General features: G+C 67.7%; 55 protein-coding genes, 3 pseudogenes and 1 riboswitch (2 of these 59 cut by a window edge). Of the genes and pseudogenes, 35 read left to right on the forward strand and 23 right to left on the reverse strand.

Annotated features, from left to right (window positions below; translation table 11 throughout):
• Positions 1–434: the 5' portion of an Lrp/AsnC family transcriptional regulator gene (locus EFY87_RS05145; RefSeq protein ID WP_123270392.1), read on the reverse strand. Its footprint begins 43 nt before the window's first position; 434 of the gene's 477 nt are visible here — the first part of the coding sequence; its start codon is at positions 432–434; its stop codon lies off the left edge, out of view.
• Positions 435–521: 87 nt separating this feature from the next.
• Here EFY87_RS05145 and EFY87_RS05150 point away from each other — a divergent pair, with 87 nt between their 5' ends.
• On the forward strand, positions 522–1,895 hold the full coding sequence (locus EFY87_RS05150; RefSeq protein WP_123270393.1) for an L-serine ammonia-lyase: 1,374 nt from the start codon (positions 522–524) through the stop codon (positions 1,893–1,895).
• 103 nt (positions 1,896–1,998) lie between these two features.
• Here EFY87_RS05150 and EFY87_RS05155 read toward each other — a convergent pair whose 3' ends face one another.
• The 3 genes from EFY87_RS05155 to EFY87_RS05165 are packed head-to-tail and all read right to left on the reverse strand — an operon-like array spanning position 1,999 to position 3,346.
• Complete coding sequence (locus EFY87_RS05155; RefSeq protein ID WP_123270394.1) at positions 1,999–2,376, reverse strand: fluoride efflux transporter FluC; 378 nt, start codon at positions 2,374–2,376, stop codon at positions 1,999–2,001.
• Complete coding sequence (locus EFY87_RS05160; protein ID WP_342769099.1) at positions 2,373–2,810, reverse strand: fluoride efflux transporter FluC; 438 nt, start codon at positions 2,808–2,810, stop codon at positions 2,373–2,375. The genes EFY87_RS05155 and EFY87_RS05160 overlap by 4 nt, the downstream gene beginning before the upstream one ends.
• Positions 2,807–3,346: a universal stress protein gene (locus EFY87_RS05165; RefSeq protein WP_181445442.1), complete on the reverse strand. Its 540-nt coding sequence runs from the start codon at positions 3,344–3,346 to the stop codon at positions 2,807–2,809. The genes EFY87_RS05160 and EFY87_RS05165 overlap by 4 nt, the downstream gene beginning before the upstream one ends.
• Before the next feature lie 50 nt (positions 3,347–3,396).
• Positions 3,397–3,468, reverse strand: a riboswitch (Fluoride riboswitch).
• Between the two features lie 77 nt (positions 3,469–3,545).
• Here EFY87_RS05165 and lipB point away from each other — a divergent pair.
• The 6 genes from lipB to EFY87_RS05195 all read left to right on the forward strand — a co-directional run bounded on the left by lipB (position 3,546) and on the right by EFY87_RS05195 (position 10,510).
• Positions 3,546–4,178 (forward strand): lipoyl(octanoyl) transferase LipB, encoded by a 633-nt coding sequence (lipB, locus tag EFY87_RS05170; protein WP_123270395.1) that lies wholly within the window; start codon positions 3,546–3,548, stop codon positions 4,176–4,178.
• A gap of 139 nt (positions 4,179–4,317) precedes the next feature.
• On the forward strand, positions 4,318–5,499 hold the full coding sequence (locus tag EFY87_RS05175; RefSeq protein ID WP_123270396.1) for a DegT/DnrJ/EryC1/StrS family aminotransferase: 1,182 nt from the start codon (positions 4,318–4,320) through the stop codon (positions 5,497–5,499).
• Positions 5,496–6,719: a carboxylate--amine ligase gene (locus EFY87_RS05180; RefSeq protein WP_123270397.1), complete on the forward strand. Its 1,224-nt coding sequence runs from the start codon at positions 5,496–5,498 to the stop codon at positions 6,717–6,719. The genes EFY87_RS05175 and EFY87_RS05180 overlap by 4 nt, the downstream gene beginning before the upstream one ends.
• Positions 6,720–6,752: 33 nt before the next feature.
• On the forward strand, positions 6,753–7,877 hold the full coding sequence (locus tag EFY87_RS05185; RefSeq protein WP_123270398.1) for a lipid II:glycine glycyltransferase FemX: 1,125 nt from the start codon (positions 6,753–6,755) through the stop codon (positions 7,875–7,877).
• A gap of 66 nt (positions 7,878–7,943) precedes the next feature.
• Positions 7,944–9,464, forward strand: a complete 1,521-nt coding sequence (locus tag EFY87_RS05190; protein ID WP_148043258.1) for a serine/threonine-protein kinase — start codon at positions 7,944–7,946, stop codon at positions 9,462–9,464.
• Positions 9,465–9,493: 29 nt separating this feature from the next.
• Complete coding sequence (locus EFY87_RS05195; protein ID WP_123270400.1) at positions 9,494–10,510, forward strand: acetamidase/formamidase family protein; 1,017 nt, start codon at positions 9,494–9,496, stop codon at positions 10,508–10,510.
• A 14-nt stretch (positions 10,511–10,524) separates the two neighbouring features.
• Here EFY87_RS05195 and EFY87_RS05200 read toward each other — a convergent pair whose 3' ends face one another.
• The 3 genes from EFY87_RS05200 to lpdA form a co-directional block, all read right to left on the reverse strand.
• The gene (locus EFY87_RS05200) at positions 10,525–11,424 is read right to left on the reverse strand and encodes a TIGR01777 family oxidoreductase (RefSeq protein WP_123270401.1); all 900 of its coding nucleotides are present in this window, start codon (positions 11,422–11,424) and stop codon (positions 10,525–10,527) included.
• A gap of 192 nt (positions 11,425–11,616) precedes the next feature.
• Positions 11,617–13,332 (reverse strand): 2-oxoglutarate dehydrogenase, E2 component, dihydrolipoamide succinyltransferase, encoded by a 1,716-nt coding sequence (sucB, locus tag EFY87_RS05205; RefSeq protein WP_123270402.1) that lies wholly within the window; start codon positions 13,330–13,332, stop codon positions 11,617–11,619.
• Between the two features lie 64 nt (positions 13,333–13,396).
• A complete protein-coding gene (gene lpdA, locus EFY87_RS05210) occupies positions 13,397–14,779 on the reverse strand; it encodes a dihydrolipoyl dehydrogenase (protein WP_123270403.1) in 1,383 nt (460 codons plus the stop codon).
• 176 nt (positions 14,780–14,955) lie between these two features.
• Here lpdA and EFY87_RS05215 point away from each other — a divergent pair, with 176 nt between their 5' ends.
• Positions 14,956–15,135 (forward strand): DUF5302 domain-containing protein, encoded by a 180-nt coding sequence (locus EFY87_RS05215; protein WP_123270507.1) that lies wholly within the window; start codon positions 14,956–14,958, stop codon positions 15,133–15,135.
• Positions 15,136–15,218: 83 nt separating this feature from the next.
• Here the strand turns inward: EFY87_RS05215 and EFY87_RS05220 are convergent, their stop codons facing one another.
• The gene (locus tag EFY87_RS05220; RefSeq protein WP_123270404.1) at positions 15,219–16,718 is read right to left on the reverse strand and encodes a leucyl aminopeptidase; all 1,500 of its coding nucleotides are present in this window, start codon (positions 16,716–16,718) and stop codon (positions 15,219–15,221) included.
• Between the two features lie 101 nt (positions 16,719–16,819).
• Between EFY87_RS05220 and gcvT the strand changes: the two genes are divergently transcribed.
• Both gcvT and EFY87_RS05230 read left to right on the forward strand, forming a co-directional pair.
• Positions 16,820–17,923 (forward strand): glycine cleavage system aminomethyltransferase GcvT, encoded by a 1,104-nt coding sequence (gene gcvT, locus EFY87_RS05225; RefSeq protein ID WP_123270508.1) that lies wholly within the window; start codon positions 16,820–16,822, stop codon positions 17,921–17,923.
• Between the two features lie 139 nt (positions 17,924–18,062).
• On the forward strand, positions 18,063–19,526 hold the full coding sequence (locus tag EFY87_RS05230; protein ID WP_123270405.1) for a purine-cytosine permease family protein: 1,464 nt from the start codon (positions 18,063–18,065) through the stop codon (positions 19,524–19,526).
• 3 nt (positions 19,527–19,529) lie between these two features.
• On the opposite strand, the gene EFY87_RS05235 is transcribed toward EFY87_RS05230, so the two are convergent.
• Both EFY87_RS05235 and EFY87_RS05240 read right to left on the reverse strand, forming a co-directional pair.
• On the reverse strand, positions 19,530–20,201 hold the full coding sequence (locus EFY87_RS05235; RefSeq protein ID WP_123270509.1) for a response regulator: 672 nt from the start codon (positions 20,199–20,201) through the stop codon (positions 19,530–19,532).
• Positions 20,188–21,384 carry a sensor histidine kinase gene (locus tag EFY87_RS05240; RefSeq protein ID WP_123270406.1) on the reverse strand — a complete coding sequence of 399 codons (1,197 nt, stop codon included), beginning with the start codon at positions 21,382–21,384 and terminating at the stop codon, positions 20,188–20,190. The genes EFY87_RS05235 and EFY87_RS05240 overlap by 14 nt, the downstream gene beginning before the upstream one ends.
• Before the next feature lie 133 nt (positions 21,385–21,517).
• On the opposite strand from EFY87_RS05240, the gene EFY87_RS05245 reads away from it, so the two are divergent.
• The 4 genes from EFY87_RS05245 (at position 21,518) to EFY87_RS05260 (ending at position 24,010) form a co-directional block, all read left to right on the forward strand.
• The gene (locus EFY87_RS05245) at positions 21,518–22,417 is read left to right on the forward strand and encodes an ABC transporter ATP-binding protein (RefSeq protein WP_181445443.1); all 900 of its coding nucleotides are present in this window, start codon (positions 21,518–21,520) and stop codon (positions 22,415–22,417) included.
• A gap of 35 nt (positions 22,418–22,452) precedes the next feature.
• Positions 22,453–23,226, forward strand: a complete 774-nt coding sequence (locus tag EFY87_RS05250; protein ID WP_148043259.1) for an ABC transporter permease subunit — start codon at positions 22,453–22,455, stop codon at positions 23,224–23,226.
• Positions 23,227–23,308: 82 nt separating this feature from the next.
• Complete coding sequence (locus EFY87_RS05255) at positions 23,309–23,524, forward strand: hypothetical protein (protein WP_123270409.1); 216 nt, start codon at positions 23,309–23,311, stop codon at positions 23,522–23,524.
• Between the two features lie 99 nt (positions 23,525–23,623).
• Entirely contained in the window at positions 23,624–24,010 is a 387-nt protein-coding gene (locus EFY87_RS05260) for a nuclear transport factor 2 family protein (RefSeq protein WP_123270410.1), read from the forward strand.
• 109 nt (positions 24,011–24,119) lie between these two features.
• On the opposite strand, the gene EFY87_RS05265 is transcribed toward EFY87_RS05260, so the two are convergent.
• Positions 24,120–24,737, reverse strand: coding sequence for a DUF3043 domain-containing protein (locus tag EFY87_RS05265; protein ID WP_245988450.1), 618 nt, complete (start codon positions 24,735–24,737; stop codon positions 24,120–24,122).
• Positions 24,738–24,816: 79 nt separating this feature from the next.
• On the opposite strand from EFY87_RS05265, the gene EFY87_RS05270 reads away from it, so the two are divergent.
• Positions 24,817–26,178 (forward strand): dipeptidase, encoded by a 1,362-nt coding sequence (locus EFY87_RS05270; protein WP_123270411.1) that lies wholly within the window; start codon positions 24,817–24,819, stop codon positions 26,176–26,178.
• Positions 26,179–26,837: 659 nt separating this feature from the next.
• Here EFY87_RS05270 and EFY87_RS05275 read toward each other — a convergent pair.
• Positions 26,838–28,415 carry an MDR family MFS transporter gene (locus tag EFY87_RS05275; RefSeq protein WP_123270412.1) on the reverse strand — a complete coding sequence of 526 codons (1,578 nt, stop codon included), beginning with the start codon at positions 28,413–28,415 and terminating at the stop codon, positions 26,838–26,840.
• Between the two features lie 73 nt (positions 28,416–28,488).
• Here EFY87_RS05275 and EFY87_RS05280 point away from each other — a divergent pair, with 73 nt between their 5' ends.
• A complete protein-coding gene (locus EFY87_RS05280) occupies positions 28,489–28,944 on the forward strand; it encodes a MarR family winged helix-turn-helix transcriptional regulator (RefSeq protein WP_123270413.1) in 456 nt (151 codons plus the stop codon).
• A gap of 45 nt (positions 28,945–28,989) precedes the next feature.
• The gene (locus EFY87_RS05285; protein ID WP_123270414.1) at positions 28,990–30,039 is read left to right on the forward strand and encodes a glutathione S-transferase family protein; all 1,050 of its coding nucleotides are present in this window, start codon (positions 28,990–28,992) and stop codon (positions 30,037–30,039) included.
• Here EFY87_RS05285 and EFY87_RS20815 read toward each other — a convergent pair.
• The 4 genes and pseudogenes from EFY87_RS20815 to EFY87_RS05295 all read right to left on the reverse strand — a co-directional run bounded on the left by EFY87_RS20815 (position 30,020) and on the right by EFY87_RS05295 (position 32,169).
• A complete protein-coding gene (locus tag EFY87_RS20815) occupies positions 30,020–30,250 on the reverse strand; it encodes a hypothetical protein (protein WP_245988452.1) in 231 nt (76 codons plus the stop codon). The genes EFY87_RS05285 and EFY87_RS20815 overlap by 20 nt on opposite strands.
• Positions 30,251–30,308: 58 nt before the next feature.
• Positions 30,309–30,788 (reverse strand): annotated as a pseudogene (locus EFY87_RS21300) (serine hydrolase); the annotation flags it as partial.
• Positions 30,789–31,002: 214 nt separating this feature from the next.
• A complete protein-coding gene (locus EFY87_RS20505; protein ID WP_181445444.1) occupies positions 31,003–31,149 on the reverse strand; it encodes a hypothetical protein in 147 nt (48 codons plus the stop codon).
• Between the two features lie 78 nt (positions 31,150–31,227).
• Entirely contained in the window at positions 31,228–32,169 is a 942-nt protein-coding gene (locus EFY87_RS05295; RefSeq protein WP_158607515.1) for a phosphotransferase, read from the reverse strand.
• Between the two features lie 638 nt (positions 32,170–32,807).
• Between EFY87_RS05295 and EFY87_RS05300 the strand changes: the two genes are divergently transcribed.
• Positions 32,808–33,164 (forward strand): thioesterase family protein, encoded by a 357-nt coding sequence (locus tag EFY87_RS05300; protein ID WP_123270417.1) that lies wholly within the window; start codon positions 32,808–32,810, stop codon positions 33,162–33,164.
• 233 nt (positions 33,165–33,397) lie between these two features.
• On the opposite strand, the gene EFY87_RS05305 is transcribed toward EFY87_RS05300, so the two are convergent.
• Positions 33,398–34,345, reverse strand: coding sequence for a Dyp-type peroxidase (locus tag EFY87_RS05305; RefSeq protein WP_123270418.1), 948 nt, complete (start codon positions 34,343–34,345; stop codon positions 33,398–33,400).
• Between the two features lie 790 nt (positions 34,346–35,135).
• Between EFY87_RS05305 and EFY87_RS21305 the strand changes: the two are divergent.
• From EFY87_RS21305 to EFY87_RS05320, 3 genes and pseudogenes are all read left to right on the forward strand, one after another.
• Positions 35,136–35,468, forward strand: a pseudogene (locus EFY87_RS21305) (cation:proton antiporter domain-containing protein); the annotation flags it as partial.
• Between the two features lie 197 nt (positions 35,469–35,665).
• Positions 35,666–35,938 (forward strand): hypothetical protein, encoded by a 273-nt coding sequence (locus tag EFY87_RS20825; protein WP_245988456.1) that lies wholly within the window; start codon positions 35,666–35,668, stop codon positions 35,936–35,938.
• An 87-nt stretch (positions 35,939–36,025) separates the two neighbouring features.
• The gene (locus EFY87_RS05320) at positions 36,026–37,234 is read left to right on the forward strand and encodes a PucR family transcriptional regulator (RefSeq protein ID WP_123270421.1); all 1,209 of its coding nucleotides are present in this window, start codon (positions 36,026–36,028) and stop codon (positions 37,232–37,234) included.
• Here the strand turns inward: EFY87_RS05320 and EFY87_RS05325 are convergent.
• Together EFY87_RS05325 and EFY87_RS05330 are read right to left on the reverse strand one after the other, a co-directional pair.
• Entirely contained in the window at positions 37,186–37,572 is a 387-nt protein-coding gene (locus EFY87_RS05325) for a hypothetical protein (RefSeq protein WP_123270422.1), read from the reverse strand. The genes EFY87_RS05320 and EFY87_RS05325 overlap by 49 nt on opposite strands.
• Positions 37,565–38,272 carry a BON domain-containing protein gene (locus EFY87_RS05330; RefSeq protein WP_123270423.1) on the reverse strand — a complete coding sequence of 236 codons (708 nt, stop codon included), beginning with the start codon at positions 38,270–38,272 and terminating at the stop codon, positions 37,565–37,567. Before EFY87_RS05330 ends, EFY87_RS05325 begins: the two co-directional genes overlap by 8 nt.
• A 303-nt stretch (positions 38,273–38,575) precedes the next feature.
• On the opposite strand from EFY87_RS05330, the gene EFY87_RS05335 reads away from it, so the two are divergent.
• The 4 genes from EFY87_RS05335 (at position 38,576) to EFY87_RS05345 (ending at position 42,436) form a co-directional block, all read left to right on the forward strand.
• Positions 38,576–38,833 carry a DUF6457 domain-containing protein gene (locus EFY87_RS05335; protein WP_220093514.1) on the forward strand — a complete coding sequence of 86 codons (258 nt, stop codon included), beginning with the start codon at positions 38,576–38,578 and terminating at the stop codon, positions 38,831–38,833.
• A gap of 69 nt (positions 38,834–38,902) precedes the next feature.
• A complete protein-coding gene (locus EFY87_RS20240; protein WP_158607517.1) occupies positions 38,903–39,064 on the forward strand; it encodes a hypothetical protein in 162 nt (53 codons plus the stop codon).
• Between the two features lie 57 nt (positions 39,065–39,121).
• Positions 39,122–41,452 (forward strand): FdhF/YdeP family oxidoreductase, encoded by a 2,331-nt coding sequence (locus EFY87_RS05340; RefSeq protein WP_123270424.1) that lies wholly within the window; start codon positions 39,122–39,124, stop codon positions 41,450–41,452.
• Positions 41,453–41,695: 243 nt separating this feature from the next.
• Positions 41,696–42,436 (forward strand): transposase, encoded by a 741-nt coding sequence (locus EFY87_RS05345; protein WP_158607518.1) that lies wholly within the window; start codon positions 41,696–41,698, stop codon positions 42,434–42,436.
• Position 42,437: 1 nt separating this feature from the next.
• On the opposite strand, the gene EFY87_RS05350 is transcribed toward EFY87_RS05345, so the two are convergent.
• The 3 genes from EFY87_RS05350 to EFY87_RS05355 all read right to left on the reverse strand — a co-directional run bounded on the left by EFY87_RS05350 (position 42,438) and on the right by EFY87_RS05355 (position 45,393).
• Positions 42,438–43,349: an IS3 family transposase gene (locus tag EFY87_RS05350; RefSeq protein ID WP_220093515.1), complete on the reverse strand. Its 912-nt coding sequence runs from the start codon at positions 43,347–43,349 to the stop codon at positions 42,438–42,440.
• Positions 43,264–43,668 (reverse strand): transposase, encoded by a 405-nt coding sequence (locus tag EFY87_RS21310; RefSeq protein ID WP_220093516.1) that lies wholly within the window; start codon positions 43,666–43,668, stop codon positions 43,264–43,266. The genes EFY87_RS05350 and EFY87_RS21310 overlap by 86 nt, the downstream gene beginning before the upstream one ends.
• A 279-nt stretch (positions 43,669–43,947) precedes the next feature.
• A complete protein-coding gene (locus EFY87_RS05355) occupies positions 43,948–45,393 on the reverse strand; it encodes a DHA2 family efflux MFS transporter permease subunit (RefSeq protein WP_123270426.1) in 1,446 nt (481 codons plus the stop codon).
• Positions 45,394–45,482: 89 nt separating this feature from the next.
• On the opposite strand from EFY87_RS05355, the gene EFY87_RS05360 reads away from it, so the two are divergent.
• From EFY87_RS05360 to EFY87_RS20830, 5 genes and pseudogenes are all read left to right on the forward strand, one after another.
• The gene (locus tag EFY87_RS05360) at positions 45,483–46,409 is read left to right on the forward strand and encodes an AraC family transcriptional regulator (RefSeq protein WP_123270427.1); all 927 of its coding nucleotides are present in this window, start codon (positions 45,483–45,485) and stop codon (positions 46,407–46,409) included.
• Between the two features lie 164 nt (positions 46,410–46,573).
• Entirely contained in the window at positions 46,574–47,269 is a 696-nt protein-coding gene (locus EFY87_RS05365) for a M50 family metallopeptidase (protein WP_123270428.1), read from the forward strand.
• Positions 47,270–47,292: 23 nt separating this feature from the next.
• Positions 47,293–48,318 carry a glycerate kinase gene (locus EFY87_RS05370; protein ID WP_123270429.1) on the forward strand — a complete coding sequence of 342 codons (1,026 nt, stop codon included), beginning with the start codon at positions 47,293–47,295 and terminating at the stop codon, positions 48,316–48,318.
• Between the two features lie 111 nt (positions 48,319–48,429).
• Entirely contained in the window at positions 48,430–48,792 is a 363-nt protein-coding gene (locus EFY87_RS05375) for a HesB/IscA family protein (RefSeq protein ID WP_123270430.1), read from the forward strand.
• A gap of 170 nt (positions 48,793–48,962) precedes the next feature.
• Positions 48,963–49,655: pseudogene (locus EFY87_RS20830) on the forward strand (chloramphenicol phosphotransferase CPT family protein).
• Here the strand turns inward: EFY87_RS20830 and EFY87_RS05385 are convergent.
• On the reverse strand, positions 49,582–50,883 hold the full coding sequence (locus EFY87_RS05385) for a M20/M25/M40 family metallo-hydrolase (RefSeq protein WP_123270431.1): 1,302 nt from the start codon (positions 50,881–50,883) through the stop codon (positions 49,582–49,584). The pseudogene EFY87_RS20830 and the gene EFY87_RS05385 overlap by 74 nt on opposite strands.
• Before the next feature lie 44 nt (positions 50,884–50,927).
• Between EFY87_RS05385 and EFY87_RS05390 the strand changes: the two genes are divergently transcribed.
• The 5 genes from EFY87_RS05390 to EFY87_RS05410 all read left to right on the forward strand — a co-directional run.
• Entirely contained in the window at positions 50,928–51,914 is a 987-nt protein-coding gene (locus EFY87_RS05390; protein ID WP_123270432.1) for a carbohydrate kinase family protein, read from the forward strand.
• 11 nt (positions 51,915–51,925) lie between these two features.
• Entirely contained in the window at positions 51,926–52,609 is a 684-nt protein-coding gene (gene aat, locus EFY87_RS05395; protein WP_123270433.1) for a leucyl/phenylalanyl-tRNA--protein transferase, read from the forward strand.
• 240 nt (positions 52,610–52,849) lie between these two features.
• On the forward strand, positions 52,850–53,710 hold the full coding sequence (gene ctaC, locus EFY87_RS05400; protein ID WP_123270511.1) for an aa3-type cytochrome oxidase subunit II: 861 nt from the start codon (positions 52,850–52,852) through the stop codon (positions 53,708–53,710).
• Entirely contained in the window at positions 53,710–55,470 is a 1,761-nt protein-coding gene (gene ctaD / locus EFY87_RS05405) for an aa3-type cytochrome oxidase subunit I (RefSeq protein WP_123270434.1), read from the forward strand. Before ctaC ends, ctaD begins: the two co-directional genes overlap by 1 nt.
• Positions 55,471–55,479: 9 nt before the next feature.
• Positions 55,480–55,878, forward strand: partial view of a cytochrome c oxidase subunit 4 gene (locus EFY87_RS05410; RefSeq protein ID WP_123270435.1) — the 5' portion only. Its footprint extends 3 nt past the window's final position; the window shows 399 of its 402 coding nt (coding positions 1–399); the start codon lies at positions 55,480–55,482; the stop codon falls past the right edge of the window.

A 55,878-nucleotide genomic window follows, 5' to 3' on the forward strand; every position in this document is an offset into this window, starting at 1 on the left:
TAGACGAAGGTCTCGGTCTCGCTGACCCCGTCGATGGTGCGGATCTGCTTTGTGAGCAGCTCGAGCAGGTGCTCGTCGTCGACGCAGACGACCTCAACCAGCAGGTCGAAGCGCCCTGCGGTCAGCACGACATACGCAACCTCCGGCAGCTTGCTGAGCGCTTCCTGCACCGGCACGAGGTCGCCGCGGACACTCACGCCGATCATGGCCTGGCGGTCGAAGCCCACCTGCGCGGGGTCGGTGACCGCGACGATCTGCAGCACCTCAGACTCGACCAGGCGCTGCACCCGCTGACGCACCGCAGCCTCGGACAGGCCGATGTCGCGAGCAATCGCGGAGTAGGCAGCACGGCCGTCGGTCTGCAGCCGTGCGATGATCGCCTTGGAGACTTCGTCGAGCGTGGCGGAGGTCACGCTGCGATTTGTCTCGGCCATGGCCGCATTTTGCCACGTATTTCGTAGCGAATCAAGCAATCAGTCGCGGAATCCATTGCCTGGTCGCGTGTTGACTATGATTTACCCATGGCGTTGAGTGCATTCGATCTGTATTCCGTCGGCATCGGTCCGTCGTCCTCGCACACCGTCGGCCCGATGCGGGCCGCGAAGACCTTCGCCGACGGGCTGGTCGAGTCCGGCCGGTTGTCGGACGTATGCCGCGTGCGGTCCCAGCTCTTCGGTTCCCTCGGCGCGACCGGCCACGGACACGGGTCCGACAAGGCCGTCGTGCTGGGTCTCGAAGGCGAAGTGCCCGAGACCGTCGACACGGCCACCACGGACGCGCGGGTCGCGACAGCGCGCGAGCGCCATACCTTGCGGCTGGGCGGCACCCGCACGATCGGCTGGGACCCGGACGAGGACCTGGTCATGCACCGGCGCAAGTCCCTGCCGGCCCACCCCAACGGCATGCAGTTCGACGCGTATGACGCCTCGGGCGAGCTGGTCGCCACGCACGTCTACTACTCCGTCGGCGGTGGTTTCGTGGTCGACGAAGCCGCGACCGGCGCGGACCGGGTCGTGCTGGACGACACCACGGTCGAGTTTCCGTTCTCGACCGGCGCGCAGTTGCTCGAAATCTGTGCGCGAGAAGGGCTTTCGGTTGCCGAGGTGATGCTGCGCAACGAGCTCGCCTGGCGCACCGAGGACGAGGTGCGCGCCGGGATGCTGCACCTGTGGTCGGTCATGCAGGATTGCGTGCGGGCCGGCATCGCGCACGAGGGAGTGCTGCCCGGCGGCCTGCGCGTGCCACGGCGCGCGCCGCAGCTGCACCGCGAACTGACCAAGGGCTCGCTGCGCGAGGACCCGCTGCGCGTCATGGACTGGGTCAACCTCTACGCGCTCGCGGTCAACGAGGAGAACGCGTCCGGTGGCCGCATCGTGACCGCGCCGACCAATGGCGCGGCCGGGATCATCCCGGCGGTGCTGCACTACTACGTGAACTTCGCGGACGGCGCGAACGACGACGGGGTGGTTCGGTTCCTGCTCGCGGCGGCGGCGATCGGCATCCTCTTCAAGGAGAATGCATCGATCTCCGGTGCTGAGGTCGGCTGCCAGGGCGAGGTCGGCTCGGCCTGCGCGATGGCCGCTGGGGGACTGGCCGAGGTGATGGGCGGTACGCCCGCGCGGGTGGAGAATGCCGCCGAGATCGGCATCGAACACAACCTCGGGCTCACCTGCGACCCGGTGGGTGGGCTGGTGCAGATCCCGTGCATCGAGCGCAACGCGATCGCGAGTGTGAAGGCGATCAACGCCGCGCGCCTCGCGGTGAACGGCAGCGGCATACACACCGTGAGCCTGGACAAGGCGATCAAGACGATGCGCGACACCGGCCGCGACATGTCGGTGAAGTACAAGGAGACCGCGCGCGGCGGCCTTGCCGTCAATGTGATCGAGTGCTGACGATTTCGCCGACCGGGGTACTTATCCATCGACCGGGGTAGATATCCGCGCGGATCCGCTCGCTGGATGTACCCCGCTCGGCGGTTTCTACCCCGCTCGGCGCTCAGGCGAGCACGCCGCCGAGGGCGATGCCGGCGAAGGCGGCGAGCAGTGAGACGAGCGCCGTGGCGACGGCATACCGGGCGCCGACGGCCTTGCCGGTGGTCAGCCAGAGCCGGACGGTCTCGACCGATGCCGTGCTGAAGGTCGTGAAGCCGCCGCAGAGGCCGGTGCCCAAGGTGTCCTTCGCGGTCGGGGACAGCCACCCCGCGTGGTGCGTGAACGCGCCGGTCAGTGCGCCGAGGACGAACGACCCGAGCACGTTGATGATGAACGTGCCGACCGGGAACGAGCCGCGTGCCCGCCGGCGCACCTCGGCGTCGAGCACGAATCGGCTCACCGCCCCGGCGCCACCGAATAGCGCAATCAGCAGTGTTGTCATGCGGTTTCACCGACGCGCACGAGCGACTTCGCAGTGCGTATGCCGAGCCACGCGCCGAGCGCGCCGATCGCGAGGGAGCCCACGACATACGAAATGGCAAGTGCCCAGGGCAGTTTCGTCGTTTCGACCATGAAGGTGCTGTATGTCGTGAAGCCCCCCAGCACCCCGGTGCCGATGCCGAGGCGCGCCAGCCGGCGGTAACCGGTGTCCATGCCCGAGCGGACCAGTCCTTCGAGCAGGAAACCGAGCACAAAGGCGCCGACCACGTTGATGGCGAACGTCGTCCACGGCCAGGAGTCCTTCGGGACGGTGAAGGCGTCCTCCAGCAGCGAACGGATGGCCGTGCCGATCGCGCCGCCGACGAAGACGGTCCCGAGCAGGGCCGGGTCCCGGTGAGCGTGCACGATCGAGCCGCGCCGCCGTGGCAGCGTCACTGCCACGGCAGACCCGCCGACCAGTCGACGACCTCAAGCGGCACGGTGATGACCGGGCGGTGCTGGTGATGACACAGACGGATGGTCACCGACCCGTTCAAGAACTCGCGTACGTGATGCTTACCGAGGCGAGTGCCGATGACGAATCCGGCGGCGTCGACGGCCCGCGCGAGATGGGTGAGTGCGCGGTCGGGGCGGCCGGCCAGGTAGTGGAAGTGCCAGGGCACCTCGGAGTCGCCGACGGCCTTGGTCAGCTCCGCAATGATCGTCTCGGAGGTGCTGCGCCACTGCTCGTCCGCGTCGTCCGGGTCGATCGGGGCGTGCCGCACCGAGCCGTCCGGGAATTCCTCGACGACGTAACGGCTTTGGTCGGCATACCCGAAGTGGATGCCGGGTGCGCCGACCGCGCGTGCCAGGTTGAGCGCGGTGAGCGCGACGAGCGGCGGCTGCCCCGGCATGACGCCGACCACGATCGGGTGGGCGTGGAAATCCACCAGGCGGTCGGGACTCGGCTGCGGTGGCTGCGAAGCGGGCATCGTGGGGTCCTCCGGCTGGATCGCGGGCAGCATGCCCACCCGTCGATCACGACGTGGTAGGAGCCATCAGCATTCTTGCGGTTCGAGCGCGTGCTCGGGCGGGATCCATCGCCCGGGCCAACTGTAAGGGACGGCTTCGGCTACCGCGCGGTAGGGCGGCACCACCGCGTGGCCGGCCGACCCGGCGTAGCGTGGCCGCATGCGCATCGAACACGTCGGCTTCGACCCGGATTTCGTCGACTACCAGGCGGCCTGGGACCTGCAACGCCAGGTTCATGCCCGGGTCGTCGCCGGCGAGCAGGAGGACACGACGCTGCTGCTGGAGCACGAGCGGGTCTACACGGCGGGCAAGCGCACTGAGCCGCACGAGCGGCCGTTCGACGGCACCCCGGTCATCGACGTCGACCGTGGCGGCAAGATCACCTGGCACGGCCCGGGTCAGCTCACCGGCTACCCGATCGTGCACCTGGCGCAACCGGTCGACGTCGTCGGCCACGTGCGCCGGCTGGAGCAGCTGATGATCGAGGTGTGCGCCGACCTGGGCCTGCAGACACAGCGGGTCGAGGGACGCAGCGGGGTCTGGCTCCCGGCGGAGGACGGCAGGCCGGAGCGCAAGCTCGGCCAGATCGGCATCCGGGTCAGCCGTGACGTCACGATGCACGGCTTCGCGCTCAACTGCGACTGCGACCTGTCCTGGGCGCAGGTCATCGTGCCGTGCGGCATCGCGGACGCCGGGGTCACCTCGCTCACCGAGGAGCTCGGCCGGGACGTGACTGTGGCGGAGGTCGTCCCCTACATCGAGAAGCGCCTGCCCTTCATCGTCGGGGCCTGAACCAACCGGATCGCGGTGTCGGGCGTCTGCCAGGGAGCCGACATACCGAAAGCGGCAGAATGTTCACAGCCGACTCCTAGGACGCTGTAATCTCGACGCTGGCCGGTCTGTCGACGGAACGGTCCACGACACTGGAGACATGGTGACAACCACGGACGACGCCGTCACATCGCCCGCAGGCGTACGACGCATGCTCGCGCAGGCGACCGGCACCGACGCCGATGACTGGTTCCTCGTGTTTCGCGCGCGCTACGCGATGCGGGTCGTCTTCCAGGCCATCGCCGACGTGCGTGGCCCCGGGGCAGTCACGACGCAGCTGCTGACGTGTGTCACGGCGGTGAGCCCGATCACCGCGACACCATTGCGGCCGGTGTATGGCGAAGTCGCTGACGCCTCGCTGGCGCTCGACCCGGACACGCTGCACCTTGACGCGGCCACTCGTGCCGTGGTGCTGCAGCACACGTTCGGCATCATCGACCCGCAGCGTTCGGCCGCAGTGCGGCATGCCGCAGACTCGGCGGGCGCGCTGCTCGTGGAGGATTCGGCGCACTGCGCGACGCGGATGGCGAAGGACGACGCCGGCCGGCCACTCGCCGACGTGTCGGTGCACTCCTTCGGTGCCGAAAAGCTGCTGGCGACTCGGTTCGGGGGCGCCATCTGGATCAACCCCGATCTTGCCGACGGCGCACTGCAGCACCGGCTGCGGACCGAGCTGGGCAGCCTCCCGCACCTCGGCGTGCAGGTCTCAGCGCGGTCCCGGGCCTACCGCAGCGAGGTGCGGGTGCTCAACCGCCTTCCCGGCGCCGTCGCGGCACCGGCCCGTCATGCACTCACCCGGCTGGGCCTCTTCGAGCCGCTCGTCGCCGACGCCGAGACCCGTGGTGGGCTGCCGTATGACGCGACGCGTCCGGCCGGCTGGATGATGACCGCGGTGGCGGAGCAGCTCGGCCGGCTGGAGAGAGTGCAGACCCGCCGGGCGGCGGCCACTGCGGCATACCTGCGCGAACTGCCCGACACGGTGCAGGTCCCGGCGAGCATCACCGACACCAGCCCGCTGGTGCGGTTTCCCTTCTTCGCCGGCTCGACGCAGGAGGCGGAGCGCCTCATCGCCATACTCACGGCGGCCGGGGTGTATGCCGGCAGGTGGTATCGCCCCGCGCTGTTCCCCGGGGTGCCGGACCCGGCCGCGTTCGGCTTCGTGCCGGGGGAGACGACCCCGCGCACGCAGGAACTCATCGCGCGGATCGTCAACCTCCCGACCACCGTCGACCCGGCTGAGGCCTCGCGCGCGGCCGGCATCGTGCGATCGGAGCTGCGATGAACTTCGGGAACGACGACTTCGTCCCGGTCATCATCGGATCGGGTCTGAACGCCTACAACATCGCGCGGTCGCTGCATGAGTCGTTCGCGGTGAATTCCCTTGCCGTCGGCCGGTTTCCGCTCCGGGAGACCGCGCATTCGAAGATCTTGCAGGTCCGCACGGTGCGCGATCTCGACGAACCGGCAGGCGTGGTGCGCACCCTGGCCGAGGTGGCCGCGGAGTTCCCCGATCGCCGGCTGCTGCTCTTCCCGACGATCGAGTTCTACACCGGGGTCGTGCTGGAGCACCGCGACGAACTCGACGACCGCTACGTCGTACCGCTGCTGAGCAAGCAGCTTGCTGACCGGCTGATGAACAAGACCGACTTCTACCGCACCTGCGAGGAACTCGGCGTGCCGCACCCGGCGACCCGGATCGTCTCGCCGGGCGACGACACCTCGGTCCTGGACGACCTGCCGTTCGGCTACCCGGCGATCCTCAAGCCGGCGGACACCGACACCTATCCGCGGCTGAGCTTCGAGGGCAAGCAGAAGGTCTACCTGGTGCAGGGGCGCGAGGAGATGTGGTCGATCGCGCAGCGGATCTTCGCCGCGGGCTACGACAGCGACCTGATCGTGCAGGAGTACCTCTCCGGCGACGAGTCGGTCATGCAGGTCGCCAACTCCTACTCCGATCACTCGGGCACCGCCCGGGTGATCTCGGCCGGGCAGGTCGTGCTGACCGAATACAACCCGAGCCTGATCGGCAACAACAACGCGATCCTGTCGATCAACGACGACGAACTCACCGCATCCGTCCGCCGGTTCCTGGACGGCGTCGGGTATGTCGGCCTGGCCAACTTCGACGTGATGGTCGACCGGCGCACCGGCGAGTCGAAGCTGCTGGAGGTGAACCTGCGGCCGGGGGCGACCGGCTACTACGCGATGGCCGGCGGACTGAATCTCATCGCCACAGCCGTTCGTGACCTGGTCTATGACCGGCGGGAAGAGTTCACCAGCGAGCAGCGCGAGCGGCTCTGGGTCAACGTCCCCTACCCGGTGGTGCTGCGGTATGCGCCCCGCTCGCTGCGGCACCGGGCGCGGGCTGCGGCGAAGCACGGGGTGGTCCACACCCTCGACTACCGGCCGGACCGCAGCCGCGAGCGGCGGCTGGACATCGCCCGGGTCGACGCCCGGCACACGATCGACTATCTGAAGTTCGCGGCGAAACGACCACACTGATATGGAGTGACCAACGAGGTGTTGGGGGGAAGAATGACAGGCTCAGATGCGGCGGTGGCGGCCCGTGGCGGGGCAGAACTCTCGGTTCGCCAGTGCACAGCGGCCGAGTTCGTCGACGTGGTGCACGCAGCGGGTCGGGTCATACCCGTCGAGCAGTCGCCGCAGTGGGCGAGGTATGACGACGTGCTGCCGGGGCGCGCGCACTGGCGGTTCCTGGTCGTCAGCGACGGGGACGCGCCGATGGCGGCGCTCAGCCTCAGCGCGCAGCGCAGCAGATTGCTGGACCAGTTGTGGGCGAAGCGGGGTCCGGTGTGGCTGGACGACGACCGCAGCGCTGCGCGAGAGCGTGCGTTGCGCGAGGCGCTCGCGGCATACATCCGCGCGGAGCGGCCGTCGGCAGGACTGCTGCGGCTGCACACCGAGCATGCCGGTAGCGATCTGGTGGAACCGCTGGTCGGCGTGAGTTGCGACCGGACCGTGCTGCTCGACCTCACCCAGTCCGAGGAAGACCTGCTGGCGGGGATGTCCCAGAACGGCCGCCGCAACATTCGCAAGGCGCTGAAGAACGATGGCCTGGTCTTTGCCGACGAGACCGCGATCGGCATCCGGCACTTCGAGACGGTGATGTACCCGATCTTCGAGGAGACCGCCCGGCGGGACGGATTCGTGCTGCGGCCGTGGCGGAGCTACTACGAGATGCTGCGCCGGCTCGGGCCGGACACCTGCCGGCTGTTCACCGTCCGCGACGAGGGGTCCGTGGTCGCCTGGACGCTCGTCACGGAGTATGACGGGCAGGCGGGCTACTACTTCGCCGCCTCGGCCGACACCGCGCGCGACACGTACGCCGTCTACCGGCTGGTCTGGGGTGTCTTGCAGACCTTGCAGGCCGAGGGAGCGGAGAGTTTCGACTTCTGCGGCGCCGGCTCCGACCGGGCGCCGAGCTTGCTGAGCCTGAACCGCTTCAAGCTCAACTTCGGCAGGCAGGCGCTCCTCGAAGTCCCGGGACCGTGGGACGTCGTGCTGCGGCCGAATGCCGTGCGCCTCTTCCACACGGCTCGCTCCACGCGGACGGCGCTGCGCCATACGGCGGCGCGGGCGCGCGCCCTGCGGGCCCGGCAGCCGATGGCGTCCGGCGAGAGGTTCGACTTCGTCGAGTAGGCCGCCCAGCGCTGTGGATAACTTCTGCGGGAGGTGGGCGTCTCGTGCGACGGTGCTGTCGTGACCATGTCCGCAGCAGACTCGCCCCGCCCCGTGCTCCAGGGGTATGCCGTGCTGGAGCTGCTGGGCCGCGGCGCGACCGGAGCGGTGTGGGCAGTGCGAGGTCCGGACGAAATCCGTTTGGCGGCAAAGGTTCTCGGGGCGGGTGCGGATCAGCTCGACTATGAGCCGGCGGTGCTGGAGTCGTTGCGGCACGACCACGTCGTCCGGCTCGTCGACGTGGTCGCCGACACCTCGACCGACCCGTGCGGCACCGCGATGGTGATGGAGCTCGCCGAGGGTGGCTCGCTCGCCGACACGCTGGCCCGGCGGGAAGTGCTGACGCCGGGCGAGCTGGTCACCCTGCTGTGCCCCGTGGCCCGGGCCCTGCACGACCTGCATGGGCTCGGCCTGATTCACGGCGATCTGAGCCCGGGCAACATCCTGCTCACCGGCGAGGGCAAGCCGCTGATCGCCGATCTGGGTATGTCGCGACTCGCCGGGCACCATGGTGAGGAGGTGTGGGCCACCGAGACGTGGGCCGCACCCGAGGTGCTCGCCGGCGGACCGCCCGTGCCCGCGTCGGACGTCTACTCGCTGGGCGCGATCGCGTGGTGTGCGCTGACCGGGGCTCCTCCCGAGCCGGCCGCGCTTCGCCCCGACCTTGCCGAGTTGGTGCCGGACCTGTCCCCGGAGTTGCGTGATCTCGTCAATGCCGCTCTCGCGCATACGGATTCGGCGCGTCCACTGCCGGGAGAGTTCGCCATCGCGCTATGGCGGTGCGCCCGGCCGGAACCCGCTCCGGTGCAGGGATCACCGGCCCGGCGGAGCGCGGTGGCCGTGCCGGAGGGCGACGACGCCGATGCGCTCACCCGCCGCATCCGTGCTCAGGCGGCCGCAGATCCCGACCCGGACGGCGCCGAGCAACTGCCGCGCACGCACCGCCTGACCTGGGGCGCGGCGGCGGTTGTCGGGGCGGCGGCCGTGGGAGGTGGCATCGCCGCTCTGGCCGCCACCGGTCTCGGGCCCGGCGGTGGCGATGGCGCGGCGGCTGCTGCGCGGAGCGCGTCGGGCACCTCGGGTGCGTCGCAGGCAATCCACACCGCTTCGCTGGCAACTCGGGTCTCCACACCGACCACGCGAGCGACCCCGGATCGCTCGGCCGACCTCCGGGCAGCGCCGGTGCGTGTGGTGCAACAGCTCGCGGCAGCCCGGGCTGCTGCCTGGACGAGTGGCGACGGCGCCCGGCTCTCCGCCGCCGAGGTGATGGGGTCTCCCGCACACCGTCGAGACAGCGCCGACCTGCGCACCGCGGCGAGCCGCGGGGTGCGCTATGCCGGGCTGACCTTCACGGTGCGGTCCGCCACCGTGCGATCGGGATCCGGGCCGGCGGTGCGGGTGTCGGCGGTGATCGACAATTCGGCATACGACGTGGTGGGCGCGGGCGCGCGGCGCACTGTGCCTGCGGCGTCCGGGCAACGCACTGAACTGTCTCTGCAGTGGACGAATGATGGCTGGCGAGTGGTGGATTGGGCGGCTCCGCACTGACTGTGGCCAGCCTCCGGCATACTCGGGTCATGGAGATCATCCGGCACGAGGTCGATAAGGATGCCGATCCGGCGGCGTTGGTCTACACCTTTGGAGGTGCCGAGCCCGTCCGGTCGCTGCGGCCCGGCACGATCGTGTCGACCTGGACGGCGGACTGTTATGGCGGCCGGGTCCGCCGCGCCCAGGACCTTGCCACCGAGGTGACCGACACCCGCTTCATCAATCCGCAGACCGGGCCGTTCCACATCGAGGGCGCCGAGCCGGGCGACACGATCGCGGTGCACTTCTGCTCGATCACCCCCAGCGTCGACTGGGGCGTCTCCACGACGATGCCGCTCTTCGGCGCGCTGACCCAGACGCCGTTCACCGCGATGCTGCACGACCCGCTGCCGGAACGCACCTGGATCTACGACCTCGACGTCGCCGAGCGGCTGGTGCGCTATCACGCGCTCGACTCGGACCTGACGGTCGACCTGCCGATGGACCCGATGCACGGGACGGTCGGTGTCGCGCCCGCTCTGGGCGAGGTGCGCTCCTCGCTGACTCCGGGCTCGTGGGGCGGCAACATGGACACGCCCGAAATGCGAGCAGGCACAACGTGTTACCTCGGCGTGAACGTGCCGGGTGCGCTGCTCAGCCTCGGTGACGGGCATGCCCGGCAGGGGGAGGGCGAGACCTGCGGGGTCGCCGTCGAAACTGCGATGGACACGGTCTTCGCGGTGGAGCTGATCAAGGGCATCGCGACCCCGTGGCCGCGACTGGAGGATGACCGCTTCATCATGTCGACGGGTTCGACCCGCCCGCTGGAGGATGCGTTCCGGATCAGCCACGCCGACCTGGTGCACTGGATCGCCGGTGGGCTCGGGCTGTCGGCGATGGACGCCTACCAGCTCGTCTCGCAGACCGCGCTCACACCGGTCGCCAACGTGTGCGACGAGAACTACACAGTTGTCGGGAAGGTGCTGAAGGACCACTTGCCCGGTTTCGAGGCGTATGGCGGGACGCATCATCGGCTGCGCTCGCTCGCACGGGCTGCAGGAGTCTAACGCGGCCGCAGGAGTCAGGCGCCCCTCGCGGCATACCGCATGACGTCGTCGATGTCGTGCATCGACCACTCGAACCCACTGCGTTGCAACACGGTTGGCGCCATCAGCGTGCTCGCCAGGACGTCGTTCGCGAACTCGCCGAGCACGATTTTCAGCGCCGGTGCGGGGGCGGGGAGGACCGCGGGGCGGTGCAGTTGGCGGCCGAGCGCCCGCATCGCATCCCGTTGCCGCACTGCGGTTTCCGCCGGCACCGACAGGTTGACCGGTCCGGTGATCTCCGGGTGGTCGACGAGGTGCACGAGCGCGGCGACCTCGTCCGGCAGCGACATCCAGGACCACCACTGCCGCCCGCTGCCGAGCGGACCGCCGAGGCCGAGCTTCGCGAGGGGGAGCACCCGGCTCATCAGCCCGCCGTCGGGCGCGATCACCAGGCCGGTGCGGGCGAACGCGACTGGCGAGCCCACGGCGCTCGCCGGTGCCGCCGCCGACTCCCAGGCGGTGACCAGATCGGCCAGGAACCCGGTGCCCGGTGCCGCATCCTCGTCGAGAGTCTCCTCACCGCGGTCGCCGTAGTAGCCCATCGCGGAGCCGTTCACCAGGCGAACCGGCGCGTCGAGGTGTGCGATCGCCTCGGCGATGGTGTGGGTGCTGTCGACGCGTGAGTCGATCAGCGTCTGCTTGTATGCCGCGGTCCACCGCTTGTCCCCGATGCCTGCGCCCGCCAGGTTCACGATTGCCGAAACATCTTCGAGGGCAGCCGGATCCAGCTGGCCGGCGGCGGGATCCCAGCGCACCTCGCCCGCGTGTGCGGGTGGCCGCCGGACCAGCCGGACGAGCTCGTCGCCGCGCGCTTCCAGCGCTTCACCCAAGGCGGTGCCGATGAGGCCGGACGACCCGGCGATGGCTATGCGCATGACGACTCCTGATCAGCTGGTGTGGTGCTCGCTCCCGGTCAATGCAACTACATGCTTCGAGCCAGCACCACTCAAGCGGTGCCCGTCGCGTCGGGCAGCCCTGGCCGGTGAACGCATCGAGTGGACAGCAGTTGCGGTGAAAACGCAGTTCTCGCAGCAACTACTGTCCACTCGGCGGAGCAGCGCCCTTCGTCAGACCTCGAAGGCACCCTCTTCGAGGCGCTTCTTCATCGCCACCAGGAAGCGGGCGGCGTCGGCGCCGTCGACGATGCGGTGGTCGTAGGACAGTGCCAGGTAGACCATCGAGCGGATCGCGATCGTCTCGCCGCCGTCGCCGTCGGCCACCACGACCGCGCGCTTCACGACCGAGCCGGTGCCGAGGATGCCGACCTGCGGCTGGTTGATGATCGGCGTGTCGAAGAGCGCGCCGCGGCTGCCGGTGTTGGTCAGCGTGAACGTGCCACCACCGAGCTCGTCCGGAGTCACCTTGTTCGTGCGGGTGCGCTCGGCGATGTCGGCGATCTTGCGGGACAGCCCGGCGATGTTCAGGTCACCCGCGTCGCGGATGACCGGCACCATCAGACCCTTCTCGGTGTCGACGGCGATGCCGAGGTTCTCCTGCGGGTGGTAGACGATCGAGTCGTCCTCGACGCTGGCGTTCAGCTGCGGATACGCCTTCAGTGCCTCCACCGCGGCCAGCGCGAAGAACGGCAGGAAGCTCAGCTTGACGCCTTCGCGCTGCTCGAACGCGGCCTTGCTGCGCGCCCGCAGCCGCGCGATCTTGGTCACGTCCACCTCGACCACCGTGGTCAGCTGGGCCGAGACCTGCAGCGACTCGACCATGCGCGCAGCGATCAGCTTGCGCATGCGGGTCATCTTCTCGGTCGTGCCGCGCTTCGCGGAAACCTCCGGGATGGCGCTCGGTGCAGCCGCGGCCGGTGCCGCGGGTGCGGGCGCCGCCGGAGCAGCGGGCTCCGGCTCAGCAGGCTTGGCGGCATCCAGGACATCCTGCTTGCGGATGCGGCCGCCGACGCCGGTGCCTTGCACGGACGCGAGATCGACGCCGTTCTCGGCGGCGAGCTTGCGCACCAGAGGGGTGACGTATGACGCAGGCTCCCGGTCGCCGGAGCCGGCCGCCGGAGCGGCCGGTTTCGCCGCCGGAGCCGGTGCCGCGGCCGGAGCGGACTGCGCCGGGGCAGGCGTCGGGGGCTCCGGTGCGGCGGGTGCTGGCTCGGGCTCGGCCGGCTTCTCCTCGGCTGCGGGTGCCGCCGCGGGCGCAGACCCGCTCGACACCTCGCCGCCCACGATCGCCAGTTCGGCGCCGACGGGCACCGTCTCGTCCTCCTGGACCAGGATCTTGGACAGTTTGCCGGCGACGGGGGAAGGAACCTCGGTGTCGACCTTGTCGGTGGACACCTCCAGCAGCGGCTCGTCGACCTCGACGTCGTCGCCCTCGGCCTTGAGCCAGCGGGTGATGGTGCCTTCGGTGACCGACTCGCCCAGTGCCGGCATGGTGATGGTCTCGCCGCCGCTGACCTCGCCACCCGACGACGCCTGCGGCTCGGCCGGGGCTGCGGGAGCCGGATCCGCTGGCGCAGCAGGCTTTTCGTCGGTTGGGGCAGCCTCCTCGGACTTCTCGTCCGACCCTGAGTCGCCCGCCGGAGCGGCCGGACCGTCGCCGATCACCGCGAGGTCGGCGCCGACCGGCACGGTCTCGTCCTCCTCGACCAGCACCTCCTGCAGGGTGCCGGCCACGGGCGAGGGGATCTCCGTGTCGACCTTGTCGGTGGAGACTTCGAGCAGTGGTTCGTCGACGGCAACCTCCTCGCCGACCTGCTTGAGCCATCGAGTCACGGTGCCCTCTGTCACCGACTCGCCGAGTGCGGGCATTGTCACGCGTTCAGACATGAACTCAAGTCTCCTAGATCAGATGCTGGTGTGCACGGTTATCTCACGTCCGGGTTTCGCCGTCTCACGCATGGGCATGCAACGGCTTCCCGGCAAGGGCGAGATGAGCCTCGCCCAGCGCTTCGTTCTGAGTCGGGTGGGCGTGGATGAGCGTGGCCACGTCATCCGGCAACGCCTCCCAGCCGACGATGAGTTGCGCCTCGCCGACCTGCTCGCCCATGCGGGCACCGATCATGTGGACGCCGACCACGGCGCCGGTGTCGCCGGCCCGGACGACCTTCACGAAACCCTGCGTCTGCAGGATCTGGCTTTTGCCGTTGCCGCCGAGGTTGTAGTCGTATGCCGTGGTCGCGTCACCGTGCTTCTCGCGCGCTGCGGCCTCGGTGAGTCCAACGGAGGCGATCTCCGGGTCGCAGTAGGTCACACGAGGGATGCCGCTCTCCTCGATCGGCGCGGGATCCTTCCCCGCGATCTCCTCGGCGACGAAGACGCCTTGGGCGAAGCCGCGGTGCGCGAGCTGCAGCCCCGGCACGATGTCGCCCACGGCATACACGCCGGGCACGCTCGTGCGGCAGCGTTCGTCGGTCACGACGTAGCCGCGGTCCAGGGTGATGCCCGCCTCGGCATACCCCAGATCGTCGGTGACCGGGCCGCGCCCGACGGCGACCAGCAGCAGGTCGGCGGTCAGGGTGTTGCCCGACTCCAGGGTGACGGTGACCTCGTCGCCGTCCCGTGTGGCCGACGCGAGCCGCGCACCGGTGAGCGCCGTGATCTTGCGCTTCTTGAACGCCCGCTCGAGCTGCTTGGAGATCGCTTCGTCCTCCGCGGCCACCAGCCGCGGCAGTGCCTCGACGATCGTCACCTCGGCACCGAATGACGAGAATACAGAGGCGAATTCGACACCGATCACGCCGCCGCCGAGGACGATGACCCGGCCAGGAACGTCCTCCAGGGTGAGTGCCTGGTCACTGGTGACGATGCGTCCGCCGATCTCGACGCCGGGCAGCGTCTTGGCGTAGGAACCGGTGGCCAGCACGATGTTCTTGCCGGTGAGCACCCGGTCTCCGACGGTGACGGTGGTCGGCGAGGTGAGGCGTCCGGTGCCCTCGACATACGTGATGTCGTGCGATTTCACCAGTCCCTGCAAGCCCTTGTAGAGCCGGCCGATGACGCCGTCCTTGTAGGCGTGCACGCCGGTCATGTCGACCGACTCGAAGCTGGTCCGGACACCGAACTTCGCGCCTTCGCGCGCGCTGTCGGCGATCTCGGCGGCGTGCAACAGCGCCTTGGTCGGGATGCAGCCACGGTGCAGGCAGGTGCCGCCGACCTTGTCCTTCTCCACCAGTGCGACTCGCAGGCCCAGCTCGGCGGCGCGGAACGCGCACGCGTAACCGCCGCTGCCGCCACCCAGGATCACCAGGTCGAAGTTGTCGGCAGGTGCCGTCATACCCGCAACGCTCCCTTGCGTCTCGATGCTGCTGTCCCGGCCATCTTGGCACTAGCCGGACGCACGCCTGCGAGCGGTATGACGGGAGTGTCGAAACCGGGTGGTTATCTGCTGGCACCCGGCGCCTCGGCATGCGAGAGTGGGGCGTTCAGTCCAAGTGCAAGGAGGCCCACCGCATGACCGACAAGCCGGGACCCAGTGACGAGGTCAAGCGCAAGTTCCGCGAGGCGCTCGACAAGAAGCACGCACACGGAGGCACCGATGTCTCCGACCGTTCGGGGCGCTCGAAGGTGGCAGGTGCACACGACGCCGAGACCAGTGGCACCCAGCAGATGTTCCGACGCAAGTCGGGCTGAGCTGCCGCGAAACCCGCTGGAGCAGAAGGGAACCCCGCACCATCCGGTGCGGGGTTCCCGTACGTTCTGGGTTGTGCGACTGCTCAGCTGCGCGCAGCGGCGAGCTGCACCAGGGTGCGCACGCCATACCCGGACGCACCGGTGCCGACATACCCGTAGCTGTCGCCCGTCGAGTAGGCCGGGCCGGCGATGTCGAGATGCACCCACGGCAGTTGCGTGCCGTCGGCGTCGTCGCCGACGAAGTCCTGCAGGAAGAGCGCTGCGATGATCATGCCCCCCTCGCGGGTGCCCGTGTGCTTGGTGTCGGCGACGAGCGACTTCATGCCCGACCGCAGATGCTGCAGCAGCGGGATCGGCCAGAGGTCCTCGCCCGCCGTACCGGCGGCGGTCAGCAGCTCCTCACGCACCGTGTCGTCGTTGCTGAGCGCGGCAGCCGTGCGCGGGCCGAGCGACAGCACGGCCGCGCCGGTGAGCGTCGCGACGTCGACGACCAGGTCCGGAGCCTCGCGGGAGGCGAGCGCGAGTCCATCTGCCATCACCAGGCGGCCCTCGGCGTCGGTGTTGATGATCTCGACCGTGCGGCCGTTCGGCATGGTGACGACGTCGCCCGGACGCTGTGCGTCCGACCCGGTGAGGTTCTCGGCCAGGCACAGGTAGGCGGTGACGGCGACGGGGAGTCCGAGCGTGGCGATCGCCGCAGTGGCTGCGGCGACCGCGGCGGCACCGGCCATGTCGCACTTCATCGTGATCATGCCCTCCGGCGGCTTGATGCACAGACCGCCGGAGTCGAAGGTGATGCCCTTGCCCACGAACGCCAGGTGTGACTTCGCCCTCGCCGGGCGGTAGCTCAGCACCACCATGCGGGGCGGGCGGGCGGACCCGCGTCCGACGCCGATGAGGCCACCGCACGACTCCTTGGCCAGGGCCTTCTCGTCGAGCACCTTCACCTTGAGTTTGGAGCCGGCCACATGGTCCTTGACCGCGGTGGCGAACGAGTCGGGGTAGAGGTCGAGTGGCGGGGTGTTGACCAGGTCCTGCGCCCAGGCACGTTCGTCGGCGACCACCTGGGCCCGCTTTACGCCCGCGGTGACCTCCTTGTCCTTGGCCAGCGCCGACAGCACGGTGATGCGGGTGATCGGCTTGTGGCCGGCACCGGAGCGGTAGGTCGTGAACTCGTAGGAGCCGAAAAGCGCGCCCTCGCCGATCGCGACGGCGTCGGACGGCGCCGAGGTCGGGAACGCGACGGCGATCGTGGTCGACTTGCCGTGCAGGGCACGAACTGCTGCCCCCGCCGCGCGGCGCAGCACTTCGGAGTCGTCCGCTGCCGGCATACGGTCCAGGCCGGAGCCGGACACGACGACGACGCCGGAGATGCCGGGCACCCCTGCGAGCCGGACGATTTCGTCGGCGGAGCCGGTCGCCGCGAGCGCGAGCAACTGGGAGTCGATGTGCTCGCGCGCTTCGGCGGCGAGTGCGGGGGTCGCGGCGACTTGCGCGGCGTCGCCGTCCTGGATCGCGAGCACGACCAGAGAGTCGGTCTTGGTCTTGCCGACGGGTTGGTCGACGATGTTCAGCCTCGGCACGGGCGTTTCTCCTTGGGTGCGATTGGGCGGGACTCCCGGCGACGATACGCCCTGCCCGGCCGACCCCGCGGCGTCTGTGCGGAGGCGCTACCGTGCGGTCCATGACCGAGCAGCTGAAGACATCTCCCCTCCACGATCGGCACGTGACGCTGGGTGCCAAACTGGCCGACTTCGGCGGCTGGCAGATGCCGATCGAATATCCCGGCGGCGGCGTGCTGCGCGAGCACACCGCGGTGCGCGAGCGGGTCGGCATCTTCGACGTGTCCCACCTGGGCAAGGCACTGGTGCGCGGACCGGGCGCGGCTGACTTCGTCAACAGCTGCTTCACCAACGACCTGCGCAAGGTCGCGCCGCCCAAGGCGCAGTACACGATGTGCCTGGACGACGCGACCGCCGGCGTCGTCGACGATCTGATCCAGTACTTCCGCTCCGAGGACGAGGTGTTCCTCGTGCCCAACGCCGCCAACACGGCCGAGGTCGTGCGGCGCATGCAGGAGAAGGCGCCCGCAGGCATCGAAATCACCGATCAGCACAGCGATTTCGGGATCATTGCGGTGCAGGGGCCGAAGGCGCCCGAGGTCGTCGCCGCGCTCGGCCTGCCGACCGACCTGGACTACATGTCGTTCCGGGTCACGCAGTGGGAGGGTCACCAGGTGATCGTGCTGCGGTCCGGGTACACGGGGGAGAAGGGTTTCGAGCTGGTGCCGCGGTGGGACGACGCGCCCGCCCTGTGGGACGCGCTGGTGGCGGCGATGGAGCCGTATGACGGGCTCCCCTGCGGACTCGGCGCGCGCGACACGCTGCGCACCGAGATGGGCTACCCGCTGCACGGCCACGAACTGTCGATGGACATCACGCCCAATATGGCGCGCGCCGGCTGGGCGGTAGGTCGCGACAAGGAGACGTTCTGGGGCAAGGACGCGCTCGCCGCACAGAAGGACGCCGGCGGCTACCGCCTCACCTGGGGGCTGCGAGCGACCGGCCGCGGCATACCGCGGGCCGGCTGCGACGTGCGCAACTCCGCCGGCGACGTCGTCGGCACCGTGACCTCGGGCACGATGTCGCCGACCCTGAAGGTCGGCATCGCGATTGCGCTGCTTGACCGCGGCAGCAAGGAGGGCGACGAGCTCGTCGTCGACGTGCGGGGCCGCGAACTGCCCGCGGTCGTGGTGAAACCGCCGTTCGTGCACACCCAGGTCGACTGAGGCCAGCGCACGGGGAAATTCAGCTGGGAATTCAGGGAATTCCCAGCTGGGGAGCCTTTCCGCAGCGCTGAAGATGGCGGTAATCTTCGCTCGGCCTTGCGGCCGATCCGGTGTTGTGTCACGAGCAGGAGGCCTTTCCATGACGGTTACCGACGAGGCGGCACGCCGGCGCGGCATCGAAGTCCGTTCCATCGAATACGTCCCGCTCGCCGAGCGACATGGCAAGGTCTCCCACATCGGTCCGTTGTGGTTTATGTGCAATGCGCAGATCGCGACGCTAGCCACAGGCCTGATCAGCATTACCGGCGGCGGAAATCTCATCTGGTCGTTGATCGCCATTGCCATCGGCGTGTGCATTGGCACGATCTTCATGGCGGCGCACTCCTCGCAGGGTCCGCAACTCGGATTGCCGCAGATGATCCAGTCGCGGCCGCAATTCGGCTATGTGGGCGCGCTGCTGGTGTGGTTGTTCGCCTACATCCAGTACGCCGGATTCAACGTGTTCAATGGGGCGCTTGGCGGTGAGGCGCTGGGCGGCGCCATCAGTTCCAAGCAGGCGTCGAACGACCTGTGGATCTGGGTCGTCACGATTGTCGCGGTCGTGATCGCGCTGGTCGGCTATGACTTCATCCACCTCTTCGAGCGCTACCTCACCATGCTGACGATCCTGGTGCTGGCGCTGGTGTCGGTTGCGGCGATCGTGCATCTGCACATTCCGTCCTCGCAATTCGACCTGGGCCATTTCAGTGCGACGCCGTTCTTCGGGCAGGTCGGCGTGGCCGCCGGTTATCAGATCTCGTGGGCGATTTACGTGTCCGACTACTCCCGTTACCTGCCCGCGGACACCAAACCGAGCCACACGTTCCACGTCACCTTCTGGGGTAGCGCGCTGGGCGGCATCTGGATGATGTTCCTCGGGTCCTGGATTGCCGTCTCCTACAAGGACATCGGCTCGAACACCGTGGTCGACCTGCAGCGTGTCGCGAACAAGTTGTTCCCGCATTTCGGGACCTTTGCCCTGATCGTGCTCGCCATCGGACTGATCTCGGTGACCGCGCTCAATATGTATGGCGGATCGCTGACGCTAATTTCGTCCATCGACAGCTTCAAGAAGGTCAACCCGACCCTGGGGATCCGCATCGTCACTCTGGTGCTGACCGCGGCGCTTTCGCTCGGTTTCGCCGTGCTGGCCACCTCCAACTTCCTGGCGAACTTCAACGACTTCCTGCTGGTGATCCTCTACCTGTTCATCCCCTGGACAGCAGTGAATCTGACCGACTTCTTTATCGTGCGCCACGGGCACTACGCGATCGGCGAGATCTTCCGGCCGGACGGGATCTACCACCGGTTCGGCTGGGCAGGCATCGCGGCATACGTGATCGGGTTCGCGGCGATGGTGCCCTTCTTCAACGTGTCCGGCTTCTTCGAGGGCTGGATCTCCCACGCGTGGGGCGGCGTCGACATCTCGATGTTCATCGGCCTGCCGGTCGCGGCGATCTGCTACTGGCTGTTCACGCGCAACCTCGACGTTGACGCGGAGAAGGTGCTCGCGGACGAGCAGATCAAGGAGATCGAGGCTCTCGCGAGCGGCGTCCGCCAGTAGCCGTCAGTCGCGACGCGCGTCGTGCACCATGATCGCGACCTGCACCCGGTTGTCCGCGCCGAGTTTGGTCAGCACGCGCGAAACATGCGCCTTGACCGTCGGCACGCTCATATAGAGGCGTCTCGCAATGTCGGCATTGGAGCAGCCGCGACCGACGAGTTCGGCGACTTCCAGTTCACGGTCGGTGAGCGAGGCCAGTAGCTCCCGGGCGGCGGCGCGCCCGTCATCGGGCGCGGCGGTGATGCGCTCCACGAGCTGCCGGGTGACCCTCGGCGACAGGATCGGGTCGCCCGCGACGACCGACCGGATGGCGTCGACCAGCCGTTCCGGCGGGGTGTCCTTGAGCAGGAATCCGCTGGCACCAGCACGCAGTGCCTGCACGATCAGGTCGTCGGAGTCGAAGGTCGTGAGCACGATGATATATGGCGGATTGGTTTGATCCGCAATGGTTTTCGTTGCCTCGATGCCGTCGGTGCCGGGCATCCGGATGTCCATGAGTATGACGTCAGGACGTCCAGTTCGCGCAGCAGCGACACCCGCAGCGCCATCCGCAGGGTTGTCGGGCAGCACCTCGATGTCGGGTGCACCGCGCAGGATCAGCCGCAGTCCGGCCCGCACCAGTGCGTCATCGTCGACGAGCAGGACCCGGATCGGGCCGGCTTCAGTGGTCGTCATCCGGCCACGGTAGCCGGGCACGCACGACGAAGCTGCCTGCGCGGTCGCGGCCTGAGGTGAGCTCGCCACCGACGAGGACGGCGCGCTCGGTCGCGCCGACCAGACCGAGACCCGAGTCAGGAAGCTGGTCGCTTGCGGCCGGCACGGGCGTTCCCATCGGGTTGCGCATGGTCAGCACGAGGTGATCGGCGTCGCGGGCGAAGACGATCGAGATGGGGCGGCCCGGAGCATGCTTGCGTCGGTTGGTCAGTCCCTCCTGCGCAATCCGGTAGGCGTTGCGCGACACGAGGTCGGTGAGCCCGTCGAGGTCCGCTGGAAGGCGGAGTTCGACCGGTCCGTCGGTGGATTCGACGTCCGCGACCAGGGCCGGCAAGTCGGCCAGCGTCGGCTGCGGCGCGTCGGGGCGCACGGAGGCACTGGTCGGGTCCCGGAGCACGCCGAGCACCTCGCGCAGCTCGGTCAGGGCGGCGTGCGCGTTGTCTCGGATGACCGTCGTCGACTCGCGCAACTCGTCCTCCGACAGGTCGGCGCGATAGCTGAGTGCGCCGGAATGCATGGCCACCAACGAGATTCGGTGTGCGAGCACGTCGTGCATTTCGCGGGCGATGCGGGCTCGTTCGGCCGCCCGGGCCTGTTCCGCGCGCAGGTGCTGCCGGTCTTCGGCGACCCGCAATTGGGTACGCAGGTTTGCCACGAGCAGTCGGCGCGCACCGATCGCCGAACCGCTCGCGATGCACATCCCCATCCCGAGCAGGCCGATGACGATGGACGAGATCACGTCGCCGAAACCGGAATGGGGAGCCGGGAAGAGGACTTGGAAGATCCAGCCGGCGGCGAGCCCGCCCAGCCCGCAGATCAGGACCGGGCGCCAGCGGCGGTGAGTGGTAAGCGAGACCAGAGCGACTGCCGCAGCCGCGGCGGACACCACGGAGAGCGCCGAGAACGCGGTCACGATCAGGCAGACGCCGAAGGGAAATCGACGCCGCCACAGCAGCAGCACGAGCGATACGACGCCGATCCCCAGATCGACCCACGCCCAACGGTGCGGTGGACCGTAACCCCGTGCCGAACCGGTGATCTCGATCGTGAGTAGGAGGCAGCCGATAGTTGCCGCGGCCGTCTCTCGCCATACCTCACCCCAGATGTGGCGGCCACGGCTGACGCCGGGCAGAGCGAAGGTCACGACCGACAGCGTATGACGCCGGGGCGCGTCGTTCAGCAGAGTCAGGAGTCAGGGGACGCCATACCAAAGTAGGATGCAGGTTCAGTCACGCGCCCGATGTGCCATGTCCCGTTGTCCAGGCATCGTGCCCAGCATGATTGAAGTAGCACACCTCACCCGCCGCTATGGCCGCTACGTCGCGGTCGACGACGTGTCGTTCCGGGTCGAGCCGGGCACCGTCACCGGATTCCTGGGACCGAACGGTGCCGGCAAGTCGACCTGCATGCGGATGATTACCGGCCTGACGCCTCCCACCTCGGGCACGGCGACGGTGCTGGGCCGGCCGTATGTCGCCCTCGGCAACCCTGGCCGGCACGTCGGGGTCCTGCTCGACGCGGCCGCGCAGCATGCGGGACGCACCGGCCGGGAGATTCTTACGCTCGGCGCGATCATGATGGGTCTGGACCGACACCGTGTCGACGAGATGCTGGAGCTCGTGGGGCTCACCGGCGAGGAGTCGCGGCGCAGGTTGCGCAACTATTCGCTGGGTATGCGTCAGCGTCTCGGCATCGCGCACGCGCTACTGGGCGACCCACAGGTGCTGATCCTGGACGAACCGGCCAATGGTCTCGACCCGGCGGGCATCCGGTGGATGCGCAGTCTGCTGCGCGGTTTCGCGGACGAGGGCGGCACGGTGCTGCTCTCCTCGCACCTGCTGCACGAGATCGAGGTCGTCGCCGACGACCTGGTCGTCATCGGTCGCGGCAGGATCGTCGCGAACGGCTCCAAGGCGCAACTGATGTCGGCCGCGGGGACAACGGTCCGCAGCGCCGACGATGCGCGCCTGGCAACAGCCTTGGAAGTCGGCGGTTTCCAGGCGGCACCGATGAACGGCGGCGGCATCCACACCGACGCCGAACCGTGCGTGGTCGGCCAGCTCGCGCTCCAGCAGCAGGTCGCGCTGCTGGAACTGCGCGAAGCTGGCACGTCCGGGCTCGAAGAGATGTTCCTGCAGTTGACCGCTGCCGATGCTCGCGAAGGAGTTGCGGCGTGAACGCCACGTCCACTGTGCATTCGGATCGAGCACACATGTCGGAGCGACTGGAGGCCGGGACCGCCTCCGCCATACCGTTCGGGCGGCTGGTGGCGCTCGAACTGCGCAAACTGACCGACACCCGGGCCGGTCGGGTGCTGATCCTGGTCGCGATCGGCCTGGTGGTTGCCGTGGGTCTGATCGGCGTCTTCAGCGGGAAGCCGTCGCAGGACAAGAACCTGCGTGACTTTCTTGCGTTGGGATCGCTGCCGCTGCAGCTGATGCTGCCGTTGCTCGGCGTGCTCGCGGTGACGGCCGAATGGTCACAACGGACCGGGCTGGTCACCTTCACCCTTGAGCCCCGGCGTAGTCGCATCGCGTTCGCAAAATGGGTGGCCGCGCTTGCCCTCGGTGCGGCGGGCGTCGTCATCGCTCTGGTGGTGGCGTTCGGTTTCACCGGCCTCACCGATGCGCTACGCAGCAGTAACCCGTCGTGGCACCTGTCGTGGCAGGTCGTGCTCGGCACCGTGGTCGGGCAATTGCTCTACATGTCGATCGGTGTCGCCTTTGGCATGCTGATCCAGAACACACCCGGTGCGATCGTCGCGTTCCTCATCCTGCCGACGCTCTGGTCGATCCTCGGCAGCTTCTCCTGGTCGGAGAACATCGCGCAGTGGGCCGACACCAACCGCACGCTCAGCCCGCTGTACAACGCGACCATGCACGGCGATGACTGGGCGAAACTCGTTGTCTCACTGCTGATCTGGCTGGCTCTGCCGATGATCGCCGGCATCTGGCGGATGACGCACAGCGAGGTGAAGTCGGCGTGAAGCCACTCGAAAGTTGCACGGAGCTCATCGGGGGAGTTCCGTGCGGCTTTCCTATGTCGGTGCCGGTCTCTAGGTTGGACCCATGACGGACGGGTGGAACTGGACCTATGAGGACGCACAGGGAGTGCCGGCCACGGCCGCGCAGGCGGTGACGTCCGCCTTCCCGACGCAGAGCGACGCCGAGAGCTGGCTGGGCGAGCACTGGCGGTCCCTCTTCGACGCCGGCGTTACCGCGGTGACGTTGCGTCACGCCGGCCGCACCGTCTATGGCCCGATGCTGCTCAGCGTGGGTGGGTAGCGGTCCTCACGTAACCCTCAACCGTCGAAGGTTGCGTACGCCGGGGTGTCGTAGCGGCGCGGCCGGCATACTCGGGGTCCGTGCCCATAGCATTCCGAGGTGACGAACGAATCTGAGGTCGGCGATCTCGAGAAGATCGAACGCGAACGGTTGCGAGCGATTGTGGACGCCGACGAGTCGGTGTTGTGGGAGTTGCACGATCCTGACTTCGTGCTGTGCAGTCCGGGCGGCACGGTGTGGGACAGAGCCACGTACGTCGGTGGCCTCTGCGATGAATCCATCAGCTATTCGCGATTTGAACCGGTGACTCCCGTCGAGGTGCTGTGGGACGCACGCCTTGCCGTGGTGAGGTACCGCTCGATCATTGATCTCATCACACCGCGGGGCGGTGGTCACCTCGAGTGTTGGCATCTCGATGCTTATGTGCAGACGGATGGCGGTTGGCGGTGCCGTTGGTCGCAAGCAACGGACACCATCAAGGACTGAACTGCCGGGACACAACAGGACCCCAGGAGTATGCCCAGCGGGCGCGATACCGCGCGATCGGCATACTCGAAACCCGCAGACAGCCCGCAAGCGCACGGGAGGAGCGGCGTCAGATGGTGTCGCCGCGCTTGACACGCGGGTTCGGCCGGCGCCCGGCGCGCAACTGGAAGGCGCGCATAACGGCATACGATGCGGTGCCACGCGGCGGTTCGGTGTGGAATCGCTCGCGGATCTGCACCTTGATCCGGCGGACCATCAGGTAGGCGTCGATGGCCCCGACGACCACGACCACCCAGACGAGGAAGAACGCGATCATCTGCAGCATGTGGTTGGGCAGCACGGTGAGCAACAAGACGATCAGCATCAGCGGCAGCAGGATCTCACCGAAGTTGCGGCGGGAGTCGACGTAGTCGCGGATGAACGCCTTGACCGGCCCCTTGTCGCGTGCCGGCAGCGCGTCCTGGTCGCCGCGGGCGAACGCCTCGCGTTGCTGGATCCGCTTCTTGCGCAGTTCGTCCCGTGACTCGCGCTTGGCCGCCTTGCGATCGACCGGCACCAGCGGCTTGCGGCGCGCAGCCTCCCGCTCCTTGCGAGTCGGCGTCGGCCGGCCTTTCTTGGGCGTCTGCCCCGACCCGGCCTCCTGCGCGGTGGACGGAGGGGTCAGCGCCGCCTCCGAGGCCTCGGAGGTGACGTCGGAATCAGAGGGGGTCTTGTTGCGGCCGAACACGACGCACAGTGTACGGGGCGTCGGAGCGTCCTGCTGACGCGAGGATTCGACAGGAATCCTGACCGGCTAGCGTGGCAACGTGACCGACAACACCGCTGCACAGCTTCCGTCCGAACTCGCCGCGACGGTGCACGAGTTGATGCCCGCGATCCGGGCCGACCTCGAGGCACTGACCCGCATCCCGAGCGTCTCCCTCGACTCGTTCGATCAGACACATGTCGACGAGAGCGCGGAGGCGGTCGCCGCCCTGTTGCGCGCTGAGGGCCTGCAGGTCGAGATCGTCCGGGAGGGCGGCCGCCCGGCCGTCATCGGCCGGCTCGCGGCGCCCGAAGGCGCACCCACCATCACGCTCTACGCGCACCACGACGTGCAGCCGCCCGGCAACGACAGCGACTGGGACACCCCGCCATTCGAGCCGGTCGAGCGCGATGGCCGCCTTTACGGGCGCGGCGCCGCCGACGACAAGGCGGGTGTGATGGCGCACATCGCGGCGCTGCGCGCGCACGGGGGGCGCCCGCCGGTCGGCGTGAACGTCTTCGTCGAGGGCGAGGAGGAGGTCGGATCCGACTCGCTCGCAACGATTCTCGAGCGTCACGGCGACAAGCTGCGTGCGGACGCGATCGTGCTGGCCGACTCGTCCAATTGGCAGATCGGGATCCCCGCACTCACCACGTCGCTGCGCGGGATGATCCGCGTCGTGGTGACCGTGCGCACGCTCGACCACAGCGTGCATTCGGGCATGTATGGCGGGCCGGTCCCGGACGCACTCGCTGCCCTGGTGCGGCTCCTCGCGTCTTTGCACGACGACAAGGGGGATGTCGCGGTCGCCGGCCTGGTCAGCGGTGATGCCGCCGACCTCGACTTCGACGAGGCGCGGCTGCGCGAGGAGAGCGGGCTGCTGGACGGTGTGCAGGTCATCGGCACCGGCCCGTTCCTTTCTCAGTTGTGGACCCGCCCGGCGATCACGACGATCGGCATCGATGCGCCTGCGGTCGACGTCGCCTCCAACACACTGGTGCCCGCCGCCCGGGCGAAGGTGTCGATGCGTATCGCTCCGTCGCAGGAGCCGCGGGCGGCATACGACCTGCTGCGCCGGCACCTGATCGACCACGCACCCTGGGGCGCGCAGGTCGAGGTGACCTTGGACGACGAAGGCGCCGGCTTCGACGCGGACGCCGAAGGCCCGATCTACACCGCGGCCCGCTCGTCGTTCGCCGACGCGTGGGACGGCACTCAGCCGGTGGACATGGGCGTCGGCGGGTCGATCCCGTTCGTCGCGGCATTCGCCGAGCGGTTCCCGGATGCCGCGATCCTGGTGACCGGCGTTGAGGATCCGGACACCCGGGCACACGGTGCGAACGAGAGTCTGCACCTCGGAGAGTTCGAGCGGGTCTGCCTCGCCGAGGCGCTGCTGCTCGCGCGGCTGCCCGGCGCGCGATGAGCCTCCCGCCCGTCGTCGCTGAGGCGATCGCTCCACTGCCGGGTGGGTATGCCGATCTGCTCGCGCGGACCACAGCCGCGCTGGGCGCCGACCCCCGTGTCACCGCGCTCTGGCTGAGCGGGTCGATCGGTCGCGGCGTCGCCGACGCAGGTAGTGATCTCGACCTGATCGTCACGCTCGGCGACGACGACCTGCCGGGCTTCGTCGCCGAGGGCAGCGCGGTCTGGGGCTTCCTCGACCCGGTGATCGCTCACGAAATCCCAAGACTGCCAGGATGTTTCGCGCTCACGACACCGGACGGTCTGCGGGTGGACACGATCCTGGAGCGGGTGGCCGACGTCGCGCGGACGCCGTTCCGCTATCGCATGACGGTCTTCGACCGCCGATCGACGCCGGTGCCGGTGCCGCCCGCCGACGAGGCCGAGCGCGGGCCTGACATCTCGGCGATGGAGGCGGTCGCGACGGAGTTCGCCCGTCAGCTGGCGATTTTCCCGGATGCGGTGGCTGCGCGCGAGGACTGGCTGCTCGGGCAGGAAGCGGTGCATAACTACCGGATCCTGCTCTACCAGTTGTTCGTCCAGTCCAACCAGCCGCTGCCGCCGATGGGCGTCAAGCAGTGGTCGGCGAAACTGACTGCAGCACAACGCGATCGACTCGCGTCACTGGCGGTGCCGCAGGCCGAGCGCAGTCCCGTCATCGACGCGATGGGTGCGCTCCGGGACGCCCTGCTCACCGATGGGCGGGCAGTGCTCGAAGCCGCTGGTGGCACCTGGCCGGCTGCGGCCGTCGACGCCGGTATGGCGAGGTGGGCGGCTCGTGGACTGTGACGTCGGCCGGATCATGGTCGGCGCGGCGTCGCTGTCGCGGGTCGTGAGCGCGACGAACACCGAGAGCAATGCGACGGCTGCGGCGGCGACGAAGGCGGCGTGGTAGGCGGTCAGGTTCGGGACCTGGCGACCGCCGCTGATGCGGGTGCTGCCGACGGCGGCGAGGACGGTGGACAGGAGCGCGATACCAACGGCGCCGCCGAGTTGTTTGCCAGCGTTGTAGATCGCCGACGCGCGTCCGGTTTCCGCCTTGCCGATCGTGGCCATGGACGCGGCCTGGTTGGTGATGAACACCAGGGCGACTCCGATGCCCAGGCAGAACATGATCAGCCGCACCAGCCATAGATCGGTGCTGTCACCGACCCGCGCCATGAGCGCGGTGGCCAGCGCGATCAGGAGTAACCCGGCGGTGCTGAGCCGGCGCGGCCCGAAGCGCCAGTAGAGCAGCCGCGTGACGATCTGGCCGCCGGCCATCGTGCCGAGAGCACTCGGGAAGACGGTCAGCCCGGACTGGATGGCGGACATGCCCATGGCGTTCTGAAACGTCAGGGCAGCGAGGAACAGCGCACCGAGATAGGACACCGAAGCCAGTGCGTAGAGGCTAGTGGCTGCCGCAAAGAGCCTGTGCCGCGCCAGCATTCGCAGGTCGACGAGTGGTTCGGCGGCACGGAGCTCGACGATGACCATGATCACCAGCAGGACAACCCCGGCGACGACCGCGCTGAGCACCGGGCCGGAATTCCAGCCTGCGGTGGGCCCCTCGGAGACGCCGTACATCAGTGATCCGAGACCGGCGCCGGACAGCAGCAGTCCGGGGATGTCGAGCCGTCCCGGGCAGTCGGTGCGGTGCGCGTCGAGGCCGAAGGCGCCGACGAGGAAGGCGGCCAGTCCGATCGGCAGGTTCACGAAGAACACCAGCCGCCAGCTGAGGTAGCTTGTGAACAGCCCGCCCAGGATCGGCCCGAGCGCGGGCGCCAGCGCCGTCACGATCGCGAGAATGCCTGCGACGCGTACTCGTTCGGCGGGCGCGTAGACACGGAAGAGCATCGCCATACCGACCGGGGTCATCACCGCTCCGCCGATGCCCTGTAACACTCGGAACGCCACCAGTTCTTCGAATCCCGTTGCCAGGCCACATAATCCGGAGGCGACAGTGAACACAGCGACTGCGCCCAGCAGCGCCGTACGACCGCCGATCCGGTCGCCGAGCCAGCCGGATGCCGGGATGAACACGGCGAGGCTGACCAGGTAGGCGATCGACACCAGGCCGACGCTGTCGGGGTGGGTGTGCAGGTCGCGGCCGATCGTGGGCAGCGCGACGTTGACGATGGTGGTGTCCATGATCGCCATGAACATCGCGGCCACGTAGACCACCGGCACGACCAGCTTCTGGTTCTCTCGCAGGCTCATGGCGAAAAAGATAGCACTATCATTGATAGTGTCAACGATTGAGCAAGTCACTGAATACGGCTAGGATCTCGTCATGTTCTGCACTGTCCCGCGCAATCACGCTGTCCGCACCGCGCAAGCGCCAGAGGCCGAGGTATGGCGACTGATCCGTGCGGTCAGCCACACCCCTGACGCGATGGCGGCTTGCCATCAGATCGCCGTCGACAGTGGCTTGCCGCTCGCGCCGCTGCGCGCATTGCTGGTCCTCCCGCTCGACGAACCGGTCACCATGCGTGAGCTCGCGCGGCGACTCGGCTGCGACAACTCCTACGTGACCTCTCTGGTCGATGCGCTGGAAAAGCGCGGGCTCGCGGGACGTGAGCAGCACCCGACCGACCGGCGGGTCAAGGTCATCGTGCTCACCGGCCAGGGCCGCGACCTTGCCGAACGCGCCCAGATCGCGGACGCCGCAGCACCCGCCGTTTTCGACCGGCTGACCGAGCAGGAGCTCGTCACCCTGCGCGACCTGCTCGCGAAACTGCTGCCGTGAGCCCAAGGCGCCCAGCAGCGAGGCGCGGGCGGTAACGTCGTCGGTATGGCGGCAGGCAGCTACGTCGAACCGAGCTACGAACGCGACACGCGGTACATCCCCGACCGCATCACACGGGACGGCTCCGACGGCTGGCCGGTGGAGCCCGGGCGCTATCGGCTCGTCGCCGCACGGGCGTGTCCGTGGGCGAGCCGGGCCATCATGGTCCGCCGGCTGCTCGGCCTGGAGGACGTCATCTCGCTCGGGCTGTGTGGTCCGACCCACGATGCCGACAGCTGGACCTTCGACCTGGACCCGGGCGGCGTCGACCCGGTGCTGGGCATCCCGCGGCTGAAGGATGCCTACGAGAAGCGCTTCCCGTCATACCCGCGCGGGATCACCGTGCCCGCGATCGTGGATGTCCTCTCCGGGCAGGTTGTCACCAATGACTTCGCCCGGATGACACTGGATTTCGCGACCGAGTGGACCGACTACCAGCGCGCCGGTGCGCCCGACCTGTGGCCGGTCGACCTGCGTGAGGAGATGGCGCCGGTGATGCGGCGCGTCTACACCGAGGTCAACAACGGTGTCTATCGCTGCGGCTTCGCCGGCACCCAGGAGGCGTATGACGCGGCCTACGGCCGGCTCTTCACCGCGCTCGACTGGCTGGAGGATCGGCTCACCACCCGCCGTTACCTGATGGGGGAGCACCTCACCTGTGCGGACGTGCGGCTCTTGACCACTCTGGTGCGCTTCGACCCGGTCTACCACGGGCATTTCAAGTGCAACCGGCAGAAGCTGGACGAGTTCCCGGTGCTCTGGGCATATGCGCGAGATCTGTTCCAAACACCGGGTTTCGGCGACACCGTCGACTTCGTGCAGATCAAGCAGCACTACTACCGGGTCCACCGCGACATCAACCCGACCGGGATCGTCCCACTCGGCCCCGACCTCACGAACTGGTGTGAGCCGTCCGGGCGCGAAGCACTCGGCGGTTCGCCATTCGGGCACGGCACTGCGCCCGGCGAGATCGCACCCGCTGAGCGCGTCCCGCAGGCACACAACCCCGCCGTCGGCCCGGACGGTGAGCTGATCGTCACGCAGCGAATTCGTTGATGGCGTCGCCGAGTTCGTCACCGGTCATGGGCCGTTGGAGGTCACTGAGCAGCTGGGCGATCTCCGGCAGCGCGTTCGTGTTGGCGGCGAGCGCCATACAGGCGTACGCACGCTGGGGGACAAGGAGGATGGCCGTGCGGTAGCCCGGGAGCCTGCCGTTCAGGTAGAGCTGTCCGGAAGGGCCGATCGCCCACCCGAGGCCATAGTGCATGGGATCGTCGGAACGCGTTCGGGCCGTGCGGATCCGGTCGAGCAGCAGGCGGTTGCCCGGTCACTTCGGACAGGATCGCCCCGGCGAGAAAGTAGTTGCCGTTGTAGTAGGACCAGCGTGCGCCGACCGCGCGTTCGTTGCCCGCCCGGACGACCATCCGTGCAGCCTCCAGAAGCGCCGCCCGGCCCGCCCCGAGGGAAGCGACTGCTGCGCCCGTGACAGTCTCGCGGAGGCCGGCTACTTGCCCGAGGAGCTGTCCAACCGTCACGGCGCGATCGGCACGCCAATCGGGCTCCAGCGCAGGAAGGAGCTCAATGGCTGGCGTCTCCAACGGAATTGAGCGCGTTGCGAGGGCGAGCACGGTCGCTGCCGCGGTGAAAGGCTTTGTCAGGGATGCGATCCGGAACGCCGACGACGCCGATGGCGAGACAGTCCCGCCCGTCAGGATCGTGCGTGACTCACCGTCCGATATTCCGACGATGAGCGCGGGAATCGACGTGTCCGACACCCGGCGCACGACGTCTGGATCGGGTTGCATCCCGCATGTCTACCAGCCTGGTCCGGATCACGCGGCCGTCACCCGGCGTCGCCGAGCCACGAGCACGATGACACGTGCCAGGGCGATGACACTGGCAAAACCGACCAGCACGGCCACCATCGGACCATCGGCATGTCCTCTCGCAGCATCTCCGATGGTCCGAGGTGGCGTCGCGCCCGTGGGTTCCGTGACTGCGGTCAGCAGGTGGTGCCCGTCACCACACGCGCCGGCGGCTGCCGCGGATCGGGACGAAGTTCAGCACCACGCCGACGATCAGCAGGATGATGCCGATCACGAACAGCACCTTCAGGCTCGCGACGAGCAGACCGACAATGAGCAGAATCAGGCCGAGGACGATCATGGGTCTCCTTAGGACGTGAACCGTGATGCGCCGGTGGGCGCTTCGACGGGACTCATACCCCGCGGTTGCTGCTGCTAATCACGACGCCGTGTAAGCGCTCAGGTGACCCACGTGTGCGGCGCCGGCGTGCAGCCGGTCCACGACCTCGTCGATGGTGCCTTGACGCGAACGCAGCCACCGGCCGGCGCCCCAGATGACCGAGCCGGCCAGGCGTTGCCGGACGACCTCGGGGACAACTTCGAGTTCCTCGCTGGAGAGGTCCAGCATCGTCGTGAACTGCTGCATCAGCGTCCGGATGCTGGCTCGACCCTCGGCCGTGGCCGGATCGCCGCCGAGCGACAGCAGCGCTGTGCCGACGTCGCTGATGCGCGCGTCCCAGCCGGCGATTTCGAAGTCGAGCAGGCCAGTGATCCGGGCACCGTCGGTCAGCGCGTTCGAACGTCCGATGTCGCCGTGGACGATCTGCTGGGGGAGCGCCCGCAAGGCACACGAGACATCGTCCTCGCGGGCAAGAGTTTCGCGCAACCAGCGAACGTCCGCGCCATACCTGCTCAGCCGGCCCAGCACGTCGTCCAGGTCGTCCACGCCGCCGTGTATGTCGCGCAACCGGGTCTCCATCCAGTCACTCGGTGCCAGTTGCTGGGGCGCTTCGGCAAGGGCCCGCAACAGGGTCGTGAATCCAGTTGCAGTTAAGAGTGCTTCGCGGTCTGAGTCATCTGGGTTCCGCCCGTGGATCAGCGTCTGCAACGCCACCGCACGGCCATCCGTAAGGGTCAGCACAGTGGTGCCGTCCAGGGTGCGTAGCGGGCGTGGAAGCTGAAAGGGCAACTCGCGCGCATTCAGCCACTCCAGCAGCAGGTGCTCGGTCCGCACCTGCTCCACCGAGAGATTGTCGTAGCGTCGCCAGACGAAACGGCCGGTGCGCACATCGATGATCCGGACATCGTTGTTGGTGCCTCGGGCGGGACGCCGTGCCTGGGCGTCGGACGCGTCCACGCCCCACGGCGAGAGGTCTGGCATGTGCACTTGCATACTGAGCAGCGTTGTTGGTGTCTCCCGGCACCGGCAACCGGATTTCGTCGCGGAACCAGCCGGCCGCGGGAAGCGCTGTCGCCGGTGTGGACGACTGGTGACCGTCCGGCAGCGGGTCTGGTCGGAGGGCATGCCTCGCATCGAGGCGCAGCTGCATGCGCAGGAGTTGGTTCGTTCATCTATGCGCTCGCTGCAGGCTCGCCCGCAGGCGCTGCACCGCACGACCTGACCACGCTGATCGATCAGGGCTCGGTGACCGTGCAACCTGGCTCGCTGCCGCGATAGACCGCGAGGTCCGTGACCCGAAGTGCGTTTACCAGGCACATGCCGACGTCTCGCTCCGTGCCCTCTGGGAGACGTTGCGTATCCCCGACCTCGCCTGACGATCGAGCCCCGCGTGCGCCGCTTTCCCTCAATCAAACCAAGGACGAGTCAATGTGCCCCTATCGTCGGGTACGTTGACTCGGTCTGCCGGGCGGACCCCGGCGGCCCTCCTCGCTAGATGGCGGGTTGCCGGAATGTAACCAACGCAACCTTAAAGATTCGTTGAAGATAACTTCCATACCGCGTGCACAGAGACCACAACCAAGCTACGGCACGGCGAGAGCTAAGAGCGGAGCAAAGCCATGCAACACCAAGTGACTGCAGCCGACACTGCGGCAGCAGTCGGCAGCGGCGACGTGCCCGTGCTGGCGACGCCGCGGCTGATCGCCTGGCTCGAGGCCGCCACCGTCGCCGCCGCCGCGCCGCACCTGAAGCCTGGACAGACGACAGTCGGGATCTCGATTCGGATCGATCACACCAGACCAAGCGCGGTGGGCACCTTGGTGAGGACCATCGCGGAGGCGCACCCGCACGATTCGGGTCGCCGAATCTCGTTCTCTGTCAATGCAGTTGACGACACCGGGCAGACCATTGGCAATGGTGAGATCATCCGTGCGATCGTGGACAGGGACCGCTTCGTATCCTCGATCCGCGCTTGACCTCAGGTCGCGACCAGCAGCATTTGCGGGCTGGCCGTCTTCGGTCGCACCCGGAGCCAGGCGAGCGGGGTTTCAACTGCGGCCGAGGCGGTCCGGCGACCTCGATGAGCTAACGGTCGCGTGCACCCGCCGGGCTGGCGCCGTGGGCACAGAGCCGCCCACGCGGCGCGTGCCGTCGTCAGGTTTCCGGACTACTCGCGAGGTCATCGCCGGGTCAATGGCCGTCGACCTGGTCAGCCGCCCAGACCGGCGAGGAACTGCACGGACGGCACGAAGAAGGTCGAACCGGTGACCGGAGTCGAGTAGTCCAGGATCCGGTCGTGCAGCGGTGGCGGCGCCCCGATGAACATGCGCTCGAGCATCTTCTCCATCACCCACAGATGCCGGGAGTAGCCGATGAAGTAGGTGCCGTACTTGCCCTTGCCCGGGACGGCGAACGGCATGTTGTCCCGGATGATGTCGTGCTCACCGTCCTCGTCGGTGATGGTGCACAGCGTCTTGTGAGCCTTCTGCTGGTCGGCACCGGCGTCCGGGAGTTCGAGATTGTCGAACTTGGTCCGGCCGATGACGGCTTCCTGCGTCTCGGTCGGCTGACTGCGCCAGTCGGTGAGGTTGTGCAGGTACTTCTGGGTGACCGCGTAGCTGCCGCCGGCGTATGCCGGGTCCTCCGCTCCGACGATGGTGTTCTGCTCGGCTTCCGCTCCGCTGGCGTTCGCCGTCCCGTCGACGAACTCGAGCAGGTCGCGAGTGTCGAAGTAGCGGAACCCGGCGACGTCGTCGGCCGCCGTGACGGCGTCGCCGAATGCCTCCAGCAGCAGCTTCTCGAACTCCACGATGAGACCCAGGTTGTCGGCGCGCAGATGGAACAGCAAATCGCCGGGCGTCGCGACGGCGGTGTGTTTGGCACCCTTGATCTCGGTGAACGGCTTGAGTTCCTTGGGCGCCGGCTTCCCTGTGAGGTCGATCCACACGCGGTGCCCGATACCGACGTTGCAGCTGAAGAAGTTCTCGGCCGACCGGATCCGCACGTCTTTGATCAAGTCGCCGGTGCCGGCGACGACGGAGCGCACCCTGCTCATTGCCTCGTCGCCGTCCTTGATCACCAACACGAGGAAGGCAGCGGACTGGGTCAACGGCTTGGCAACGTCCTGCGGCTGCGGGGCGGGGGCTGCATCACTCATGAGCGGCAGCGTAGCTCCGCGGAATCCACCGGGACCCTGCTCGAATCGCGCGGCGGGCTCGATGTTGTCAGAAGAACCAGTGGCTGTTGTCCGGGTCGTCAAACGTACGGCGAACGGCTGCGTCGAGCACGCATGAACGGGTACGGAGCATGGGGCAGCACGACGGCGTGCCGACCGACATCGAACACGATGCGGTCTCGTCGGCGCTCACCAGGCCGACGATGGCCCCTCCGCAATGTCCTGAGCGCGCAGATCGTCGGCACTGACCCCAAGACCCGCCGGCCGCCGTACACGCCCCGGTAGCGATCATCCGGCTCGTAGAAGGTGGCGTTGAACTGTCGGGCGACCGCACCTCTTGTGGCACCGGATGACCGTCGGGGTGGAGACGACGGGTGAGATGAATGGCACGCACCATCTCGGTCACTTGTCGGGCAGGACAGGTGTGGCTGTTCAGCTGGACATGGATCCGCCTCGAATGTGATGCGGTCCCGCGGATGTGGCTAGCGTCCGGACTCAGTTGACTCACCACGGAGGGCCGATGTGATCGCGCAGGTCTGGTTCATCTCGGGATGTTGCTGGTCGTGGTCCTCGCGCGCGGGCTCGGACAACGGACCGGAATACCGTTCACCATCCTGCTCACTCTGATCGGCATCGCCTACGCATTCGTGCCCGGCCCCCAAGCTGACGCTGGAGCCGGACGTAGTGCTGCTGCTCGCGCTCCCACCGCTGCTCTGCAGCACCGACCTACCAAGTGGCCGTGACCGCCGCATTGACCGGCACGTTCTCCTGGATGACGACAACCGGACGGTTCGCGCTCACCACCGCCGGCGGACTTCCAGTGGGCGCCGGAGTGGCGTTCTTGATCCAGCGTGTGCGGCCCTGGCTACGAGACCCGCTGACCGCAGATGCCGTGTCACTCGCAGCGCCTTTCGCGACCTACCTGCTGGCCGAAAAGATCCACGGTTCAGGGGTGCTCGCCGTGGTCACCGCCGGGCTCGTCATCGGCCACAACGCCGGCCGTGAAGAAACGGGTGCCGCGCGGCTGCAGACTGGCGCGGTCTGGCAACTGGTCGAATTCATCCTCGAGGGCTTCGTCTTCCTCCTGATCGGACAGCAACTGCCCGACGTCCTGCGCGCACTGCGGCCGGTGCCGGTCGGCACCTTGGTGACCGCCACGATCATTACCGTCGGCGTCCATTACCGTCGGCGTCGTGCTCGTGGTGCGTCCGTTCTGGCTGGCCGCCACACAGCTCGTCCCCAGCTGGCTCCACGCCCGGCTGGCAGCCATCGACGCCGCGAACGGCGCGGTCACCGACCTGCTTGCGCGACGAGATCGGTCCCGAGCTGGCCTCCACCCTGCACGCGGGACTGGCGGCGCGGGCAGATCGCTTCCACGCGCGTCGGGCCGCACTGGAGGTCGTCGAAGATGGCCAGATCACCTGGTCCGAGGACTACCAGGCGACCCTGCGGGCGCGTCGCGCTGTCATCGATACTGAGCGCAGCGGGCGCGACAGTGGCCAGCTGTCCGATGCGAGCTGGCGCTCGCTGCGGCGAGAGCTGGACCATGAAGAACGCACCGTGCTCTCACAATGAACGCAACCCGACGAACACGTGGAAACATGGGGGACCCCGCAGGGACCCGGCGACGTTCGTCGTCAGCTATCGAGAGGGCCGACCCCGGTGACCGACGCACGACCAGCGCTCACTCAACTCGCCGCGTGGGCGGAGCATCGGTTGTCCGAACTCCGGGATCGGGCTTATGACGCGATCCTCGACCGTATGACGATGTACCGCTCCGACGATGTCGTCCCGTCCACCGATCTGCGCGCCTCGGTGGAGCGGAACTTGCGCTTCATGCTCACGGCGCTGGCCGACCCGCAGACACCGCTGGATCTCACGACACCGAGCGAAACCGGAAGCAGGCGGGCGCAGCAGGGCGCGCCACTGCCCGAAGTGATCCGCGCCTATCGCATCGGTTTCGCCACGCTCTGGGAAGCCCTCGTCGAGCACGCGCGCAGTGAGGGGTCCGCCGCCATGCAGAGTCAGCTGCTGGACGCGGTCAACGAACTCTGGCTGATCACCGACGAGCACGCGCTCGCGCTGACCGAGTCGTACCGCTCCACGACCGCGAAAATGCTTGTCGCGCAACAACGCCGACGCTCAGCGCTGGTTGAGGCACTGTTGTCGGGAAAGCCGGAACAACATGTCGCTCCTTGGGAGGCTGCCCGGTTGCTGGGCTTCGCACCCGACGCCGAGCTCGCGGTGGTGGCTGCGGAGACACGAGGCGTCGTCCAGGAGAGCCTGATCGGCATCGAGGAGAGCCTCGCGGCGATCGGAGTCGCCTCCGCCTGGCGCTTGTCTCCCGCACTGCAGCTCGGAGTCGTCTCACTGCGTCCCGCACAACGGGCGAACATGCTGTCGGTCCTCGCCGATCACGTGAGCACGCGCACCGGGGTGAGCCCGCTTTTCGGCTCCCTGTCGGACACTCCACGAGGATTGCACCTGGCGCGGGTCGCACTCGCCGAGATCACGCCCGGTGAGGTGGAGGTTCGGATGTTCGATGCCAGCCCGCTGGCTGCTCTGATGGCGTGCGAACCCTCCGAGGGAAGACGACTCGTCGGCGAGGTGCTGGGTCCGGTCTTCGGCCTACCGGTGGAAGACCGGGCCATTCTGCTGGAGACGCTTCTCGCGTATCTCAATCACGGGGGCTCGGCTGAGCGAGCCGCGAAAATCCTCTACTGCCACCCGAACACCGTGCGTTATCGCCTGCGCCGCCTGCACGATCTCACCGGCCGCTCGTTGTCCGATCCCAATGCCGTGGCCGAGTTGGCGACCGCGGCCTACGCGTGGCGCTTCGAGGAGACCCGGCATTGGGCCGGTCCGTCCTGAACGTCGCCCGGCGTGCGCTCAGGTACGAGCTGGAACACCATCGAGCCGTCGTCGGTGAAGCCGGCTTCGAGCGGCAATCCCGCGGCAGCGTCGTTGGCAGCGAATCGCCAACCCTTCGTCTGCAGCCACTGCGACATCTCCCTGCTGCCGCGGTCGTACCGGCGATGCGCGACCAGGGTTCGGAAGGGCAGGCCACCGACGACGGTGGTCCGAATTTCACGGGAGACGACCCAGTTACGCTCCCGGCTCGGGACCAGCAGGACTCCCGCGGAAGCATCAAGGTCGAGAATCGCCGTGTGCCCCTCGGTCAGGTGCCGGCACAGCCAACGCTCAGCCATGTCGCCACCCGGGTTGCAGCCGGTGGGCGCCCACCGGCGCGGCTGCGAGCCGTATGTCGCTCACGACCTGGACGACCCCTGGCGCGCGCCACGCGGCGTCGACGACGCAGTCACGTTCGCGCGCCGAGGGTGTGACCCCGTGCAACATGACGACCCCGTCGGAAGAGACACCGATGGACACTTCCACGCCACTCGTGTGGGTCGTGCGTGAAACTGCTTGCAGGATGGTCGTTCTCAGTCCTTGGGGTGGTGACGTCACCGGGACGAGTTCGATGTCGTTCGTGACGCCGTACACGCCGACGGTGCCGGCCGCCAGCCGGTCCGCGACAACACGCTGGCAGTGCCACGGCACTCTCCCGGTCAGCGTTATCCAGCCGTCCTCAGCGTGCACCTCGACGGTTGACGCCCCCAGCTCGCAGTTCGTGGCGAGGGTCGCCTCGACCGTCCGCCGTAGCTCGGCGTCGGTGCGACGGCTCGTCTCGGGCAATTCGACCTCCAACGCGTCGTCCACCCTGGCGATGCCCAACACCCGACCTGCGTCAGCGCCGGCTGCCCGCTTCTGCGGGTAGCTGCCGACCGCGCCGCGCAACGTCACGACCCCATGCCGGACCGTCACCGTCACCCTCGTGTCGTCCACGCGCGGATCCCAGGCCAATTCCTCATCGACCGCGGCGCGGAGCTCATCGTCGGAAGCCACCATGACCGTGCACCGACTTCTCGGTCAGCCGGCCGCGGCCGGCTCGTGCTCTTCCTGCGCGGGCTGCGTCATGTGGTCGTCACTCCCGGATTGTCGATCCCGTCCGAGGCGACGCTAGGTGCTGTTCGGCCGCCGACACGGCTGCTGCGCCGATTGTTTGTCTCGAGTGACAGCGTGTCTTGTGTCTTCGATCAACGTTCTCCGGCGAGTCTGGGCGCACGAGCGAAACAAGCGTATTCAGTACATAGTTTGTTGATCAGAGCCGATCGCGAGCATCACATCGAGCCCCGCAAGGAGACTTCGAGCATGGGCACCCTCGACGACTGGCTGAGCACCGTGCAGGCCGAGCTGGGCATCGAGCTCGACATCCCGACCGGCGAACTGCTCGAGTTCACGAAGGTTGTCGCTCATGGCGTCGCTCGGCCGGCGGCGCCGCTGACCGCGTTCCTCGTCGGCTACGCCGCCGCGCGGGCCGGCGGTGGCCGCGCGGCCGTCGAGAACGTCTGTCTGCAGACGAAAGCCCTTGTGGCGCAACGGCCGAGGCGCGAGGTCGATGACGGCTGAGGCACGATTGCTGCACCGGTCGAACCTCGCAATGTTTTCATTTCCGAGAGTGATGAAAGGACGGCCGAAATGGGTCACCACAAGCCGAACAGCGAGCTGCGCGACGAGCGCCGAGCTCACGACGAGCGGCGCCAAGAGCTGCGCGACGACGTGTTCGCCGAGACCGAAGGCGGCGTCGACGACGTGGGCTCACAGGACGAGAGGCGCCACGAAGGCGACGAGCGTCACTGAGTGCTCAGTTGACCGCCACGACAATTCGCCGGGTCCCTGCCATCAGGAGGCGCTCCGATGACTGATCGTCCGCACGAAACCAGCCGACCTCCCCTGGCAGGTCATGCTGAACGGAGCAGTGGCTACGGACCGAACGACACCAAGAAGTTCGTCCAGCGCCCGTATCATCACCCGGCGGCGGGTTGGGGAGCAGCCACCTCGGTGGGCAAGGTGCTGGCCCGCGAGCGCGAACCCGTCCAGGGTGTCTGGGCGATGCTGCGCATGAACCACCCGACGAAGGGGTTCGACTGCCCGGGGTGCGCCTGGCCGGACGATCCGGGGGTGGCGCTCGACATCTGCGAGAACGGCATCAAACATGTCACCTGGGAGATGACGCCGAAGCGGACCACACCCGAGTTCTTCGCCGATCACACCGTTTCGCAGCTGCGGTCCTGGAGTGACTTCGCCTTGGAGGATCAAGGCCGGCTGACGCACCCGATGCGGTATGACGCCAGCACCGACCACTACCTGCCGATCGACTGGGCCGAGGCATTCGCCCTTGTCGGCGAGCACCTCCAGCGGGTGCAGCCCCACGAGGCCGCGTTCTACACCTCGGGGCGGCTCAGCAACGAAGCGACCTTCCTCTATCAACTGCTTGCTCGCGAATACGGTACGAACAACCTGCCGGACTGCTCGAACATGTGCCATGAAGCGTCCGGCCGCGCACTGCAGGCGTCTCTGGGCACGGGAGTCGGAACGGCCGATCTCGCCGATTGGGAGAAGGCCGACGCCCTCTTCGTGCTGGGAGTGAACGTCGCTTCGAATGCACCCAGGATGCTGACGACGCTCGCCGAAGCGCACCGCCGCGGCGCCAAGATCGTCCATATCAACCCGCTGGTCGAGGCCGGCGCGACGCGCACCATCGTGCCGCACGAGATGGTCGACATGGCATTGTTCAGGTCCACCCCGACCAGCACGCTGAACCTCCAGGTGCGCCCGGCGGGTGATCTCGCCCTGCTCCGGGGCATCGCGAAAGCGGTGTTCGAGGCCGCCGACGACAAGCCGGATGTCCTCGATCAGAAGTTCCTCGACCACTACACCCAGGGGTTCGCTGAGTACCGCTCTCTCGTCGAAGGGGCCGAATGGGCTGAACTGGAGCGACAATCCGGCCTTTCCAAGCCGCAGATTCTGGCTGCCGCTGACATCTACCTGAACTCCGAGCGGACGATCGTCAGCTGGTGCCTGGGCATCACCCAGCACGAGCACAGCGTCGACACGGCGCGCGAGATCGTCAACCTGTTGCTGTTGCGGGGCAACGTCGGGCGCGAGGGAGCGGGTCCCTCCCCGGTGCGCGGTCACAGCAACGTGCAGGGCAACCGCACCTGCGGGATCGATCACCGGCCCACCGACGATTTCCTGGATCGGCTCGGGGAGCATTTCCGTTTCGAGCCGCCGCGCCATCACGGCATGGACACCATTGCGACTCTGCAAGCGATGTACGAGGGACGGCTGCAGGTCTTCTTCGGGATGGGCGGAAACTTCGCCCGAGCGACGCCGGATCCGGCATACACCGAGACCGGTCTGGCCAACTGTGCGCTGACCGTCCAGGTCAGCACCAAACTGAACCGCAGCCACCTGGCGCACGGCCGGGATGCGCTGATCCTGCCCTGCCTCGGACGCACCGAGCGCGACCTACAGGAGACAGGGCAGCAGTCGGTGAGCTGCGAGGACTCGATGAGCTCGGTGCAACTGTCCAAGGGCAGCAGGCAGCCGGCCGCGCCACAGCTGATGTCCGAGGCTGCGATCGTCGCAGGCATCGCCCGGGCCGCTCTGCCGCAGAGCAAGACCCGTTGGGACTGGTATGTCGCGGACTACGACCGCGTGCGCGATGCGATGGCGCAAGTGATCCCACGACTCGCCGGGTACAACCAGAAGGTTCGCCAGCCGATGGGATTTCGGGTCCAGCAACCCGCGCGTGATCGGGTCTTTCTCACCGCGAGTGGCCGCGCGGAGTTCTGTCTTGCACCTCTCCACAACGAGGTGCCCGATGACCCCGACGTCCTCGTACTGCAGACGTTCCGATCGCAGGACCAGTGGAACACCACCATTTACAGCGACAATGACCGCTATCGCGGGATCAAGAACCTGCGCACCCTCGTCTTCCTCAACGAGCAGGACATGAAGTGTCGCCGTATCGATGAAGGTGACCTTCTCTCGATCGAGGCACTCTCGAAGGACGGCACGCGACGACAGCTGCGCGGCTTTCGTGCGGTGAAGTACGACCTCCCCGAAGGGAGCTGCGCGGGCTACATGCCGGAGATGAACGCGCTGATCGGGCCCGCCGACTTCAGCGCTCAAAGCGACCAGCCGCTGATGAAGAACCTCAAGGTGCTCGTCGCTCGGCTATAAGAGGTCGCACGGGTAGGTGTCGGCGTGCCGTTGCGGTGAAGCGGGCACGGTGCCTGTTAAGAGGGTGATTTGTGAGAACAACGCTGATCGTCAGGATCTACCGTGCCCGCGGTCCCAGCTTGGCTCATTGACCCGATCTGAGGCGCGTTATGTGGGTTGGTCCTGGCGTGTCGTCTTGATGTCTAGATGCCTCCGCGGGACAGAGGTGGTTGTCGAAGACCATCTCGCCGCGGAGGCGGTTCCATGTTGCCAACCGAAGACCTGTTCGTCTACGTCTATGTCCTGGTCGATGACGCGATCGCTGCCGACTCGATCCATATCCCGACCCGGCCAGGGCCGGCACCAGCTTGTAGCGACGCCGAATTGCTCACCATCGCGCTGGTCCGCCACCTGCTGGGCCGGCGCAGCGAGGCCGGCTTCCTGGCCGAGGTCACCCGCGACTGGGCAGGGTTGTTCCCGGTGTTGCCGCACCAATCCGAGGCAAACCGGCGTATCCGCTGGCTGTGGGCGGCCTTCGAACAGCTCCGCGTGGCCCTCGCCGGCCGGCTGCCCGTGGATGACTGCGCCCAGATCGACACCTCCGCGCTGCCAGTCAAGCACCCATCCCGGGTACGCGGCCCGGACGGTTGGCTGGGGCCGAACGGGTTGCATGCCCGCTTCGGTCGCGATGCCGCGCACGGTGAGTGGTTCTACGGATTCCGGCTCGCCATCAAAACCGACCTCGGATCCAGGTTCGTGCGGGCCTGGAGCATCGTGCCTGCCGCGGTCAACGAACGCGACGTAGCCACCGACTTACTCAACGCCAACCCACCACCACGAGACCTGTTGTGCGACAAGGGCTTCAACGGCAAAGCATTCGCAGCATCCCAGGCCGAGCGCGGGACCGCAGTACTCGTCCCGCCTACCAAGAAGCAGCGCGCGAGCATGCCCCGCATCCTGCAAAAGATCATCGCCTGGAGGCCTACCGATTTTGTAGACACTTGAATTATGCTGCGCGATCACCCTTACTGTCAAATTCTGTCTCATATTCTGACGGGGTCAGGTATGAGAGTTCTTGTTGAATTCGGGCGCGATTGTAGTAGACTTCGATGAAGTCGAAGGATGCGTGTTTCACGTGTTCTTCGTCGTTCCAGATGTGCAGGTTGATGAGTTCCTTCTTGTAGATCGCGTTCCAGGACTCGGCGGCGGCATTGTCGTAGCATATTCCGGTGTGGCCGACGGAGGGGATGATCCCGTTCGCGAAGCACACTTGACGGAACGCGCGCCCGGTATAAACACTTCCGCGGTCCGAGTGGAATACGACGGCGCCGGTACCGGGGCGGCGTGCGGTGATCGCCATGCGCAAGGCGTCGATGACCAGCGATTCCCGCATGTGGTCCGCGACCGCCCATCCCACCATTCTCCGGGAAAACCCGTCGATCACGGTCGCCAAGTACACCCACCCGGAACGCGTCGAAATATACGTGATGTCGCCATACCAGATTTCGTCCTTGTGGTCCGGCACGAACCGCCGGCCGACCAGGTCGACCAGGCCCGACTGGTTCGCCCGATCCTGCCGGGTTGTGGTGGTGTACGGGCGCGGGTGCACACACTCCAGGCCTGCCGCACGCACCAGCCGGCGCACCCGCTGCGGCCCGACCCGTTCACCATGGCGGGCCAGCTCGTGCCGGATCCGGTCGATGCCGTACCGGCCCTTGTGTGCCTCATGAATACCGGTGATCAACCGGGTCAACCGGTCATCCTCAACCTCGCGCGCCGATTTCCCACGCGAGACCCACGCGTAATACCCGGCCCGGGAAACCTCCAACATGTCACACATGAAATACACCGGGAATCGTTCGTCGCGTGGTTTGCGAGCATTCTCGCCGACCATGTCGGCAATGAACGCGAATTTCACTGGTTCTGGCTCGCAAACCACGCGGCTGCTTTTTTAGGAAGTCCCGCTCCATCTTCAACCGGCGGTTCTCTTCCTGCAACCGCCGTAGTTCTTCCCGGTCCTCGGAAGTCAACGGCTGATCCTTCACCTTCCCCGATCGCTTCGCTCGATTCACCCAGTTCCCCAGCGTTCCCTCATGCACACCAAGATCACGCGCAACCTCAGCAATAGGCCGACCCGACTCCACGACCAACCCCACAGCCTCGTCCTTGTACTGCTGCGTGTACTTCTTCCGCGCTTGTCCCACGACCAACCCTTTCTGTAACAACCATAACGTCATCCAACTGATTGTCTACGGAATCGGTAGGGGTCCAGCCGAGTGGCGCAACAGGGTCGAGGCCACCTTCGGTGAGATCACCGACCGGATGGAACTGGCCCGCCACGGCGCCCACACCTTCTGGGGTCTACTCACCCGAACCGCCGCCACCATCGCCGCACACGCCATACTCCGCGCCTGCCTCACCGAACGGGCATAGGACAACCCACATAACGCGCCTGAGACCAGTTCACTGCCCTGATCCCGCCAGTCATCGACGCCCATCCGCTGGTGAGCCGGGTGTCAGTGGACGGCATCAGGGGCTTCTTCGGGCTTGCCTGCGTCGGCGCGTCGGCGTGAGTGGTGTTCGGTGTGGGTGAGCAGGATGGTGGGTACGGTGGCAGCGATGGTGATCGCGAGCACCCACAGGAACGTGGTCCCGAATCCGCTGGCCTGCCCCGTCGGGGTGGGGTGGTGGCGGAGCTGGTTGGTGAGGATGACGGTGAGCACGGCGGTGCCGATCGCGCCGCCGACGCGTTGGAGGACGTTGAGCTGCGGGGTGGCGTGGGAGATCTTGTCCGGTGGCAGGGCTTGGTAGGCGGCGGTCATCGCCGGGACGATCGACAGGCCGAACCCGACACCCCTGAGGACCATCACCAGGCATAGCAGGACGTAGGGGGTGCTGGCGGTCAGGAACACGAACGGGATCGTCGCGACCACGAGGATCGCGGCGCCCGTGAAGGAAGTGATGCCGGGGCGGTAGCGGTCCATGAACGGCACCGAGAGCAGCGCGCCGAGCCCGGTCGGGGCGACCAGCAGCCCGGCGATGATCACGTCCTGGCCGCGAACGGTCTGGAGGTAGAGGGGCATCAGGATCATCCCGCCGAAGTTCGCGGCACCGAGTGCGAGCAGGGCGATCGACGCGGCGGTGAACGACCGGTTGGCGTACAGCCGCAGGTCGAGCAAAGGCTGCCTGGTACGGAGGGCATGGGTGACGAAGCCGGCCAGGGCGACCAAACCGGCCACCAGCGCGACGATCGCACTCGTGTCCAGCCCATCCGCAATGCCGAGCTCTGCCAGGCCGTAGGTGATTCCCACGGTCGCGGCGGAGGCCAGGATCAGGCCGATCATGTCCAGCCGACCCGCATCGCCTGCGCGACCTCGGGGCAGGAGCCGCAGGGCGAGCACGATACCGGCGACGCCGAAGGGGACGTTGAGCCAGAAGATCGCGCGCCAGTCGATGCCTTGGATGAGCAGACCGCCGATGACCGGCCCCAGCGTCGGGGCGAAGAGGATCGGGATCGACATCACACTCATCACGCGGCCCATCTGCGCCTTGGTGGACTGCGCCGTCCAGAGGATCGTGCCGACCGGCATGATCGCCCCGCCACCGAAGCCTTGCAGGGCTCGGGAGGCGATCAGCATCCCGACGCTCTGCGAGCACGCGCACAGCACCGACCCGAGGGTGAAGACCGCCAGCGCGGCGACATACACCTGCGTGGCGCCGAACCGGCGGGCCGCCCATCCGGTGACGGGGATGACCGCCGCGAGCGCGAGCAGGTAGGCAGTCACCACCCATTGAACCGTTCCCAGTCCAGCGTGCAGGTCGACCGATAGGGTGTGCAGGGCGACGTTGACGATCGTCGAGTCCAGAAAGGACAGCGACGCGCCGATCATCACCACTCCCACCGACCGGCGCAGGGCCGGCGAGAACGGCTCGTCTGCGGCCTTGATTGTCACGTCGGTCATCAGCTGCGCACTCCTCAAGTTCGGTCACGTTAGGCACACCTAAAATTAGGGACACTCGGCTCGGCCTGCTTCCGGTAGAGTGCCAAGTGATGCCGGAAAAGAGCCATATCTTGGAAGACGTGCTGGAGATGGGCAGCCTGCCGCTCCTGCACGGCGACCGCATCCCACTTCACCGCCATCGCCAGGGGCATCTCGTCTACCCCGCTACCGGGGTGCTGTCGGTCACGACCACGCAAGGCACCTGGATCGCTCCTGCGACCCGGCTGGTCTGGACGCCGGGCGGCTTCGAGCACCATCACCGCGCCTACGGGTACACCGACATGCGCGTCGTGTTCCTCCCGGCCAGCCTCGCCGCCCAGCTGCCCGACCGCCCCGCAGTCTTCGCCGTCTCAGCCCTCCTCCGCGAGGCCATGCTCTCGCTGACCAATGACACCGACACATCCCGACCGCAGGCAGCTCGCGACCGGCTGCAAGCCGTCATCATCGACGAACTCGCACCCGTCTGCGAAGAACCGTTGCACCTCCCCGAGCCGCGCGATGACCGGCTCAGCGCGCTGAGCGCCATCCTGCACACCGACCCGGCCAACAACGCCACGCTGACCGAACTCGGCACCCAGGTCGGTGCCAGCAAACGAACCCTGAACCGTCTCTTTCACGATCAGCTCGGCATGAGCTTCCGGCAATGGCGCACCCAACTGCGCCTCCATCACGCCCTCACCCTCCTCGCCGCCGGACACACGGTCACCAACACCGCCGCCGCCTGCGGCTGGGCCAACCCGACCAGCTTCATCGAGGCCTTCAGCGCCACACTCGGCACAACCCCCGCCCACTTCCGCCGCGACCCCGCCGCCAACCCGACGACGACTCCGCCACCGCGAACAGGCAGCCCGGCCCCGCCCACAAACCACAACGAGCCGCCACGCCTCTACCACGGTCACGACATCGACATCATCAACGAGCAGCCAGGAACGGTGCCCCCGGCGCTCCTGCGCTGGACCCCTTCCGCAACTCCCTGACGATCCGCGACCCTCGTCCTGCCTGGGCGTCGGACGCGTCCACGCCCCACGGCGAGCGGTCTGGCACGGGCAACTGCACATCTGCAGCCTGATCGGCTGCGCCCCGCACAGGCAAGCGGAGTTCCTCGCGGAACCAGGGCGCCACGGGAAGCGTTGCCGCCGACGTGGACGACTGGTGGCAGCGGGTGACCGCGACGACGCCCTCGCCGGATCTGCGGGTGACGCTGCTCCTGGCGCTGGTCGCGCTCGGCTGCATCGCCTGGGCTCCCGTATGGCGCGTGACGCGTCACCTGGTCACGGTCGCCCACGAAGGTGCGCACGGTCTCGTGGCGCTACTCGCGGGGCGCCAGCTGTCCGGCATCCGGCTGCACTCGGACAGTTCCGGCCTGACCGTCTCGCGCGGCCGGCCCAATGGGCCGGGGATGGTGCTGACCCTGCTGGCCGGCTACCTCGGGCCGTCGGTGCTCGGCCTGCTGGTCGCGCTCGGCATACACGCAGGACACGCGGTCGGCACGCTCTGGGCGCTGCTCGTCGCACTCGCGCTGCTTCTGCTGCAGGTCCGCAACCTCTACGGGCTGTGGGTCGTCCTCGTCAGCGCCGCGGCGCTGGCCGCAGTCACCCAATGGCTCGACCCCACCGTCCAGGCCGCGGTGGCGCAGACGATCTGCAGTTTCCTGCTGATCGCCGGGCCATGGTCGCTGATCGATCTGCAGCGCAGCCGGCGCACCGGCGTCGCCCGCCGGTCGGACCCCGACCAGCTCGCCCGGATCACCAGAGCGCCGGGCACGGTGTGGTGGGCACTGCTGCTGCTGATATCGCTCGGCTGCCTGGCCGCGGGCGGTGCCCTGCTGCTGCGCTGAGCGGATGAGGTTGAATCAAGCGCGTGCGTGTCCTCATCTGCAGTGATCGCTGGGGCTCCACCCCGGCGGCCGACGTCACGACGGCACTGGCCGAGGGCTGGCACGAACGCCAGCCCTCGACCGAGGTCGTCGCGGTTCCCTTCTCCTCCGGCGGCACCGGCTTCGTCCGGGCACTCGCGGCGACCGTCGCCGGGCAGACAGACCGGGTATGGCGGCTGCGCGCCGGCAGCACCGACTACCTCGACGGTGCACTGCTCACTACGACCGGAGACAGCACCGCGCTCGGTGCGGCGCTCGGCGAATCCGTGGATGGTGGGGCACGGCGGATCGTCGTCGGCGTCGGCGATGCCGCGGGTGTCGACGGGGGTGCCGGTCTGCTGCGCGCGCTGGGCGGCAGTGACGACCTCCAGCTGGCGGTGCCGCGGGCCGTCGCGCGAGTGCGTGGGGTGGAGCTGGTGGCGGCATACAAGGAGGACATCGGGCTGCTCGGCCTCAAGGGTGCCTCGGCGTCCGCGGTCGAAACGCTCGGCTGGACCAGCCAGCAGGCTCAGGACAACGAACACCGGATCAGCGAATTCGCCGCAACCGTCCGGCAATTGCTGCCCCCGCAGCGTGATCTGCTGTCTGGTGAGGTACGCCGCCACGACCGCGGCGTCGGCAGCGGTGCGGGCGGGGGAGCGGCATACGCGGTCGCGACACTCGGTGCCAGGCTGCTCCCCGGTGCGGATGCGTTCGCCGAGGCGGTGGACCTGGCCGGCGAGGTCGCCCGAGCGGACCTGGTCGTCGCCGGCACCCGGGTGTTCGACTGGCGCAGTCTCGACGCCGACACCGTCGCCACCGTCATTCGTGCGGCGGCAGCAGCGGCCCGGCCATCGGTCATCCTCGCCGAGGAACTCGAAGTGGGACGGCGCGAAACCATGGCGCTCGGCGCCTCCGCGGCATACAGCATCCTCGACCCGCACCGCATCGGCGACGCGCCACCGGCCGACCTGGTGGCCGCTCTCACCGCGCTGGCACGCCGTGTGGCGGGCACCTGGTCGGCGACCTGAGCAGCACGACGTACGCTGGGAACGCACACCACGGGGAACAAGAACGGGCAGCACCGTGTTGAAAGCTGCTGACCGCCTCCCGTTCGATCGCCACGAGAAGGACTTGATGCAATGAGCGTCGACACCAACACTGCTTCGACCACCGAGACCCACGGCGTCACGCTGACCGGCGTCGCCGCGTCGAAGGTCAAGAGCCTGCTGGAGCAGGAAGGCCGCGACGACCTGCGGCTGCGCGTGGGCGTGCAGCCCGGTGGCTGTTCCGGTCTCGTCTACCAGCTCTACTTCGACGAGCGCTCGCTCGACGGCGACCTGGTCCGCGACTTCGACGGTGTCGAGGTCGTCGTCGACCGGATGAGCGCCCCCTACCTGGACGGCGCCACCATCGACTTCGCCGACACCATCGAGAAGCAGGGCTTCACCATCGACAACCCCAACGCAGGCAGCTCCTGCGCCTGCGGCGACAGCTTCAGCTGAGTCTGATTGCTCCAGCTCCTCGCAAGACAGGAGAACGGCGTCAACGAATAAGTTCGTTGACGCCGTTCTCCTGTCTTGGTCGTCGCCTCCGCGGCCGTCGGCTGGTCGTGCGGTGGGGTTGTCGTGGGCTGGTGACAGAGCGGTTGGGGAAGGGCAACGGAGGGGAAGTCATGGGCGAAACACCCGGTCAGATCATCGTGCTCAACGGATGCCCGCGCGCGGGCAAGTCGAGCATCGCCGCGGTGATCCAGGAGACCTTCGACGGCGTCTGGATGAACCTCGGCGTCGACACGTTCATGAAGGCGACCCCGGAGCGGTTCCAGCCCGGCATCGGACTGCGGCCGGGCGGCGAGCGGCCGGACCTGGAACCGTTGGTGAAGACGCTCTACCTGGCGATGTACCAGTCGATCGCCGCGCACAGCCGCCTCGGCATCCACGTTGTCGTCGACGCGACCCACCACGACAACTACTCGCGTCCGCTGAACATCCTGCCGGCTTGCGCCCAGGTCGTCAGCGGTCTCCCGGTCCTCTTCGTCGGTGTTCGCGCTCCGATCGACGTCATCATGGAGCGCCGGAAGCAGACGTGGGGCTGGGGGTATGCCTAGGACGGCTCGATCCCGCCACCGATCCTGCGCTGGCAGGACTCGGTCCACCGCTGCGGCCCCTACGACCTTGAGGTGGACACCTCGGTGCACAGCCCGCAGGAGGCGGCGGCGCTGATCTCACGGCGGCTGCAGGACGGTCCGGCCCCGACGGCGTTCGCGCGTCTCGCGGCCGGCGAACGCCTCGTCACAGCGCCAGCAGCAGCGCGCGATACCAGCGAACCCCTTCCAGCAACGACGTCACGTCGAGGTGCTCGTTGACGTTGTGCAGGCTCTGTCGCTGCGCCTCGCTCATCCGGAACGGGTTGAACCGGTAGCAGTTGCGCCATACCCGCTGGAAGTGCCGCGCGTCGGTCGCCGCCATCACCACATAGGGCACCGGTATGACGTCCGGCATCACCTCCCGCGTGACCCGCTCCAGCAGCGCGAACGCGTCACCCAGGTCGGCCACCGGGCTCGGGTCGTATGCCGTCCGCACGATCACCTCGATGCCGTCACCCACCAGCGTCCGCACCCGCTCGACCGCTTCGTCCGCGGTCTCATCGATTGCGACCCGCACGTTCACCCCGGCCGTCGCGGTGGAGGCGAGCACGTTGTTCGCGGGCGAGCCCGTCAGCTGGGTGATCGCGTAGGTGGTGCGCGTCATGGCCGCGGTGGTCGGGCCCAGCCGGGCGAAAACCTGCGCGAGCGGCCGCCGCAGCCAACCGGCGCGCCCGACAAGCGCCCCGAGCGGACCGCTCACGTGCGGCGCGAGCCGCAGCAGCATCGCGATGGCTGGCTCGGGAAGGCGTGCCGGTGCCGGATGCCTCTCCAACGCCAGGATCGCCCGCGCCAGCTTCGCGGGAGCGCCGTTCCGCGGCGGCATCGACGCATGGCCGCCATCGGCGCGCGCGACGAGCTCCAGTTCGGCCACGCCCTTCTCGGTCAGCCCGATGACCGCGAGCGGCTCGGTGAGTCCGGGGAAGGCGCCGCTGACCGCCATACCGCCCTCGTCCAGGACGCACCACGGCACGACGCCGCGTTCCTGCAGGGCGGTCACCGCGGCCGTCGCCGTGTGGCCGGACACCTCCTCGTCGGAGCCGAATGACAGCCACACGTCCTGCGCCGGCTGCCGGCCCTCCTCGACCAGTTCCTCGACAGCCGTGCAGATCGCGATCAGCGACCCCTTGCAGTCCAGCGTGCCGCGACCCCAGAGGACACCGTCGACGACCTCGCCGTCGTATGCCGGATGGGTCCACTCGTCCCGCGGGTTGACCGGCACGACGTCCTGGTGGGCCATCAGCACCATCGGGCGGTCGGAAGCAACGCCGGGCCATCTCAGCAGCAGGGCATGATCCGGCAGGTCGACCTGCTCACAGACCTCGAACAACCGCGGGAAGTGCGCCTGCAGATCCGTGTGCAGCCCGTCGAACTCGGCAGGCTCCTTGTCCGGGCCGGCGACCGTGCGGCGGCGAACGGCGGCCTGCAGCGCCGCGACAACATCTGACATGGCCGCGAGTGTATGGCGGTGGGCTGCCCGATAGGTTTGCTGACATGAAGATTGCCGTGACCGGATCCATCGCCACCGATCATCTGATGACGTTCAAGGGCCGGTTCTCCGACTCGCTCGTGGTCGATCAGTTGCACAAGATCTCGCTGTCCTTCCTCGCCGACGACCTGCAGATTCGTCGCGGGGGAGTCGCCGCGAACATCTGCTTCGGTATGGCGAACCTCGGTCTGCACCCGATCCTGGTCGATGCGGTCGGCGAGGACTTCGCCGACTACCGGTCGTGGCTGGAGCGGCATGGGGTCGACTGCGAGTCGGTCTACGTGTCCGAGACCCGCCACACCGCGCGGTTCGTGTGCACCACCGACGAGGACATGGCGCAGATCGCCACGTTCTACGCGGGCGCAATGAGCGAGGCGCGTGAAATCGAGCTCGCGCCGGTCGCGCAGCGCGTCGGCGGTCTGGACCTGGTGATGGTCGGTCCGTCCGACCCGGAGGGTATGCGGCGGCACACCACCGAGTGCCGCCAGCGCGGCATCCCGTTCATCGCCGACCCGAGCCAGCAGCTCGCGTTCGCCGACGGTCCCTTCATCCGTGACCTGATCACCGGCGCCGACTACTTGTTCACCAACGACTACGAAGCGCACATGACCGAGCAGAAGACCGGCTGGTCGGCCGACGAGGTGCTGGAGCAGGTCGGCACCCGCGTGATCACCAAGGGCAAGGACGGCGCAGTGATCCTGCGCAAGGGAGAGGAGCCGATCGAGGTGCCGGTCGCCCGCGAGGTCGGACGGGTCGACCCGACCGGTGTGGGCGACGCGTTCCGGGCCGGTTTCCTGGCCGGCCTCACCTGGGGACTGGACCTGCGCACCTGCGCCGAAGTCGGCTCGATGCTGGCCACCTACGTGCTGGAGACCGTCGGCACCCAGGAGTACGTCCTGCGCCCGCGGCATTTCCTGGAGCGCCTCGGGGAGTCGTACGGCGCAGCGACGGTCGCCGCAGTTGAGCCGCATCTGGCAGCCCTGCGCGACTGACCGCAACGCCCGTGCCCGTCGAACCAGCACCGAGCAGGTGGAATCTGGACGAGCAGCGGCAGGAGGACGCCACCCAGGACCTCATCGCGGTCGGAGCCGACCTGGAGCCGGGGACCCTGCTGGCGGCATACCGCTCGGGGATGTTCCCGATGGGCATCGGCGACGACGGCCGCCGGCCGATCGGCTGGTGGTCGCCCGTACGCCGCGGGGTGTTGCTGCCGGGAGATTTCCATGTGTCGCGGTCACTGCGCCGCTCCCGGCACCGCTACCGCGTCACGATCGACGAGGCGTTCGCCGACGTCGTGGCGGCGTGCGCGGACCCCGGCCGTAGCGGCCGGTGGATCACGGCGGAGGTGCAGACGGCATACCTGCACCTGCACCGGCTCGGCTGGGCGCACTCGGTCGAGACGTGGGATCCGGCCGGTCGGCTGGCCGGGGGACTGTATGGCGTGTGCGCCGGCGGTCTCTTCGCGGCGGAATCGATGTTCCATCGCGCGACCGACGCCGGGAAGGTGGCGGTCTGGGCGCTGACCGAGCTCGTCTTCGCCGACGGGGACCACCGCAGGCTGATCGACGTGCAGTGGCAGACCGACCATCTGGCCACCCTGGGGGTCCGGGAGATTGCCCGGACGGACTATCTACGACGTGTCGTAGCAGCGGTGGGAGCGCCGCTGCCGGACTGCTGGAGCGACTGATCCGCCCGGTCCGCGCGGCTGCAGCGCCTGCTACGGCGCCGTGTCGGGCACGTTTTCGCCGAGATGTGCGTTGGGACAGTCAAATTCCTTTCCTCAGTAGGCCTGCCCTGACGACGCGATCGAATGCGCCTGGGATAGGGTTTGCCTGTGCCCGGATCTGACAAGCCCCTCGTGGAATCCGCGCGCCGTGTCCGCTCGACCGGACGACGGTGGCGCAGCAAGTTCGCCTTCGGTGGTTTGATGGCCGTCAGCTTGCCATTGCTGACAGCTTGCTCCCCGGTGGAGCGGCGCGGTTACCTGCCCAAGGGTGTCACCAGCCTGAGTCACCAGATCACCGATTTCTGGATCGCCTCGTGGGTGTGGGCCCTCGTCGTGGGTGTCATCACCTGGGGCATGATCGCCTACTGCATCATTCGCTACCGGCGCAAGAAGACCGATGTCGGTCTGCCGCCGCAGCTGGCCTATAACGTGCCGATCGAGATCCTCTTCACGGTCGTGCCGATCTTCATGGTTGCCGTCTTCTTCGGCAAGACCGTGGAGATGGAGAACAAGATGCTGGACACCAGCGGCACTCCCGACCTGGTGGTCAACGTCGTGGCCAAGCAGTGGGCCTGGGACTTCAACTACGTCAACTCCGACGTCTACGACACCGGAACTCAGGCGAACATGTCGGCGCCGGACCCGGAGACGACGATCCCGACCCTCTACCTGCCGGTCAACAAGCGGGTCGAGTTCGTGCTCACCTCCCGTGACGTCATCCACTCGTTCTGGGTGATCCAGTTCCTGCAGAAGATGGACGTCATACCCGGCAAGGTCAACCGGTTCGACGTGACACCGACCCAGATCGGCACCTACCAGGGCAAGTGCGCCGAGTTGTGCGGTGCCTACCACTCGCAGATGCTGTTCAACGTCAAGGTGGTCAGCGAGGCCGCCTACCAGGCGCACATGGCTGCGCTCCGGGCGCGCGGGCAGGTGGGCTTCCTGTCCAACGCGCTTGACCGCGACGGCTCTGGGCTCGAGTCGCAGGATACCAACAAGCTGCAGCAGTGGCTGCCTGCCGGCACCAAGGCTTCCCAGATCGTGACCGAAGGAGCGAAGTAATGGCCAGCATCGCCACGCCACGCGTCGGAGACGCCGGCGACACCGGTGACGCGCCTGTCGCCGCACGCACGCGCCATCCCGGCCGTACCTTCGTCAAGTGGATCACCGCCACAGACCACAAGGTGATCGGCAACCTCTACTTCATCACCTCGTTCGCGTTCTTCCTGGTCGGCGGTGTTCTCGCGCTGCTGATCCGAGCGGAGCTGGTGTCGCCCGGTCTGCAGATCGTCGACAACCCCGAGCAGTTCAACCAGCTGTTCACCATGCACGGCACGATCATGCTGCTGCTCTTCGCGACACCGCTGTTCGCCGGTTTCGCGAATGCGATCATGCCGCTGCAGATCGGTTCGCCGGATGTGGCGTTCCCGCGGCTGAACATGCTCGCCTACTGGCTCTACCTCTTCGGTGGCCTGATCGCCAGCGCCGGCTTCCTCACCCCACAGGGTGCGGCCGCGTTCGGCTGGTTCGCCTACGCCCCACTGTCCAACGCGACCTACAGCCCCGGCCTCGGCGGCAACCTATGGGTCTTCGGTCTGGCTCTCAGTGGTTTCGGCACCATCCTGGGTGCGGTCAACTTCATCACCACCATCATCTGCATGCGCGCGCCCGGTATGACGATGTTCCGGATGCCCATCTTCACCTGGGGCATCCTGATCACCTCGATCCTGGTGCTGGTCGTCTTCCCGGTGCTGGCCGCGGCGCTGTTCGGGCTCGGCCTCGATCGCGTCATGGGAGCGCACGTCTTCGATCCACAGACCGCCGGAGCGATGCTCTGGGAGCACATGTTCTGGTTCTTCGGACATCCGGAGGTCTACATCATCGCGCTGCCGTTCTTCGGCATCATCTCCGAGGTCATCCCGGTCTTCTCCCGCAAGCCGGTCTTCGGGTACAAGACCCTGGTCTTCGCCACCATCTCGATCGCCGCGCTGTCGGTGAGCGTGTGGGCGCACCACATGTACGCCACCGGCCAGGTGCTGCTGCCGTTCTTCGCGATCATGACGATGCTGATCGCCGTCCCGACGGGTGTGAAGTTCGTCAACTGGGTCGGCACGATGTATGGCGGGTCGCTCACCTTCGAGACACCGATGCTGTGGGCGATCGGCTTCCTGGTGACCTTCCTGTTCGGCGGTCTGACCGGCATCATCCTGGCCAGCCCGGCGCTGGACTTCAGCCTGACCGACTCCTACTTCGTGGTCGCGCACTTCCACTACGTCGTCTTCGGCACCGTGGTCTTCGCGATGTTCGCGGGCTGGTATTTCTGGTGGCCGAAGATCACCGGCCGGATGCTCGACGAGCGGCTTGGCAAGTTGCACTTCTGGCTGCTGTTCATCGGCTTCCACACCACGTTCCTGATCCAGCACTGGCTCGGCGTCAAGGGCATGCCGCGGCGCTACGCCGACTACCTGCCCTCGGACGACTTCCAGTGGATGAACGACATCTCCTCCGTCGGCGCGCTCATCCTGGGCGTCTCGATGTTGCCGTTCATCTACAACGTCTGGAAGACCTGGCGCACCGCGCCCAAGGTCGAGGTCGACGACCCGTGGGGTTACGGTGCGTCGCTGGAGTGGGCCACCTCGTGCCCGCCGCCGCGGCACAACTTCGACTCCATTCCGCGGATCCGCTCCGAGCGCCCGGCGTTCGACCTGCACCATCCCGAAGCCGCGAAGTGGTCGGTCACACCGTCCACCGAGACCGTGTCGCAGCTGACCGGTGTCGGCGCGGATCAGTCATCCTCCGACTCAGCCGGAAAGGGAGAGTGAGGCTCGCCCATGAAGGTCGAATTCAAGCTTTTCGCCGTGCTGTTCCTGTTCTCCGCCCTGATGGGCACGATCTACGGCATCTTCACGAACTGGACGGAGCCGGTCGGTGCGGTCGCGCTCTATCTGACCGGCGCGCTGTGCGCCCTGATCGGCGGGTTCCTGTGGTGGACCGGCCGTAAGATCGACCTGCGCCCGGATGACGACCCACTCGGCGAGCACAGCGACGTCGAGGGTGACTACGGCTTCTTCAGCCCGCACTCCTGGTGGCCGCTGTTCCTCGGCGCCGCGCTGGCGCTGATCGCGCTCGGCCTGGCGGTCGGCTGGTGGCTGGTCATGCTCGGTGTCCCGCTGGTCGCCCTGGCCGCCATCGGGTGGGTCTTCGAGTACTTCCACGGCGAGCACGCCATC

This window comes from Flexivirga caeni (assembly GCF_003724155.1).
Taxonomy (GTDB): domain Bacteria; phylum Actinomycetota; class Actinomycetes; order Actinomycetales; family Dermatophilaceae; genus Flexivirga; species Flexivirga caeni.

Coding starts and splice junctions, on each gene's coding strand:
- EFY87_RS05245 (WP_181445443.1), top strand. CDS start 21,518: ATGATTGAAGTAGCACACCTCACCCGCCGCTATGGCCGCTACGTCGCG.
- EFY87_RS05355 (WP_123270426.1), bottom strand. CDS start 45,393: ATGACCGACGTGACAATCAAGGCCGCAGACGAGCCGTTCTCGCCGGCC.
- lpdA (WP_123270403.1), bottom strand. CDS start 14,779: ATGACGGCACCTGCCGACAACTTCGACCTGGTGATCCTGGGTGGCGGC.
- EFY87_RS05250 (WP_148043259.1), top strand. CDS start 22,453: ATGTCGGAGCGACTGGAGGCCGGGACCGCCTCCGCCATACCGTTCGGG.
- EFY87_RS20505 (WP_181445444.1), bottom strand. CDS start 31,149: ATGATCGTCCTCGGCCTGATTCTGCTCATTGTCGGTCTGCTCGTCGCG.
- EFY87_RS05280 (WP_123270413.1), top strand. CDS start 28,489: ATGTTCTGCACTGTCCCGCGCAATCACGCTGTCCGCACCGCGCAAGCG.
- EFY87_RS05255 (WP_123270409.1), top strand. CDS start 23,309: ATGACGGACGGGTGGAACTGGACCTATGAGGACGCACAGGGAGTGCCG.
- EFY87_RS05385 (WP_123270431.1), bottom strand. CDS start 50,883: ATGTCAGATGTTGTCGCGGCGCTGCAGGCCGCCGTTCGCCGCCGCACG.
- EFY87_RS05275 (WP_123270412.1), bottom strand. CDS start 28,415: ATGAGCCTGCGAGAGAACCAGAAGCTGGTCGTGCCGGTGGTCTACGTG.
- EFY87_RS05390 (WP_123270432.1), top strand. CDS start 50,928: ATGAAGATTGCCGTGACCGGATCCATCGCCACCGATCATCTGATGACG.
- EFY87_RS05235 (WP_123270509.1), bottom strand. CDS start 20,201: ATGACGACCACTGAAGCCGGCCCGATCCGGGTCCTGCTCGTCGACGAT.
- EFY87_RS05200 (WP_123270401.1), bottom strand. CDS start 11,424: ATGCGCATAGCCATCGCCGGGTCGTCCGGCCTCATCGGCACCGCCTTG.
- EFY87_RS05185 (WP_123270398.1), top strand. CDS start 6,753: ATGACAGGCTCAGATGCGGCGGTGGCGGCCCGTGGCGGGGCAGAACTC.
- EFY87_RS05155 (WP_123270394.1), bottom strand. CDS start 2,376: ATGACAACACTGCTGATTGCGCTATTCGGTGGCGCCGGGGCGGTGAGC.
- EFY87_RS05180 (WP_123270397.1), top strand. CDS start 5,496: ATGAACTTCGGGAACGACGACTTCGTCCCGGTCATCATCGGATCGGGT.
- EFY87_RS05295 (WP_158607515.1), bottom strand. CDS start 32,169: ATGCCAGACCTCTCGCCGTGGGGCGTGGACGCGTCCGACGCCCAGGCA.
- EFY87_RS05375 (WP_123270430.1), top strand. CDS start 48,430: ATGAGCGTCGACACCAACACTGCTTCGACCACCGAGACCCACGGCGTC.
- lipB (WP_123270395.1), top strand. CDS start 3,546: ATGCGCATCGAACACGTCGGCTTCGACCCGGATTTCGTCGACTACCAG.
- ctaD (WP_123270434.1), top strand. CDS start 53,710: ATGGCCAGCATCGCCACGCCACGCGTCGGAGACGCCGGCGACACCGGT.
- EFY87_RS05150 (WP_123270393.1), top strand. CDS start 522: ATGGCGTTGAGTGCATTCGATCTGTATTCCGTCGGCATCGGTCCGTCG.
- EFY87_RS20240 (WP_158607517.1), top strand. CDS start 38,903: ATGGGTCACCACAAGCCGAACAGCGAGCTGCGCGACGAGCGCCGAGCT.
- EFY87_RS05230 (WP_123270405.1), top strand. CDS start 18,063: ATGACGGTTACCGACGAGGCGGCACGCCGGCGCGGCATCGAAGTCCGT.
- EFY87_RS05215 (WP_123270507.1), top strand. CDS start 14,956: ATGACCGACAAGCCGGGACCCAGTGACGAGGTCAAGCGCAAGTTCCGC.
- EFY87_RS05330 (WP_123270423.1), bottom strand. CDS start 38,272: ATGGTGGCTTCCGACGATGAGCTCCGCGCCGCGGTCGATGAGGAATTG.
- ctaC (WP_123270511.1), top strand. CDS start 52,850: ATGGCCGTCAGCTTGCCATTGCTGACAGCTTGCTCCCCGGTGGAGCGG.
- EFY87_RS05300 (WP_123270417.1), top strand. CDS start 32,808: ATGCAACACCAAGTGACTGCAGCCGACACTGCGGCAGCAGTCGGCAGC.
- EFY87_RS05335 (WP_220093514.1), top strand. CDS start 38,576: ATGGGCACCCTCGACGACTGGCTGAGCACCGTGCAGGCCGAGCTGGGC.
- EFY87_RS05195 (WP_123270400.1), top strand. CDS start 9,494: ATGGAGATCATCCGGCACGAGGTCGATAAGGATGCCGATCCGGCGGCG.
- EFY87_RS05175 (WP_123270396.1), top strand. CDS start 4,318: ATGGTGACAACCACGGACGACGCCGTCACATCGCCCGCAGGCGTACGA.
- EFY87_RS20815 (WP_245988452.1), bottom strand. CDS start 30,250: ATGCACTATGGCCTCGGGTGGGCGATCGGCCCTTCCGGACAGCTCTAC.
- EFY87_RS05190 (WP_148043258.1), top strand. CDS start 7,944: ATGTCCGCAGCAGACTCGCCCCGCCCCGTGCTCCAGGGGTATGCCGTG.
- gcvT (WP_123270508.1), top strand. CDS start 16,820: ATGACCGAGCAGCTGAAGACATCTCCCCTCCACGATCGGCACGTGACG.
- EFY87_RS05360 (WP_123270427.1), top strand. CDS start 45,483: ATGCCGGAAAAGAGCCATATCTTGGAAGACGTGCTGGAGATGGGCAGC.
- EFY87_RS05325 (WP_123270422.1), bottom strand. CDS start 37,572: ATGGCTGAGCGTTGGCTGTGCCGGCACCTGACCGAGGGGCACACGGCG.
- EFY87_RS05165 (WP_181445442.1), bottom strand. CDS start 3,346: ATGCCCGCTTCGCAGCCACCGCAGCCGAGTCCCGACCGCCTGGTGGAT.
- EFY87_RS05285 (WP_123270414.1), top strand. CDS start 28,990: ATGGCGGCAGGCAGCTACGTCGAACCGAGCTACGAACGCGACACGCGG.
- EFY87_RS05340 (WP_123270424.1), top strand. CDS start 39,122: ATGACTGATCGTCCGCACGAAACCAGCCGACCTCCCCTGGCAGGTCAT.
- EFY87_RS05345 (WP_158607518.1), top strand. CDS start 41,696: ATGTTGCCAACCGAAGACCTGTTCGTCTACGTCTATGTCCTGGTCGAT.
- sucB (WP_123270402.1), bottom strand. CDS start 13,332: ATGTCTGAACGCGTGACAATGCCCGCACTCGGCGAGTCGGTGACAGAG.
- EFY87_RS21310 (WP_220093516.1), bottom strand. CDS start 43,668: ATGACGTTATGGTTGTTACAGAAAGGGTTGGTCGTGGGACAAGCGCGG.
- EFY87_RS05305 (WP_123270418.1), bottom strand. CDS start 34,345: ATGAGTGATGCAGCCCCCGCCCCGCAGCCGCAGGACGTTGCCAAGCCG.